A 57,671-nucleotide genomic window follows, 5' to 3' on the forward strand; every position below is an offset into this window, starting at 1 on the left:
CTGTCCCTGGCGAGCCATCGCCTCAAGGCCAGCCGGGAGGAGATTCTGGATGCGTTGCAGGGCGATTTGAGTGCCTGCCATCGTTTTGTTCTGGACGAAATGATGCACCATATCGAAGCCCTGGAAGCACAGATCGCGCGCTTCGGAGACTACTTGCTGGCTGGTTTGGCGCCGCAACAAAATGCTGCGCATCATCTACTTCATGCTCTCTCGCGGCACATATTACCGGGACGCCGCCACCGATTATGAAGCCTTGAGCGTACAACGTAATGCCGCACGCTGGATGAAAAAGCTGATCAAGTTCGGATTCCTGCCCGATCCGGCATAACCGCTTTAAGATCCCGTAAAATGGTCCTCACAGGCCAGGGGCTTCTGTGCCCGTAACCCCATCTCTTTCACATTAAAAACCATAGGAACAATATTCGATAGAGCATGCTTTTGAGAGGGGTGCTTGTCAGTCTAGTATGCCCCGCCTTTCGAAAGAACCACCTTGAAGGTGCGCAACAAAATGACAATGTCATACCAGAGTGACCAGTTCTTTACATACCATGCATCCAGATCTGCCCGGTCTGCAAAGGTGGTTTCCGAACGTCCACTCACTTGCCAAAGACCCGTTATACCTGGCTTTACCTGGGCGTAGAGATTGATACCGTCACCATATCGGTTGATTTCGCGTGCCAGCAGGGGGCGTGGTCCAACCAGACTCATCTGACCCAGTAACACATTGAACAACTGGGGTAATTCGTCCAGACTGGTGGCTCTTAGCAGACGCCCGGTTCGAGTCACTCTCGGGTCGTTCCTCAACTTGAAATTTCTGGAGTATTCAGCAGCTATCTCCGGGTTGGTTTCCAAATATTCACTTAATTTTGCTTCGGCATCATGAACCATGCTCCGGAACTTGAAACAACGAAAAGTTTTTCCATTATAGCCGACCCGTTCTTGTGCGAAAAATATTTTTCCACCATCTTCAGATTTTATTTTCCAGGATAAATAAGCAAGGACAGGGGAGACCGCAATGATGATCAAAGACGCAGCAAGCAGGTCAAATATACGTTTCAGAATACGTGGGCCGGGCCGAGCGAGGTTGTCGCGCACCCGAAGCATGAAAACTTCCTGACTGAAAAAGTGCATGACTTCCAGTCCGAAGAGCGGTAAACCCCGCAAGGGTGGTGCAATGGTCAAACGGGGATAACCAAAACCCAAGGTACGCACCAACTTTTCCTGTGCTTCCCATTGCTCCATGTCCAAAGCTAAAACAACATGCGGATTGCCTAAATCCGCTAATTGGCCGATCGGGTCATGACTCAGAGGCTCCATCCCAACAAGTGGGTAATCTTGCCTTTCAGCTGACAGGCAGGCGTTGTCCGGAATCAGGATTTTTTTGATGGAGTAGCCCAGCAAGGGCTCGTTGGTCAGGGCACGAATAGCTTCCAGCGCATTTTTTCCACAACCGATAATGACAACCGGCTTGGCCCAGGCCCCAAGACGAGTTAACATCCACCGCGTGGAATGCCGGGCAACGGGTAAAAACAAAAACACAAGACCCCATGTGGAAAATAACCAAAGCCTTGAGAGAGGCCATTTTCCAATGAATGCGACGGCTGAATTCAGAGCAATAAAAAGAATAAGAACGGCTAATACATCCCCTGCTTCATCCCAAAAAGATTTTCTTTGGCTATAATGTCCCTTGATGGCAAAGCTGATGATGACGGAGACAGTTAATATCAAAAAAAGCAATGAATTAATTTGAGCCAGGCTCCCCCACCAATGCTGAAGAACCCACAACGGATTAATATCATAATAGAATGCGTGAGAAAGCCGGGCGAAGTAAAAAGCGGCGAGAAAGGCCAATACATCTCCCAGCGCCATAATAAAAGGCGTCCAGCTAGACCATTGGAAGGTAGAGTGTGTGCGCATGCTAGTTCTTATCGTGGCCATTGTTCATTCTCCGAGCTTCGGCATGGACAATTCCCGATAGGCCAGCCGCAGAGAAAACCTAAGAACCAGCATATCCTGTGACGACTATCGAGAGCAATGATGATATCTTCTGCGGAAACTAGACAGATTCTCCACAAAGGGTTGTTTTTTGCTGGTTGAAATAAACGGTGATGATGTCATCCAGACGTTTGTGCATATTGTCAAGGGAAAACCGGTTGAGAGCTGTTTCCCTGCCACGTTGCGCCATTAGTAAAGCCTGTTCTGGTTCATTAATGATCTCAGAAAGAACAGATTGCAGAGCCTGAGCATCGCCCGGGGTATAGAGCATTCCCGTGACGCCATTTTCTATAATTTCGTTGGGCCCTCCGGATTTGCTGGCAACTACGGGCCTTCCGGAGAGCATACCTTCAACGATCACGCGACCAAAAGGCTCAGGTGCAATCGACGTGTGTGCGACAATATCGCAAGTCCTCATGAGTTCAGGGATGTCACTCCGAAAACCGAGCAGCTTTACTCTGTTTTCCAGACCAAGAGTTTTGATTTCCTGGTCCAGGTGTTGAGCGTAAGCATCCTCCCCGAACATGGGACTGCCAACAATTAAGCCTTGTACATTCGGCATCATAGCAAGTGTCCGTAAGAAGACATCCTGCCCTTTCCAGGGGGATAACCTACCAAAAACACCAACCAGTGGCCGGCTATCAAAGCCCAAGGATTCACGATGATTTTCCTGAGAATTGGTGGTTTGGAAAAATGGTTCCGTATTAAAGGCATTATAAACCAGATGAGTATTCTCGGTCCGACCAGTCAAAATCTGGAGCGCCTCTTTTGTTGACTTGGAGTTGACCAGAATTTGCGTAGCCTTGTTTGCAGTATATCGAGCGGCAAATAATTGAGCCTTGCCAAAGTGCTCGGAGCTCAAAATATCATGCAAGTACCAGACGACAGGTTTGCGCGCCAATTGACCAGCAAGAACAGAGATAAGTCCAGCCTTTTGTGAGTTTGCGAAGATAAAATCGAAATTTTTTGCTTCCTGAGCAACGCTTCTGGCTAAACGAACCAATGAAGAGAGGCTTGCCATGGGAATACGAGAACCCCTACGAACGTTATTAAGAGCATTATTTGGAATAATTGTTTTAACTTTAACCTGACGCTTTTCGAGTTCAACTCGGAGAGGACCATCTTCAAATAAAATAACTTTACTACCGCCTTTATATGGTGTAACAATATCCAAAAGAGCTAATTCACCACCGCTGAGCTTTGCAGTTTGATCAACGAATAAAATATTCATGATATTGCCTCTCGGTAAATGGCAGAAATCTTTGGAGTAACTACTTTCCAATCGTATCGATTTGCATAGTCCTGGCAAGATTCAGGCGAAGGGGTTTTGATTGTCCCGGATAAAATACTATTAATTGAATCAGCTATTGCCCCGCTCCCGGAATCTCTGGTTATCCATTCAGGATTGAAAGGGCTTATGATTTCTGGCAACCCCCCAACGGGGGTAACCAGCACAGGGGTTCCAGTTGCCATAGATTCTGCTGTTATGAGACCAAATCCCTCTAAAGATGTGCTGGGAACAACAGTGAAGTCTGCGGCACGATAAGCCAGTGAAAGATTATCGTCTGGTACGAAGCCGAGAAAGCGAATGTTGTTTTTCAAGCCCATCTCATCAGCATTTTTTGCAAGTTCATTAGCAATATTACCTTTGCCTGCAAGCATCAACAGTATATCAGGAAATTTCTTGCGCACCTCTTTTAATGCGGTTAAAAGGTTTTCTAGTCCCATCCGCCTGGAAAGACGACGGACAACGAAGAGAGTAGGTCTATCAGTGGGCCATCCCAGTTTTTCACGAGCTTCTAACTTACCAATGGTTATATTGAATTTTTCTGTATCAATAGCGCCAGATACGACAGAAATTCTATCCGCCGGGATTCGATAATCTTTTATCAAGATTTCTTTGAATGCTTCAGAAAGAACAATTAATTTGTTTGCTTTTTGGTAAACTGTTTTTTCAATATAATATTTTATGGCAGATCTGTTTTTTCCATTTTCCACTGCTGTTTCTTGAGCCCACGGACCATGGAAGTGGACCACTAGAGCCCGTCGTGAAAGTAAATCAGAGGCAGGAAAACCATATAAGGCAAAATGGACACAAACAAGATCTGGATTGAACTCATTGATTAGTTTATTGGTCGAGATGCGTGCATTGTACAATCGTTGCAAAAGGGGTAAATTTTTTTGTGAGAATGCTCTGACCTGATTGTTGGTGTTTTTTTCTACTGCGTTCGTCCCAATTACGAGACCACGACTTTGAATGTTTTGGGTTGGTAGATGCTGGATCAAATCAAAATAATATCTTTCGAGGCCCCCAGAATGTTCGGGAAACCATGATGAACCTAGTTGTAAGGTGCGTATATTGTATGTCATTGTTTTTTCCAGATTAAAAATTATCCCAGTGTTTCTGATACCAATGTATGGTTTTCTCCAGTCCCTCTGTAAGCGCTGTTTTTGGATACCAATCAAGTTTCTGTTGCGATTTGCTGATGTCGAGATACTTAATGGATGGAACAGACTTAATAGGACCGGAAAATTTAGGTATCCTTTGTTTCCCGTCGTATGCCTGAGAGGCCTTGTTGGTGAGTTCCTTCAGAGCAGTGGGTATACCTGTCCCGAAATTAAACGCCTCGCCAGCAATTGTTTCCAGATTTTCGGCAACACTAGTGTAGGCGTGCGCCATGTCACCGATGTATAGACAGTCAATTTGCGAACTACCATCATCGCGTGAACCAAAGTCATAGGGTGCATTAGTAATCATGTTTTTAATTGCGCGGGGGATGATTCGACTGAAATTACTATCTCCTGGGCCATATGTATTCATAAAACGGCACGCAGCAGTTTTCATACCATATACATGTGCGTATGTTCTCACCGCCACATCACCTGCTACTTTTGAAGGTGCATAAACGTTGGTAGCTGGTAGCGGTGGGTGAGTTTCCAGAATGGCATTATCGGTTGATGTGGCTCCGTAATAGGCCCCACTTGATGCAAAAACAAGTCGTTCAGTGCAGCTTACTGTTCTTACAGCTTCCAGGATTGTATATGTGCCTTGAGCGTTGATGCTGAATGTTTCCTGTGGAAGGATATTGCTGATGGGAACGATAGGCTGCGCTGCAAGATGGAAAACCGTGTTTATTTCAAAGCGTTCCAAGGTTAAGCGAAGCAGATCCATGTCTCTGATGTCGCCCTGAATATAATTGACTTTCGATATCATGCCGGTGAGGACAAGATATGAGTTGGTGGGTAACCAGCGATCAAGCACATACACTAGGGCTCCTAAATTCAGGAGATGCTCACAAAGATGAGAGCCGCCAAACCCGGCTCCCCCAGTGACGAGGCATGGGCGCCCACTCCAGAATGGATTCATGTCAGCAACCTTCATTCTTGGTTTTAAGATAATTACGGTAAAAGCGAATGGTCTCGCGCAATGAACTCAGAAAATCAGTTTGTGACCTGAAACCTGTAGCATCTTCAATTTTGCTTCCATTAAGATGTTGCTTGGTAATGGCATGTACCGTAGCGCCAGTGCTGCGTACGTGTATGGATATACCATTATTCAGGATGGTTTCAGCCCGGTCACTGTCAAATTCTTTTTCCACTTGCACGGCTTGCTCGACGATGGTTTTCAGCATTTGTGGGGTAGGCAGATAGGTTCCAGCAGAAAGATTGTAGACTTCGCCACGACATTTTTTACCATGAGCCAGTAACAAGATGGCTGTGACCAGATCGTCTACATACAAATAGTCGCGATGGTGTTCAATGGCATCAAAATAGAGCTCCGGAGCTGTCGGCTCGGGGTTTCCAAATATATTGGCCATGGCCTTAGGTAGAAGTCGGTAACCCATGTTGAAATCATAGGGGCCATATATATTACACATGCGCAGTGTGACTGTCGGCAAGCCGAAGGCTTCGTGATAAGTTCTCGAAAATACATCTGCGGCAAGTTTTGCTGAATCATACACGCCGATGCCACGGAGAGGGGTTAAATGTTCAGTGTAGGAATCGCCCTCCATCTCTCCATAAACCTTATCTGTGGAGGACAGGAAAATCATGTTTGGCTTATGATTTGCAGTCCGGCAGGCTTCAAGAACATTTACCCAGCCCATGGTATTAGCCATGATGGTGTCGTAAGGCGCACTTACTGCTTTTTCAATCACTGAAGCGTACGCGGCAAAATGAAAAATGAAGTGGAACCGGCCTTCATGAATGATTTCATTCATGGCGTTAGCATCAACCACATCTGCTTTCTGGACGAGTACCTTGGAGCGAAGATCCATGGACGCGCAGTTCATGATTGAATCTCGTTGGGGATCTGTATTGATATCGACCACTGTCACGTTGGCACCCAGATCAACGAGACGTTTTGTGACATGGCCACCAACGAAGCCGAAGCCACCAGTAACCAGAACATTCTTGGCATCAAAAAACTCATTAAGATGTTCATATTCAGCGGGTATGTGATCTGCAGTTGTCATTGCCATTCTCCAAATTGTTTTAAGGTTACTGAGCTTGCTATGAGTTAATAAGGTCAAGTGTGATGTATGAATGCCCACCTTGGCAGGTATATAAGCATTTAACGTGCCAAAAAATTAATTCAATAAAAATATAAAGTTAAAAAATATGATGCTTTAGAGGGCTGAATAGGGTTGTATTGTTTTTGTAACATCCAATAGTAAGTTTTGTCTTGAAATTGTTGCAACGTTATGTAAGTTGGGGATTTTTTTAGCGTACGTTCATTGTTATACTGGTAGCTAACGCCAGGATCACTGATCCATTCCCTTCTCTTGCTTGCTGATGACACTTACTTTGTTTGTTTTAAGTGATATCTTCTTGACTTTAAAAACCGATTTGTTCAGTTTGGCCGAAGGGAAGAGGAGAAGATTTATATTAAAAGAGGATCTGAGCAGAGAAGCTGCCGATTGTTTAGTTATTATTTTCGATTTGTAAGCTATGCGATACATAATTTTTATTTTGTTTGTTACAAGACCTTTTCTGCAGTCTTGAACATAGTGTGCGGTATTCAATTTTCCAGAACTGAAATTTACAACTTATTGTTTTTAAATATAGTATATCTTTTTTACGCTTCTTGATATGGCTTCTTGTATGTTGGTACGATTTTTGCTTTTAATGCGCTATGGTTGTTTGTGATCACGGTTTGTTTGCTATTGCTTTTGTATGTCTGGGTTGTAGGTCATAGCTGAGATGCAGGCAAGTTGATAACGTATTGTTAGTATTTAAGGATTATTCTATATGATCAACAGATTAAGGTTGTTGCTGGTGGTTGCTGGTGTGCCAATTTTACTGGCGGGTTGCGCTTCGACTTTTTCTGCGGACCATGTGGTCTCTATAAAGAGACTGCCAAGTCCTGTAATTGCTGTTAAACCCGAATCCTTACCTGCCAGTACGATAAAAAAAATGCTCCATCCAGACATAGCGTATCATTTGGGAGCCGGAGATGTGGTATCGGTCTCGGTTTATCTGCATCCAATGCTTTCCGCTGCAGGTGTGACAAATGGTACGGGCATCCCTGGTGCTTTGGTGACGAATCAGGGCAACATACAACTACCAGAACTCGGCCTGATTCACGTGGCTGGTATGACAACTGCCCAGCTGCAGAAAAAACTAACCAGAATGTATGCCAAATACATTATTAATCCAGATGTGACTGTTCAGCTTCAGGTCGCACATAGCATTCGCTATTATCTGCTCGGTGAATTTACTGCGCCTGGCCTGAAGTTTTCTGATAGAAATCTGAGCCTGCTGGATGCCATGGCCTTGGGTGGCACCGTGAATCTACCAGAGGCCGATTTGCGTGGAGCTTATATTGTGCAAAACGGCAAGAAGATGCCGGTCAACTTCCATCAGCTTCTCAGGGATGGCAATTTGAACCAGAATATACCCCTGGAAAGTGGCGACACGGTAGTGGTGCCCAGCGTTGCCACAATGAGGGCCTTTGTATTCGGGGCGGTAAACAAGCCCGGTCCTGTGGCTTTTGTAGATGGACGCTTGGGATTGTTGCAGGCACTGTCTTCAGCGGGCATGGACACCACTTCCCTTACCAATGCACAACTCAGTGATATCCGTATTATTCGTTCGGAAGGTGCCAGCGGAGAATTGATTACAGTCAATGCGCAGGCAATTCTCCAAGGGAAGGCAGCACCATTTTTTCTGAAATCAGGTGATGTGGTGTTTGTGCCGCAAACGATTGTCAGCAACTGGAATCAGGTAATACAGCAAATTTTACCATCATTGCAAGCCATATCAGGGATATTAAATCCTTTTGTATCCATTAAGTATTTGTCTCAATCTAATAATTAGGAATAGATACCGTGACTGATCACACTGAAAATATGCATCCGTCCGAGAACGTTGATCTGCAACGGCGGCCATCAATTGCCAACAACTCTGAACGTATTGGAGATGAGGGAGAAAAAATTGATCTTTCTGCACTACTTCGATCGTTGAAAAGACATTGGCGTTTACCCTTGGGACTTGCCGGTGTTGGTGCTGTTCTGGCCATTCTTATTACCCTATTTTCGGTGCCCGTATTCGAGTCTTCCGGTTCTGTCTATCTGGGTAATGCAGAAAAGGATCAAGCAGCCGTGTCTGCTGCCACGGAAGGCCTGTCACTGGTGCCTGGCTTGGTTCAAGCCCCCAACCTTGAGACTCAGGTCCAGATTATGCAAAGTCGCCAGGTGGTTGAGCGGGCCATCGTGCGTTCGGGAGTAAATGTTTCGATTTTAAATCCAGATCAGAGTCCTGTAGTCCATTTTTGGTATTGGCTGGTTAGCGGTCATTCCTTTAATATTTATGAACATCAGAAGACCGGTTTGCGTGCTACGCTTGCAGAAGCCGTAAATCCTGATATCTATGGAAAGTCATTGGATCTGAAGTTTACTAAAGATGGTCACTATCAAATATTCGATGGCAACAATTTGATATTGAATGGTGTTCTTGGCGAGCCTGCGGTAAGCCCCAACTTACGTATAATCATTAAGCCTGATGCTCAAGGGTTTATTCCGAGTAATAACAGTACATATCATTTAACCGTTAGTTCTCCATTAGCTGTTTACAAGGAATTTTCGGGCAATATTTCGATAAGCCAAGAGAGTAAGGATAGTGGTGGGGCACCTACGCTGAGTTATTTGATCTATTTGTCTTTCAAAAATCCCAATCCCTATGTATCCCAAAGATTTCTGAACAGTCTGATGTTGAGTTATCTGGAACAAACGCATGCATGGGCTACGGGTCAAGCGTCCTCCACCTATGATTATTTGAATGGGCAACTGGAAAAAGTGCGGACCGCTTTGGCAACAGCGGACAGTAATCTGGCCGGCTATCAGAGCCACAGTGGCTTGTTGTCGGTGACATCGAATGCTCAGGCGATGATCACCCAGATGACCAATTACGAAAGCCAACGCAATGCTCTTGATCTAAAGCTAAAAAATCTTCAACAAGTGTATTCCGAACTCAGTAGTAAAGATGGCAGTCATGTTGATACTTATTTGGTCACTTCGTTGAATGATAGTGTGCTCAATGGCCTTTCTGACAAGCTGGTAACTGCTCAAAACCGTAAGGCTTCATTAGCGACCATGTACACTGACCGCGCCCCTGAAATGCAGCAACTGGATAAGGAAATTGCTTCTATTAGATCTGCGATTAGCAGCGTGATTCATAATCAGGAAGTGCAAACCCAACAGCAACTCAAGTCGATGGATGGCGCGATTGAACAATACAAGAGCAAGATGGGGCAATATCCTAAAGAAGCCTTACAGGTTCTGTCTCTCACACGATCCACGGAAGTATTAGGTAAATTGTACATGTTCTTGCTGGAAAAACAGAAGGAAGCTGCCATCAGTAGGGCGAGCACAATTACCAAAAATCGCATATTGGATACGGCGTTGGTTCATAGTGTTCCGGTTTCACCAAAGGCTTCCAAGGCTGTTCTCATAGGCGCTTTTTTGGGTTTACTCCTTGGTCTCGCTGTCGTCTTTGCGAAGTTTCTCCTGCACAAAGGGTTTCATTCGGATGAAGGCATTCTGAGCAGATACTCTTCGATACCACTATTTGGAAAATTGCCAGAATCTGATGCTTTTCAGAGCGTAGGTGATTCGGCAAAAATCAAGCCAATATTTCCCTCTGATCCTCGTTCCGCATATGGAGAAGCGTTGCGTTTGCTGCGCGGGAAGCTTTATCTTGATTCCAGGGCGGGAAATGCAAGCAAGATATTAATGTTTTCATCAGCATTCCAGGGAGATGGAAAAACAACTGTGGTCAGTCAGTTGGCAGTGGCTTTGGCGAAAGACGGAAAACGAGTACTGTTGATTGATGCTGATCTCAGAAATCCACAGTTACATTCGGCATTTGATTGCAAACAAAGTCCGGGATTAGCGGAATATCTGGCGGGAAACGCAAAATTGGAGGACTGTACGCGCGTCATGACTAGATTTGATGTGCCGCTGACTTGCTTGCCCTCTGGTCAAACTCCCGATAGTCCAGTGGAGTTGATTGGCAAGGAGCGTTTTGCTGAACTAATTGATAAAGCTCGTTCCGATTATGATTATGTACTCATAGATACCCCACCGTTTCCAGTGCTGTCTGATGGGCTGATCATCGCTCGATTGGTCGACCGCTTGGTCTCTGTAATTCGCGTCGGTGAAACCCCTCGGTCGGCTTTTAAAGAGCATATGCAAGGGGTGGCGGAAATTGGTTGCCCACAGGCTTTGTTAATTAATGGGGCCCCAACCTCTCAGGGAGGAGTATACCACTACCACCCCAGACCTTCCGTGCGTTTGGATATGGAGCGACGAGTGCGCAGCTTCATTAGTCAGTTCCAGAGAAGGCGTTGAAATGACAATAACGCACGCAGTAAGCGCCAATCTGGTGATGAGGATACCGGGTCATGACCGCTAGCCTAAAGCGTAACTCATTGTATAACTTGATGGGTAGTTTATTGCCTGTTGTGGTTTCGCTGGTAACTGTTCCTTTGTATTTACATCTGATTGGTGTGGATGGATACGGAGTGCTGGCGATAGTCTGGCTGTTTCTGGGCTACTTTGGGGTTTTTGATCTTGGGTTGGGCATGGCATCAGCTAACCAGTTTGCAAAACTCTCTAATCACAAAGAGATGGCCAGCGTTTTCTGGACAGGGGTATGGACCAACCTGGTATTGGGGATAATAGGTGCGGGAGCCCTGTTTTTTCTGGGAGACTATTTATTCGAACATCTGTTCAAAATGTCCAACGAGATGCACGCATCGGTAGTGGGTGCTTTGCCTTGGTTGGCGCTGGCGGTTCCAGTAATAACAGTAAGCGGAATTTTTTCCGGAGTAATAGATGGCCGCCAAAAATTTTTGATGCTCAATGCACTGGGCGTAGCAGGTACTTTTTTTTTGCAAGTCCTGCCGTTATTGACAGCCTATCTCCACGGCCCCAATTTGACATGGATTATCGCTGTGACGGTACTATCCAGATTGTTGTTTGGAGCGTTGCCCATGGGCGTTGTAGCTATCCGGATTCTTGGGGCGGTCAAGCCTGAGTTACCTCAGTGGCACTGGGTAAAAAAGTTGTTGGGATATGGAGGTTGGACCACTATTTCAAGTATGGTGGTGCCGATAACTGGTGCCATGGACAAATTTATGCTTGGGAGTATGGTGGGTCCAGCTGCTGTTACTTTTTTTGCCATTCCAGAGCGTCTGGCGCGGCAAGGTGCCATAGTGCCTGGCGCAGTTACTCGCGCATTGTTCCCTAAATTGTCGGCTGGGAATGAATATGATGCACGAGATACGACCTTACGTTCCTTGGACCTGTTAATCCTTATTCAGACGCCTTTGATTTGTGCGCTCATTCTTATTTTGCAGCCTTTTCTCGGCATTTGGGTGGGCTGGTCGGTAGCAGAAAAATCCGGACCGGTTGGATTGATCATCGCTGCAACAATCTGGATAGTCGGCTTGAATTACTTCCCCTCAATGTTGTTGCAAGCACGTGGACGCCCGGATATAGCAGCAAAATTGCGTATTTTGGAGTTACTTCCATATTTTTTGGTGCTGTGGACAGCCATTCATTATTTAGGTTTGATTGGAGGAGGTATTGGGTTATTATTTGTATCTGTTCTGGATATGATTTTTTTGTTTTTTGGGGCGGGACTTCCCCTGTTCAGGAACAAAATATTTTGGCAATCAGTGGCATGGATTTTTATTGCTGAATTTTTGGCTTGGAGTTTTTCTAAAGCAGAATTGGCTTGGTATTTTTTCTCAATATTGCTGATTATTCTTTCCATAATTTGGGTAGGATATATTTCCCAGGTGCTGAGAGATACGATATTTACATGGCTTGGGAAAATTGCTGGAAATAAATTTAAAGAGGTACAAAAATGATAGTTGAAGATTTCTTTGCATGGTGGCGCGGTTGTTGTATAGAAGTAAAGAGATTTGTGAAATGTTAGAAATAAGTGAAAGAACAATTAACAAGCAGACTATTGCGGGTAATCTTGGTGTGTGCATATGCACCAGAAACAGGCCAGATGAGTTGGAGCGATGTCTGTTATCGGTCCTTGCTTGTGGGAAAGAAATCAATGAAATAATTGTTTCTGATGACAGCACAGACTCCAGGGCTGCGGAAATGATTCGGGTGAAGTTTCCCATTGCAAAATATGTCTCTGGTCCAAAAAAAGGGCTTGGCGCTAACCGCAATTGTGCCATTGATAGTGCTAGCAGTATGTACTTGATTTTTCTGGATGATGATTCTGAAATTGATCCTGGATTTGTTGCTGCTGTTGACGAATTGGTAGCCAAAGACAAATTAAATTTACAAAAAACAATGATCACTGGAAATCAGATAGAAGATGGGGTGATTATAAAACCGCATGATCAAAGTTTTTTGGGCTTTCAAAATGTATCTTATCAACCTGGTGAAGAGCTTAATACAGTAAATATAATGGCTACCGTTTTCCCCCGTTCCATGTTGAGTAAGGTCCGTTTTGATGACCTGTTGGTGTACGGTTATGATGAAGTGGATATTTGCGCCAGATGCCGCCATTACGGAGCTGTTGTCAAATATTGTGATAAAGCTAACGTGTACCATTATCCTTCTTTGGTAAATAGAGATTATTATAGTCCATATACAGAGTCATCAAGGATATATGTGACGTTTAAGCGCTACAATATGGTGGATCATAAGCGGTTGAAATCATTGATTTTTCTGGTGATTTCCATGGCGCATTTGTTGCTATCCAGAATAAAGCATGACGGGTTTGGTGGTATTAAAAAATCTTTTTTTATTAGCGTTAAAGCATTGGGCTATATCAGAGAGCATGCCAAATCATCCCAATGCTGCAGATAATATAAATCTTTATATTTCAAAAATTTTTAAGAAAGGCTAATATGAAAATCAATGTTTTAATAAATGGTGGAAACAGGCCCCGGGATATGGAAAGGCTGCTGAAGACGTTAATGGCGCAAAATCGCATGCTTGATGCGCTGTTCATCTTGATTCATCCCCGGGATACTGAGACTGCTGATTTACTGAAAAACATAGTGGGCATCGCTATCCCTTATACCCTGATCTGCAAAGATCAATCCGGCCCTATTGTGGCAATGTTGAAAGCTTTAGATTTAATGCCCTGTGATGTGGTTGCCTTTACGCACGATGATGCTGCGCCTCGCCCGGATTGGTTGGGGAGGATAGAGAAAGTTTTTGCTTGTATGCCCGAGATCGTGGGTGTGGGAGGACGAGATTTGCCGGCGTCATCTAAATTTGAAAATACGCCTTACTGCGATGTGGTGGGCAGGGTTACCTGGTATGGAAAAATTATCGCCAATCAGCATTTACCCTGTTCGGGTGCCCGAAAAGTTGACTTTCTTTCCGGGGTTAATGCGGCTTATCGTCATGATATTCTGATGGCTACAGGTCTCAATCAACGTTTGCAATGGCAACAGGATACGGTGTGGTATTGGGAGTTGGCGCTTGGCCTGGCACTCAAAAAACAAGGTTTGAAGCAGTGGTATGATCCCGACATGGTGGTGGAACATTTCCCCGGCAAACTATTTTCTGATCAAAAGGATGGTTACTGGTCTGCCGCGACTCGCAAACGGGCGCAAAACGAAACTTATCTTCTTCTGAAATACCTGAGTATGTTCGGACGCTTCGCTTGTATGATGTACGTTCTCATGGTTGGCAGCCGGGACAGCTACGGTTTGTTGCAATTAATGCGTTATTGGCCCAGAGAAGGGAGTTTGGCCTTCCGTAAATTTCTGGATGCATTGCGAGGACGCTATAAAGGTATGCAGATATGGAGGTTCCCTGACAACCTAATTCGCATCCAAAGGATAAAGGAATAATAATGCGCGTGTCTGTGATGATTCCCACCTATCGTCGCCCAAAGGATTTGGAGCGATGCCTGCGTGCCTTGGGTGATCAGTGTCGTGCCGCCGATGAAATCATCGTTGTGGCGCGACGTGATGACCTGGAAACCCATGATGTGCTGAATGGTGATGCAGCAACATCCCTGCCATTGCGTGTGGTCATCGTGGATCTTCCTGGACTTGTTACGGCGATGAACCTGGGTCTGGATGCAGCAGACGGAGATATACTGGCTATTACGGACGATGACTCGGCGCCATTCCCGGATTGGTTGCAGCGTATTGAAGAGGTCTTTCAAATGGACCAAACACTTGCTGGCGTCGGAGGACGAGATTTGATTCGTCAGAATGGTACGCTGCTAGATGACCCGGTTCGTAGGGTCGGACAAGTGCTATGGTATGGAAAAGTTATTGCCAATCATCACTTGCGAACGAATAAAGCACAATTTGTCGATTTGCTGAAAGGGGTCAATGGTGCTTATCGTTTGTCTGTATTGAAAGAGATTGGTTTTGACCGACGCTTGCGTGGAAGGGGTGCGCAATGGCACTGGGAACTTTCCCTGGGTCTGAGTTTGCACCAAAGAGGCTGGCGCCTGCTGTATGATCCGGAAATACGAGTAAACCACTATCCAGGAAAACTTTTTGGGGATCGTTCAAGAGATGTTTATAATCTCGAAGAAGTGCGTAATCGCTGTCATAATGAAACTCTGGTGTTGTTGGGTTATTTGCAGGGTATCAGCCGATTGATATTTCTGATCTGGGCCATTCTTATCGGAACCAGTGAATGTTATGGAGTGGTGCAAATGCTGCGTTATGCGCCGAAAGAAAAAAAACAGGCGCTGGCCAAGTTTCGGGATAATTTTTATGGTCGGTATATGGGGGTGCGCTCTTGGCTGCGACATTGAAAAGTCTCAGATCGAGCGTTCACTATCGTCGAGGTGTAAGTGGGATATGGCTTTATATTGTTCTTTATTGGACATTTCCATTTGCTTTTTATTTTGCCCACCTAAGCTCATTAACCAATTACTTGTTTCCGCTTTTTGGGTTTGTTTTAGGGGTAAAGCTGTACCGGGATTTTCCAACATTATATGTCAGTAATATGTGGTGGCTCTGGTTTGTTACGCCGGAAATAAGGCGCCTTGTGGATTATCAAATTGGATTTCAGCCCGTTGACCCAATTATGCTTACTCCTTATTTGGTGACGGGGCTTGCATTTTTTACTGTAATAAATTATCTCCCGGAATTGCGTCGAAAAACCCTGTTTCCCATGGCGCTGGTGGTTGTAGGCATTTTGTATGCCTATGTGGTCGGAATGTTGACTGCAGGCTTTATGCCTGCCACCTATGGTTTGCTGAACTGGCTGCTTCCGGTTTTATTTGGCTTGCACATGGCTATTCGCTGGCGGGATTATCCGCAAGTACGTCGCACCCTGTATCATACTTTCGTTTGGGGAACCCTGGTTATGGGGGGATATGGCCTGATTCAATATGCCCATCCTCTACCCTGGGATGCCTACTGGATGGCTGCCTCCAAATTGTTGAGTATCGGTCGTCCAGAACCCTTTCAGGTGCGTATTTTCAGCACAATGAACTCTCCAGGACCTTTCGCCTTTGAATTGATGGGAACCTTGCTGATGTTGTTTGCCGGAGGCGGTTTTTGGCGAATTCCTGCGGCGCTTTTTGGTTACCTAGCTTTTTTGTTATCTATTGTTCGGGCGGCTTGGGGTGGTTGGTTTATTGGCTTGGTTTATATTATGTCCCGGCTAAAACCAGAACAGATGCTACGTTATTTTATGGGGATTATTGTAATTGTTATTCTTGCAACACCTATGTTGCTTTACAAGCCGGTTTATGATCGATTGGAAGCGCGTTTTAGTTCCATTGAAAATGTAAAACAAAATGCCAGTTATCAAGCACGGACGAAGTTCTATGAAGAATTCTTTGTAGAGGCTTTTGAAACACCATTAGGAGCCGGCATTGGTAGTACCGGGACTGCAGCTAGACTCGGTCAAAAAGGGCATGTGGTCAATTTTGACAGTGGTATCATGGAAATTCCTTATGTCCTCGGATGGGCAGGCGGTACCCTGTTTTTTCTGGGAACTATTTGGACATTAATATCAATATTAAATAATAAGTGGTCAAAAAAAGATCCATTCATAGCCATTTCTTCCGGGATCAGCCTGGCGGTGTTTTCCACTTTAATATTTGTGGATACTTTAATTGGTAGTACCGGGATGCTGTTTTGGGCATTTGCAGGAACTGCTATTGCCGGCATTCACTATCGTCAGGTGGAAGGAATGAAAAATGACTGAGGATACACTCGGCAGCGATCTGCACGGGAGTGTAAAAAAAATGCGGATCTTGCATATCACTAATCACGTCCTCGAGGTCGGCAATGGTATCGTCAACGTTGCTGTTGACTTGGCCTGCTCACAACGTGCGCTTGGACATGAAGTTTTTTATGCTTCCGGCGGCGGAGAGTATGAAAGTCTTCTGGATCATCATGGGGTGAAACACTATTCGATGAATTTCAGCAAGTCTATGTTCAGTTTGCCTAAAATGATCGTCAATCTTGAACGGATTATACATCAAACCCGACCCGATATCGTCCATGCCCATATGATGACAGGAGCCCTGCTTGCAAAATTACTGCGATTACGTAGGCGCTACCGGTTGATTACCCATGTGCATAATGAATTTCAAAAAAGTGCTCGAATCATGTCTGTCGGTGACGCGGTAATTGTAGTCAGTGATGCCGTCTGTCGTTCCATGGCAGGGCGCGGAATACCAGCCAGAAAATTGCATGTGGTCCGTAATGGCACAATCAACAGCCCGCGTATGCAGAGAGTCGAAGCCAAGTCGTTGGTTCATCCGGCCATTGTTACGGTTGCTGGGATGTATGAAAGGAAAGGCATTCGCGATCTGATTGCCGCTTTTGCAAGCTTGCCTGAGGACCTCCCCGGCTATTTGTATATTGTTGGAGAGGGGCCGGACCGTGCGGTTTTTGAGGAGATGGCAAGGAACAGTTCACGTAGGGACCACATTTTTTTTGAAGGCTTCCAGTCTCAGCCGCAATCTTATTTGAAAAGTGCGGATATTTTTGTTCTCGCTTCTCGCAAAGATCCGTTTCCGTTGGTTGTTCTGGAGGCGAGAGAAAATGCTTGTGCCATTATTGCCAGTGATGTGGATGGAATTCCTGAAGCACTGGAAGGCGGGAAGGCGGGTCAATTGTTTACTGCTGGAGATGTCACTGCTTTGAGTCATCAATTGCATCGATTTTTATGCGATCCAGATTTGCGCGAACAATATGCACAACGGGCTTGCACTGGTATTGAATGGCTCACCGTGCAACGCATGACCCAAGAAACTCTGACCTTGTATCAACGAGTTCTGCAGTCATGAAAAATGTGTGCATCATTACCCATAAACTGAAAAAAGGGGACGGTCAGGGGCGCGTCAATTATGAAATCCTGATGGCGGCTCGGGCTGTAGGATATGTCATCACACTTCTGGCCAGTGAGTGTGCCCAAGAAGTGGCCAGCCTGGAGGGCGTGACATGGGTCTCTATCCCGGTCCAGGGCTGGCCTACCCAGTTGTTGCGAAACCAGGTCTTTGCTCTGCGCAGCTGGTGGTGGCTGAAGAGAACATCACAGGTTTTCGACTTGGTGCATGCAAATGGTTTTATCACCTGGTATCCGGCTGAAATCAATTCGGCGCACTTCGTCCATGGAGCATGGCAAGATTCTCCCTACAATGAAACCCGCACTGAAAAGGGGCTCAAGAAGGCATATCATCAGATATTTACCTGGATAAATGCAGTGCTGGAGCGCCGGTCTTATCAGCAGGCGCGTTGGGTGACTGCAGTTTCTCCGAAAATTGCCGAGGAGCTGATTGGTATTGGTGTTGACCCAGAAAAAATTATTATTATACCTAATGGAGTAGATGTTCAGGAGTATTGCCCAGGGACTGCTGTGCGAGAGTTGTCTGCATTTAGGAAAATGGATAATGTGGCCCTATTTGCAGGAGATTTGCGTTCCTCACGAAAAAATCTGGATACAGTGTTACGTGCTCTGAATATCGCCAGATCCTGGCACCTGATTGTTCTTGGGTATCTCGAACAAAGCCCCTATCCCGATATGGTTCGTGACATGGATCTTGCTGATCGCGTGCATTTTATGGGCTATCGCGAAGATGTGGCGGCTTTTTTGCATTCTGCCGATCTGCTGGTTTTCCCTTCGCGTTATGATCCTTGGGCCATGATCGTTTCTGAATCTCTGGCTTGTGCTGTGCCGGTGATTACCGCCAAGACAGTGGGGGCTTCCTTTCAGGTTCCTGCTAATGGTGGGTGGATTCTTGATGATCCTGACGACTACCAATCTATTGCAAATTTTATGCAGGATTTCTCTCAAATGAGTTTATCTAAACGCAAGGAAATGGCAACTGCTGCGCGTGATTCTGCCATAAATTTATCGTGGGATTTTATTTCCAAAAAATATGTTGATTTATATGATTGCATGTCTTCACATGCGTCCGAAGATTGCCGCAGTTTTTAAAAACTAATAATTTCGTGAGGTTTGTAAAGTGATAAACAATAGCGGTAATTTAATAAATAAAGAGATATTTGCAACCATAATTATTCCTGCTTTTAGGCGTACTAGTTATGTTGGATATGCTATCAAATCGGCTCTCGCGCAAACATTAAAAAACATTGAAATTATCGTTGTGGACGATTCTGATTCGGAAGAAATTAAAAAAATCTGTCATGAATTCGAAGACAAAAGGCTGACTTATCGATCGAACAAAGTCCGTCTTGGTGTTCTTGTAAGTTGCAATAATGCCATATCTGAATCTAATGGCCGGTATATAACGGTATTGAATGATGATGATTTGATCGCTCCTGAGTTTCTGGAGCGTTCTGTCAGGATTATGGAAAATCAATCCCATTTGTCATTGGTATTTTGTGATCATTGGATTATTGATGAGTTTGGAATTGTACAAAATAAAGTAAGTGATAGTAATACAGTATATTGGCATCGTGATTTTCTGGCTGAAGGAGAGTTGACTAACCCCGTTGATGCATTATTTAATGGGTCTATTTCTGTCGGTTCGACGAGCGTATTCAGAAAATCCCTTATTGATAGCTCAATGGCCTATAAAGATGTTGGCGTTTGTGCTGATTTGTGGATGGCATGCATATATGTACATTCTCGTCTACCCATTTACTATATACCTGAACGCTTAGCAAGTTACCGTGTTCATGGAGATTCGGAAACTAACGGTGGTACATCCAGACTTCCTGATTCAGAAAGATTTATTTATGGTTTTTTGCTTCAGGAGCTATGGTTTCCGGATAAGAATGAACTGATTAATAAAAGGATTACTGATGCTACATTCAGAAGTGCAAAAGCTCGTTTAATTTCTGGTAACAGGAAAGAAGCGCGTGAATTATTTGCGCTTTGTATCAAGAAATATAGATCACCTCGATGTGTTATAGGTTTTGTTTTGTGTATGTTTCCACATTCTTTTTCAATGCGCTTCCTTTCGCTTAAAAGAAAAAACTTTTATTCTAATGTTCGTTAATTCTTGAATTTTCTCTATGGTTTAATTTTTTTCATCAAATCTTATCCATCCTTTCTCGGTAACCTCTTTAAATTCTTCACAAAAGCGTTCAGAGCCGAAACGCAAAGCGTTTTCCCGGCAGTTGATGGGTTTGATCAGCGCAATGTTTTTTTCGAAGTGTTCTACGGCTGCCATGATAGCTGACTGGGTTTGTTCGTAAAAAAAGACGCCGGTAGCTTGCTGCCTTTCTGGTCCATTGTGCTGGGCATTTTCTTCAAGTAGCGGAACGATGGTTTCACGCGCCCCCCCCTTGCCAAAAGCTATCACCGGCGTGCCGCAAGCCTGTGCCTCCAAGGGTGCTATGCCAAAATCTTCTTCTGCCGCAAATACAAAGGCTTTCGCATTCTGCAAATGGTCCAGCAACACCTGGCTTTCGGCAAAGCCCAGTAACTGCACATTAGGACCTGCTGCTGCCCTGACTTTTTCATAGTCCGGTCCATCGCCAATGACGATCAGGTTTTTGTCGGGCATGGCCGTGAAGGCCGCAACAATCAGGTCTACTTTTTTGTAGGGGACCATCCGCGAGGCCGTCACATAATAGTTTTGTTTTTCTTCCTGCAGGGTAAAGCTGGAAATGTCTACCGGTGGCGCAATAATTTGTGCCTGGCGCCTATACACCTTGAAAATTCTTCGCGCAACAAAGGCAGAGTTGGCAATGAAACAGTCCACGCCATTGGCTGTGCGGGTATCCCAAAGACGTACATAGTGCAGGATAATGCGCGCTATCCAGCCCTTGATACCATGATCCAGTCGGGATTCCTTCAAGTATTGATGCTGGAGATCCCAGGCATAACGTATGGGTGAGTGTACATAACTGATATGCAACTGATCCGGCCCGGTGAGTACACCTTTGGCGACGGCATGACTACTACTGAGGATGAGGTCATAACTGGAGAGATCAAATTGTTCGATGGCTAGAGCCATGAGGGGTAAATAGCTGCGGTACCTGGTTTTGGCTTTGGGTAGTTTTTGAATAAACGAAGTGTGAACAGGCTTATTAGCGATGAAACCACGTTTGTTGTCGGGAAGAAAGTCGACCAGGCTGAATAAATCCGCCTGGGGGTAACACTGGATCATCTGTTCCAGTACGCGTTCGGCACCAGCATAAGTTACCAGCCAGTCATGAATGATGGCCACGCGTGGCTTTTGGAGCGTCATTGGGGGGGGCCGATGGTTTGCATGTAGGCTGATTATAAAGGGTTTGGATGGCAAGACAAACATCGCATTCTGATGTTGCAGTAGAATGCCTCTGCTTCCGGTAGAAAATTCTGCTAAAATCCTCCGGTCAAGGCTTTTCGGATAAATCCAATGGAAACCAGCACCCCCCCCAGGCGGCGGCTTGAGCCGCTCTGTGACAAAATATCCCTGCCGGTGATTCGCGCCGTGGTGGATGACTTTTACAATCGTATTCAGGTGCATCCGACTCTGGCCGAGCCCTTTTCCATTGTTCAGGACTGGGACTTGCACAAGGATCGTCTGGTGCATTACTGGTGGACGGTATCGGGTGGGCTGCCCTACAAGGACTACCGTTACGCGCTGGGGGACAAGCACGCCCCGGTAGGAGTCACCAACCCTTTAGTGGATGACTGGCTGGCTTTGTTTCACGAGACCATGCTGGACCACATGGACGCGGATGTGGCCAAACGCTGGCACGGGATGGCCGCTGGCATTGGCGAGTCCCTGCGTTTGATGTTCGCGCCTCGGGAGTCTTAGGCCGGGGCGTCACCTTGGTCCAGGAAAAAGCGATAGGCGGGATTGCTGCTTTCGGAAAAATGCGGATAGCCTACCTTGCTGAGCATGTCTTCAAAGCGCTGTAAATCCTTATCAGGGACTTCAAAACCGGCCAGGACGCGTCCCAGGTCCACCCCGTTATTCCGGTAATGAAACAGGCTGATGTTCCACTGGCCGCCCAGTTTTTCCAGAAACGCCATGAGGGCGCCCGGCCGTTCCGGGAACTCAAAACGGTAGACGCGTTCGCTTTGTGCTTCGCTGGCATGTCCGCCGACCATGTGGCGGATGTGCAGTTTGGCCATTTCGTCATCACTGAGGTCCAGCGCCTGGTGCCCGCTTTCCTGTAATTGCCGGAGGAGGGCGGCGGCGTCTTCCCGATTACGAATGGCGACGCCGACAAAAATATGGGCGCAATCCCGGCGGTGCAGCCGATAGTTGAATTCGGTGACGACGCGCTGGCCAATGGCCGTACAAAAGTCCCGGAAGGCACCGGGCGTTTCCGGAATGGTGACGGCAAACAGGGCTTCCCGGGCTTCGCCCAGTTCGGCGCGCTCGGCAATGAAGCCCAGACGGTCAAAATTCATGTTGGCGCCGGAGAGCAGGGCGACCCAGGCTCCACCCCGACCAGGGTCTTCAGCCGCCTTGCGCTTCAGTCCGGCGAGGGCAAGGGCGCCGGCGGGTTCCATGATGGAGCGGGTTTCATCAAACACATCCTTGATGGCGGCGCAGATTTCATCATTACTGACCCGGACGACCTCGTCCACGTATTGCTGGCAGAGGGCGAAGGTGTGTTCCCCGACCTGTTTGACGGCCACACCGTCGGCGAAAATGCCCACCTGGGGCAGGGTGATCCTTTTCCCGGCTAGGAGGGACTGATACATGGCATCGGCTTCAAAGGGTTCGACACCAATGATGCGGATTTCCGGGACAATGGATTTGAGGTAAGCGGCTACTCCGGCGATCAGCCCGCCACCACCGACGGGCACAAAAATCGCTTCCAGACCGGCGCCCCGCTGCCGCAATATTTCTGCCCCCACGGTTCCCTGCCCGGCGATGACCAGGGGGTCATCAAAGGGCGGGATAAATACCATGCCCGATTGCTGTACCAGTTGAAAACAGTGGGTCTGGGCGTCCGAAAAGTTGTCGCCGTGCAAAATCACTTCAGCGCCCCGCGCCCGTACCGCATTGACCTTGATTTCGGGGGTGGTGGCAGGCATGACGATGGTGGCGCGAATGCCCAGTTTCTGGGCGGAGTAGGCGACCCCTTGGGCATGGTTACCCGCGCTGGCGGTGATGACGCCTGCGGCTTTTTCGGCGTCGGAAAGTTGGGCGATTTTGTTGTAGGCACCACGTAGTTTGAAGCTGAATACCGGTTGCAGGTCTTCGCGCTTGAACAGAACCTCGCGCTGCAGGCGTGCACTCAGCTTGGGTGCGGCTTCCAGCGGGGTTTCCCGGGCGACATCATAAACCCGGCTGCAGAGTACTTCCCGAAGCAGGTTTTTCACGATTTTGGCTGCTCCCGAGGCTGGAGTTGCATGAGTTTGCGGAATTCGGCAATGTCGGGAGCCAGTGCGGCATTGGCTTTTCCTTCCATGGCTTCGTAGCGGCGCAGCACTTCTTCACCCATTTCCGTCAGATGCGCACCACCGCCGTGACTGCCGCCGGTAGCGGTGCTGACCACGGGCGTAAGAAAGCTGTGATTCATGGTGTCCACCAACAACCAGGCGCGTCGGTAGCTCATGTGCATACAGCGGGCCGCAGCGGAAATGGAACCGGTTTCGCGGATATGGCGCAGCAACTCGGCTTTGCCGGGGCCAATGGCGATGGCTTCTGCCAGTAAAACCCGCAGGCGTGGTTGCAGATGATCGCTCATGCGTTGTTCCTCCCGTCAAAATAATCCAGCAATGTGTGCGGTAACCAGTCCAGACGTCCGGGAAAAGGCCCGGACATGAAGCCTACATGCCCACCATGTGGGGTTTCGCAGGGCGTTATCGCCGGACTCAATAGAGCCGAACGAACGCTGGCTATGGGTACAATCGGGTCATCCGCGCTGTTTAGCAGCAGGGTAGGCACGGTAATATGACGAAGCAGGGGAGCAGATGATCCTTCTTCCCAAAAACTGTGTGCGCCTGCGAAACCGTGTACCGGGGCCGTAAAATGCTCGTCGAAATCATACAGGTTTTTGGCGGAAAAAACCTGTGACCAATCTGCCAGTTCCGGATAGCGTCGTTGCAAGCGGCGCACGCTTTGTTTCATGTTTTTCAGAAAGTAACGATTGTAAAAACGGATTTTACCTTTCTGCAAAAATTCAGCAGTAGCTACCAGATCAATAGGGGCACAGACGCCAGCGGCTTTGCTCAGGATCGGCTCGGCCTTGGCCCCTTGTTCACCGAGATATTTCAGAAGAGCATTGCCGCCCAGGGAAACACCCACTGCATAACGCTTTCTGTCGGGCAGGATCTCTGCAACCTTTTCCAGCATCCAGGCAATTTCGCTGCTGTCGCCTGCGTGATAACTGCGGGGCAGACGATTGTCGATGCCACCGCAGCCACGAAAATTGATGAAACAGCCGCCCCATCCCCTGTGGCGCAGGGCGCTTGCCAGTGCCAGTGCATAATGCCCCCGTGAGCTGCTACCCAGGCCATGAAACAGTATGACCACGGGCGCCTTGAGAGGAGCGTCTATCCAATCGACGGCTACTTGATCATGATCGGGTGTTGTCCAGATTTCACGACGCAAGGGAACCTTGCCGGAGCGGGCGAAAAAGGGAGCCCAGATAGTTTGCTGATGCCCACCCCAAGACCACCAGGGTGGTTGAAAGTCACAGGACAACTTCAATCTTCGATGTAAGCGTCGTGCTGACGGAGGTAAGCCTCAAGATCGTCAATACAGCTTCCGCAACCGCCGCCACAACCGGCGTGGACCATCAGCAGTTCCATAAAAGATAAAGGTTCAGCGCGTTGGCGCTCCAGAATTTCCATAAAAGTGGCGGCCGAACAACAGCAATATGGGCTGTCATCGGCTTCCTCGGGTGCGGCAGACATGATAAAAACTTCACCTCTTGGCAAGGTATGCTGAAACAATGTTATACAGTAGCCATTGCGGGCGCGGGGTGCAAGACTTCGGCGGCGGTTTTTTGCAGGAGACCGATTATTTTGCACTTGGGGCTGGTAATGTCTGAATCATGCTATAAAATGGCCCTATTGGGTGAACTGGATCTTGTTTGTCACAAAAAGTTCATAAAAGTGCCGCACTATTGTCATATTTGTGAGTCATAATAAGGAAGGTTTGCTATCGTTTTTGCACGGAGAGCTCTGCATGTTAAGCACTCAATCTCACGGCAGTACCGATCACGTGACTAAGAAAAAAGATCGTTCCTTGCGACTTTATCTGGCCCGTCATCAGGACGAAGTGGAGGCAGCGCAACGTTTACGTTATGAAGTGTTCAGTGCTGAATATGGTGCCCAACTCAGTGGTGGGCCGGGTCTGGATCAGGATGAATATGATCCTTTTTGTGAGCACCTGATTGTCGAAGATGAAAACCGTCAGGAAGTGGTGGGTACTTACCGCCTTTTCCTGCCCGAAAAAGTCCCTTCAGTGGGCCGCTATTATGCCGAGACCGAGTTTGATTTATCCCGTCTGCTCGCTCTGAACAGCCGGATTATGGAGCTGGGTCGTTCCTGCGTACATCCCGATTACCGTCAGGGAGGGGTGATTGCCCTGCTCTGGTCGGGGCTGGCCGAGGCCATGTCCATGTGGCAGATAGATTACCTGATGGGTTGCGCAAGTGTGCACAGTACGGATGGCCCGGCCCTTGGGGCCTTGTATCAGCAACTTCAGCAATATTTGACTCCGCAGGAACAACGGGTTTTCCCGCTGCGCGAGGTTCCGGGTTTTGACCGGCTGGCAGAGGTGGAAGCCGCTTCTCTACCTGCGCTGTTGAAGGGTTATTTGCGGGCCGGTGTTCGGGTGGGGGGAGAGCCTTTCTGGGATCCCCAGTTTCACTGTGCAGATTTTTTTGTGTGGTGTGAATCCAGCCTCATGACCCCCCGTTATCAGCAACGTTTTCTGGAACCGGTGGGCCGCAGAAAATGAGAAGGCGCAAACAAACGCCTGCTCCGGTTCTTATTCACTATCCGGGGCGGCGTTTGCGGCGTATGCGGCCCAATGCCATGCGTCGGTTTTGGCGGGTCCCTATGCTGTTGTTTTATCTCTTGTTGGCTTATCCGTTGGCGCTGTGGACTTGTGCCCGCAAAGCGCAACCTGATGCCTCCAGTTATCGGGCTTTTGCCTGGTGGAGTCGTCGCGCCTTGCGGGTTTTGGGGATTCGTTTGCGAGTGGATGGCAAAGTTCCCGATCGACCCGTGATGATTGCCGCGAACCATGTGTCTTATCTGGATATTCTGGCTCTGGCGACCTTGATTCCCGGCCGTTTTGTAGCGAAAAAGGAGATGCGGGACTGGCCTTTTTTCGGGATCATGGGAGTCTGGCTGGGGACCTTGTTTATTGATCGCAGCGATGCCCGGGCCAGTCAGCGCACCATGCGTCAGGCCAGCGACATTATTATGGCAGGAACCAGCGTTGTGCTGTTTCCGGAAGGAACCACCAGCGATGGTAAATTGGTGGGCGAATTTTATGCCGCTCCTTTTGAAACAGCCGCAGCAGCCCAAGCTGAAACGGTTCCGGTGGCCCTGCGTTATGAGGATGTGCTGCAACCGGGGCAACCCGATGCATTGTGCCCCTTTATTGGCGACGATAGTTTGTTCGGACATCTCTGGCGGCTGGCCGCCGCTGCACCTTTAACCCTGCGTGTGGAATTTCTCCCCGCCTTACCTTCTGAACTGGGGCGTCGGCAGCTCGCACAGCAAACCCGTATGGCAATCAGCGAGGCTTTGCAGCGCATGGAGCAGGGTGCTTCGGTGACTTATCTGCAGCCGCGTCGTGGGCGTCATCCGTTGCGCGATGCCTGGGCAGCCTGGCGACGGAGCCATGGTGGCTGAGATTATTTAAACCTCAAGCTGACTGCCTCAAACGGACTGCCTTGCAGGGTTCCAGCTATGCACCGTATTCACGAGGGTGGCAACATTCTCTATGGGTGTTTGGGGCGTGATTCCATGTCCCAGATTGAAAATATGACCTGCTCCACTACCGTGACTGTTCAGAACCCGCAAGGCTTCCTGCCTTACTCCTTCGCTGCTGCCATATAAAGCAACAGGATCCATGTTTCCTTGCAGGGCGACCTTTTGACCCAGTCGCTGCCGGGCGATATGCAGTTCTGTACTCCAGTCGAGTCCGATGACATCTGCACCACTGTCGGCCATGACTTCCAGCCAGTTGCCGCCGCCTTTGGTGAACAGGATAACCGGAACCCTCCGGTCGTCTGCTTCGCGGCGCAGGCCGGCAATAATCCGGGTCATATAGGCCAGAGAAAACTCTGCATAGGCGGGAGTGCTGAGGCTGCCGCCCCAGGTATCAAAAAGCATGACGGCCTGGGCACCAGCCGCAATCTGGGCATTCAAATAGGCGGTCACTGAATCGGCAAGGTGCGCCAGCAACTGGTGTAAGGTAGCGGGGTCACTGTAAAGCAGGCTTTTGATATGGATGAAATCACGGCTGCCGCGACCTTCGATCATGTAGCAGGCGAGGGTCCAGGGGCTGCCGGCAAAACCGATGAGGGGTACGCGCCCATCCAGCTCGCGACGAATCAGGCGTACGGCATCCATGACAAAACGCAGTTCATTTTCAGGATCAGGTTGACTGAGACGGGCAATGTCTGCCGCAGAGCGCAGGGGCTTTTCGAAAACCGGGCCCTCTCCTTCCTGAAAACTCAACCCCAGACCCATCACGTAGGGGATGGTGAGAATATCTGAAAAAAGGATGGCGGCGTCTAGGGGAAAGCGGTCGATGGGTTGTAAGGTGACTTCGCAGGCCAGTTCTGGCGTGGTGCAGAGGGTCAGGAAGTCACCCGCCCGGGCACGGGTGGCACGGTATTCCGGGAGGTAACGTCCCGCCTGACGCATCAGCCAGACCGGGACCTGATCTACGTTCTGCTGCAGGCAGGCGCGCAGAAAACGATCATTCTGCAAGACACTGGCCATAATCCCTAAACTCCCAACTGATCGAGAATACCTTCGGCGGCTTTGCGGCCTTCATCCACCGCAGTGACCACGAGATCCGAACCTCGCCGCATGTCGCCGCCCGCAAAAATGCGGGTATTATTGGTCTGGAATTGGGCATTGGTGCGAATCCGGCCGCGCTCGTCGATTTCAATGCCGTGTTCTCCAAACCAGGAGGCGGGGGAGGGATCAAAGCCAAAGGCAATGATGACCACGTCCGCATCCAGAATTTGTTCGGAACCGGGGATGAGTTCGGGGTGGCGGCGACCTTTGACGTCGGGTTCGCCCAGCCGTGTTTCCACCATACGGACAGCCTTGGTACCTTCTTGTTCCGTGCCGATAATTTCTACAGGCTGGCGATTGAAGAGGAATTTCACGCCTTCTTCGCGGGCATTGGCGACTTCCCGTCGGGAGCCGGGCATGTTTTCTTCATCGCGACGATAAGCACAAATGACGCTGCTGGCGCCCTGACGCACGGCCGTCCGCACACAGTCCATGGCCGTATCGCCACCACCCAGTACGACGACTTTTTTCCCGGAAAGGTTGATGTAGGGCAGAGTCGGGTCCGGAAGCTGCATCAGATGACGGGTGTTGGCAATCAGATAAGACAATGCCTTGATGACGCCGGGGAGATGTTCTCCGGGAAAATTGCCGGTCTTGGCGGTATAGGTGCCCATGCCGAGGAAGACGGCATCAAAGTCTTTCAGCAACTGTGCCAGGGGAATGTCTTTGCCTATTTCTGTTCCCAGTTGAAACTCAATGCCCATTTCCTGCAGCAGATCAGCGCGGCGGGCAATGACTTCCTTTTCCAGCTTGAAGGGTGGAATACCAAAAGTCAGCAGCCCCCCCACGGCGGGATAACGATCAAAAACGGTGACTTTGGTGCCGGCACGATTGAGAACATCCGCACACCCCAGTCCTGCGGGCCCGGCTCCGACGACGGCCACCTTTTTACCGTTGGGACTGACGGTACCGATGTTGGGACGCCAGCCGCGTGCCAGGGCTTCCTCGCTGATGAATCTTTCGAGATTGCCGATGGTGACGGCTCCGTAGCCGTCATTGAGGGTGCAGGCCCCTTCGCAAAGCCGGTCTTGCGGGCAAATGCGCCCGCAGATTTCCGGAAGGGTATTGGTTTGATGGGAAAGTTCTGCCGCTTCTTCAATGCGGTTTTCAACAATCAGCTGCAGCCAGTTGGGAATGTAATTGTGCACCGGGCACTTCCATTCACAATAGGGGTTGCCGCAATGCAGGCAGCGATCGGCCTGGAGCTTGGCACTGTCCAGATCAAAACTTTTGTAGATTTCCTTGAACACTTCGCGGCGTTCTTCTACGTCCAGTTTTTTCGGGTCCTGCCGTGGGTCTTCGATGAAGGCAAAATGGCTCATAATTTTTCCTCGGGATAGCGCTGAGAATCAGCTGGCTTCTTCCAGCAAAACATCCAGCTTCGCTGCCTTGGGCACCACGAGCCAGACATCACGAATGAAATGGGACCAGTCTTTCAGCAGGCTGGCGGCGTAGCTGCTGCCGGTTTGGGCAACGTGGGTTTCGACATGACGCCGGAGCAGGGCTGCATAGCCGCGCATGGATTCGGTCTCGATACGGTGACAGTTGACCAGTTCGCCATTAACCTGATCGGCAAACTGCCGGGCCTGATCGCGGACAAAAGCCAGACCACCCGTCATGCCCGCACCAAAATTGACACCCACGGAGCCGAGAATGATGACCTGGCCTCCGGTCATGTATTCACAGGCATGATCCCCTGCGCCTTCAATAACAGTAACGGCACCGGAGTTGCGCACTGCAAAGCGTTCTCCGGCGCGCCCTGCGGCAAACAAGCGCCCACCCGTGGCTCCATACAGGCAGGTATTGCCGACAATGGCCGAGTCCTGGCTGGCATAACTGGTTCCTGCCGGGGGGGCAATGACAATGGTGCCACCGTTCATGGCTTTGCCCACATAATCATTGGCATCCCCATGTAGTTGCAGGGTTACACCCTGCACGCAGAAGGCACCAAAAGACTGCCCCGCCGTGCCTGTCAGTTCCACATGAATGCTGTCATCAGGCAGGCCGCTATTGCCGTAACGGCGCGCAATTTCTCCGGACAGGCGGGCACCAATGGAGCGATTGACGTTGCGGATCGGATAGTGCAAACGGGTAGGTATTTTTTCTTCCAGTGCCGGACGGGCATCCTTGACCATCTGTTCGGCGAGTTCGCCCTGATCAAAGGGCGGATTGCGGTCCTGGGTGTGGAAGTTGACATCGGCATTGCGCAGCTCGGCATTGGCGAGCAGTGGCAACAAATTCAGGCGCTCCTGCTTTTCAGTCTGGGCGCCACCGATTTCCAGCAACTGGCTGGCACCAATCAGTTCATCAAAGTGGCGAATGCCCAGCTGCGCCATGATCTGACGGGCTTCTTCGGCCACAAAGCGGAAGTAATTGATGGCCATTTCCGGTAGGCCAGTGAAATGCTTGCGCAGAGTTTCATCCTGGGTGGCAATGCCGGTAGCGCAGTTGTTGAGATGGCAAATACGCAGATATTTGCAGCCCAGGGCAATCATCGGCGCAGTGCCGAAACCAAAACTTTCTGCACCCAGTAAGGCCCCCTTGATGACATCCAGACCGGTTTTGAAGCCACCATCAGCCTGCAGACGGACCCGATGCCGCAGCTGGTTGCGACGCAGGGTGACCTGGGTTTCGGCGAGCCCCAGCTCCCAGGGAGATCCGGCATATTTGACCGAGGTCAGCGGGCTGGCGCCGGTGCCGCCATCATAACCGGCAATGGTGATGCGATCGGCATAGGCCTTGGCCACGCCCGCAGCAATGGTACCGACGCCCGCTTCGGAAACCAGTTTGACGGACACATAAGCCTGGGGATTGATCTGCTTCAGATCAAAAATGAGCTGGGCCAGATCTTCAATGGAGTAAATGTCGTGGTGGGGCGGAGGGCTGATCAGCGCCACGCCTTCCTTGGCATAACGCAAACGGGCAATGATGCCACTGACTTTGTGACCGGGCAGTTGACCCCCTTCACCGGGTTTGGCCCCCTGGGCAACCTTGATCTGCAACTCTTCGGCATTGACCGCATACTCTGGCGTCACACCAAAGCGTCCGGAAGCAATCTGCTTGATCTTGCTGACCTTGTTATTGTGATATCGGGCAGGATCTTCGCCGCCTTCACCCGAGTTGGAGCGCCCACCAATGCTGTTCATGGCAATCGCCAGGGCTTCGTGGGCTTCCGGCGACAGTGCCCCCAGGGACATGGCTGCCGTATCAAAACGCGGAGTAATGGATTCAATGGGTTCCACTTCGCTGAGGGGGATGGGTTGCGCAGTGGTTTTCAGTTGCAGCAAATCCCGCAAGTTGGTGACCGGACGTTCGTTGACCAGCCCTGCAAAAACCTGGTAATCCTCGTAACATCCTGATTTTACGGCTGTTTGCAGGCTCTGGACGACATCGGGATGGTAGGCATGATACTCACCCCCATTCACATATTTCAGTAGTCCACCCACGGGCAGGGTTTTTCTGGGAATGTAGGCATCGCGCACCTGCTGGCGGATATCGGCTTCGAGCAGTTCAAAGCTGGCCCCGGCAATCCGGCTGACGGTACCCTTGAAGCAACGCTCCACGACCAGTTCATCCAGCCCCAGTGCTTCAAAAAGCTGGGTACTGCGATAGGAGGCGAGGGTGGATATGCCCATTTTCGAGAGGATTTTGTAGAGCCCCTTGTCGATGCCCTTGCGATAATTTTCCAGGGCCTTGACCAGGGTCAGGGGCTGACTGAAGGCGTGCCGTTCGCTGAGGCTGCGGACAATGGCATAGCTGAGGTAAGGATAGACGGCCGTCGCACCATAGCCAATCAGGGTGGCAAACTGATGGGGATCGCGGGCATGCGCCGTGGCGACGACAATGTTGGCCCGGGTCCGTAAGCCCGCATCAATGAGTGCATGATGAACAGCACCTACGGCCATGAGCGCCGGAATGTAAAGACGATCCCGCTCCAGGGCATGATCGGACAGCACCAGAATGACGGCACCATGGCGGACGGCGGTAATCACTTCTTCACAGAGCGCTTCAATAGCCCCACCCAGGTTACTGTCTGCGGCGGAATAGCAGAGGCTGAAAGTCTGACTGCGAAAGGCCGGCTCTTCACGACTGGTTAAAGCGACAAAAGTACTGTCGGAAAGAATCGGCGAATGAATTTCGATGCGGCGGGCATATTCGGGACGCTCTGCGAACAGATTGCTCTCGCTGCCGATCACCGTATTCAGGGACATTACCAGGGCTTCACGCAGGGGATCAATGGGGGGATTGGTGACCTGCGCAAACTGCTGCCGGAAATAATCGGCAATGTGGCGTTTTTGCCCGGAAAGTACGGCCATCGGGGTGTCGTCACCCATGGAGCCCACCGCTTCCTGAGCGCCTTCGGCGAGAATGCGGATGACCTGATCTTCTTCCTCAAAGCTGACACCAAAGGCCTTTTCGCTGAGCAGCAGGTCGGTAACGGGCAGGGCCGGGGTCAGATCATGGTCATCGCGATGCAGATGCTCCGCATATTCATCCAGCCATTCCCGATAAGGATGACTGTTCATGATTTCGGTATCAATGCTTTCCGAGTCGAGGAAGCGTCCGCTCGCCATATCCACCGCGACCAGCTGGCCGGGTCCGACCCGCCCCTGCACGGCAATATCCTGATGTTGGTAGTCGAAAACGCCTACTTCCGAAGCAATATTGATGATGCGGTTTTTGGTGATGACATAACGCGCGGGCCGCAAACCATTGCGATCCAGGGCGCAGGCGGCGATGCGGCCGGTGTTCAGAACCAGGCCGGCGGGGCCATCCCAGGCTTCCATGCGCATGGAGTGATATTCATAAAAAGCCCGCAGAGCCGGTTCCATATGCGGAACATTGTGCCAGGCCGGAGGCACCAGCAGACGGATGGCCTTGAAAAAATCCATGCCACCCTGCACCAGTAGCTCCAGCATATTGTCGAGACTGTAGGAATCGCTGCCACCGCCTACGGCGGGAAGTACTTCAGCCATGGGTAACAGGTCACTTTGCAATTGCGCTTCCCGGGCCTTGGCCCAGAGGCGATTACCTTGCACCGTATTCAGTTCACCATTATGGGCGAGAATCCGGAAAGGCTGGCAGAGACGCCACTCCGGCCAGGTATTGGTGGAAAAGCGCTGATGATAGGTGACCAGTGCCGAGCTAAAGCGCGAGTCGCGCAGATCGGGATAAAATACCGGGAGATTTTCCGGAAGGACCAGACCCTTATAGCCAATTACCTGAGAAGAACAGGTGACAGCAAAAAATTCTGAATTTGCGACGAAACGCTTTTCTACCCGGCGACGCAGGCGATACAAAAGCCGCTCATGCGTATCCACGTCCTGATCTTCGGGCAGGCCGACAAATACCTGCCAGACGGTGGGCAAGCTGCTCAGGGCTTCTTCTCCGCAAGCTGAGTTGTCGGTGGGGACCTGCCGCCAGGCAACACTGCTCAGGCCGAGATCTTGGGCTTCTGCATCTAATGCATCACGAATGGTCTGGGCAAGGGCGGCGTCCTGGGGTAGGAAAAACTGACCCACACCAAAATGTTCAGGGAGCTTAATCCCCATTTCTGCAGCAATGCTGTGGAAGAACACGCGCGGCATCTGGACCAGCAGGCCGCAGCCGTCGCCACTTTTGCCATCAGCGGCCACTGCACCGCGATGGGTCAGGCGGGCCAGTGAGGCAATGGCCGTAGCGACAATAGCATGGCTGGCCTGATTATCCATCTGGGCAATCAGCCCGAAGCCGCAGGAATCTCTTTCAAAATCGGAGGAGTATAAGCTTTGCGTCATTAGGTCACCTGGTCCGTTCCGTCACCCTGTCGCTGAACTGCAAAGCAGGGCTAGACATTATAGCGGGCTTATGGACGAGGTCCAAGAGGCGCGAGAGATCCGCTTGTCAGGCCTCACCATGAGGATCAAAAAGGCGGTCATATTCAGCAATGGCAAAGCGGTCGGTCATGCCGGCAATGTAATCGGCGACTATGCGGGCCTTGCTTTTTTCCTGCTGATCCGTGGCCTGGATACGGGCCTGATATTTCAGGGGAAGCAGGCGGGGATCTTCGCGCAGGGTGTGAAAAAGACGGCGCACCAGGCGTTTGGCTTTTTCCGCCTGCCGATGGACCCGGGGGTGCCGATACATACGATGAAACAGAAAGCTTTTCAGCGATTTGATCTGGCCAGCGATTTCCGGACTGTGAGCCGCCAGTGGCCGGATACTGGCCCGGACCTCGACAATACTGGTGATATGACCGCTCTGGATACGCCGTCGCGTTTCCGCGACCAGATCATTAATCAGCAGATTGATCAGGCGCCTTCCGGTTTCGTGACGGAGAATGGTCACGGAAGCATCCGGGTAATGGGTTTGGACTTCGGTATATATGGAGCCGTACAAACTGTTACTGCACAGTTCCGGGAGATCCAGCAGACCCGCGCGCAGGCCATCGTCAATATCGTGATTGTTGTAGGCGATTTCATCGGCCAGATTGGTAATTTGCGCTTCCAGGGAAGGTTGGGTACCGCGCACAAAACGCTCGCCCACATCGCCCAGATCGGCGGCTTTGCTTTTGGCGCAATGTTTGAGAATGCCTTCCCGGGTCTCAAAACTCAGGTTCAGACCAGGGAAATCTCCATAACGGACTTCGAGACGGTCCACAATTCGCAGGGACTGAATATTATGCTCGAAGCCGCCGAGATCGCTCATGCATTCCTGCAGGGCATCCTGTCCCGCATGACCAAAGGGGGTATGTCCGAGATCATGGGCCAGGGCGATGGCTTCTACCAGATCTTCATCCAGTCCCAGTTGCCGGGCAATGGCACGCCCAACCTGCGCGACTTCGAGCGTGTGGGTGAGGCGAGTACGATACAAATCACCCTCATGATTGACGAACACCTGGGTTTTATACTCCAGACGGCGAAAAGCACTGGAATGAATCACCCGGTCGCGGTCGCGCTGAAAGGGACTACGGCTTTCCGGAGGGATTTCTGCATGTTTGCGGCCCAGGCTGCTTTCGGCACGGGCGGCGTAGGGGGCCAGCATCCCCTGAAAAGCGCTGCCTTGATTATCCTGCACGACCAGCATGCTCCTCGGTGGATGGGGTTTGTTCCGACTCGTCGATGACCCGCTGCATGGTTTCGGCCAGCAATGGCAGGCGGGCGGCAAAAAGCGCATAGGCCGCATCTGCATATTCGCGGATTTCATATTGAGCATCTTTTTTACGCCGCAATTTGAAAAAATTCATGAGGCTGCGAAAGTTGATGGTCCAATACACATCCGAGTAGGCAGCAACCGGCATAACGTTACGGAGAAGCTCCCGGGCACGGCCCCGATAAGGGTCACGCCCCCCTTCCTTGGGTGCCAGTTCGCCGGATTCGCGAGCCCCATCAATGCGTGTGCAGGCAGCGCTGTACTGGGTTTCGTACCACTGGAAAAGTTGACCCATCAGGGCTTCGTATTCGGCCATCACCGTATCGTCCAAAACGGCGTAACCATCTACCGTGCGTGCTGCCTCATCGGGGATATAGGCCACAGAGATGGGTTTGCGGTAACGCATGGAAAATTCATTCCAGCTGGAAACCCGGTGTTTGACCCATTGGCGAAGCACAAAAATGGGCGCGATAAAGCGAAAACGGAAGTAGATGGTTTCAAAGGGGGTGCCATGCTGATCGCGGAGCAACTGGTAGAGCAAATTACGATCGCGCTCGTTAAAGTCATGACCACTTTTCAGGCGTTGATTGGTGGTGCTGATACGGGCGGTATTGATGATGGTGGCTTCATCTCCCCAGCTTTCTTCCAGTTCGATGAAGCCAAAATTACCAATACGCCGGGTTCCCTCGGGGTTGAGGACCATGCGCTGTTCCATTTCTGCCTGCAATTCTGCAGTGGCCTTGTTGATGTCGTTCATGCACTAAGCTCCATAAAAGCCTGTAGGGTCTGGATAATGGCCGCAGGAGGCACATCGCCGGTAATCAGGGCGCTGCCAATGCTGTTGAGAAGAATGAAGCGGATTTGGCCGCCTTCCGCTTTTTTATCGACCTTCATGAAATCCAGATAGACGGAAGTTTCCAGACGGGGGGCCAGAGTAGGGAGTCCCGCTGCCTTGAGCAATTTGAAAATGCGATTTTGTTCGCTTTCCCGAAGCAGATCCAGGCGACGGGACAGATCAGCGGCCATGACCATCCCGATAGCTACTGCTTCGCCATGCAGATAATGTCCATAACCACTGGCTGCTTCAATGGCATGACCAAAAGTGTGGCCAAAATTCAGGATGGCGCGCAGCCCCCCTTCCAGTTCGTCCCTGGCGACCACATCCGCCTTGTCCCGGCAAGAAGTTTTGATGATTTTTGCCAGGGCCTCGGTGTCGCGGGCGAGCACGGCATCCAGGTTATCTTCCAGCCAGGAAAAAAAGCTGAGATCGTTAATCAGCCCATATTTGATCACTTCGGCAAGACCGGAACGAAACTCCCGTTCTGGCAGGCTGTCGAGGGTATCTGTATCGACGATGACCGTACGGGGCTGATAAAACGCACCGATCATATTTTTACCCAAGGGGTGATTAACACCCGTTTTCCCACCCACGGAAGAATCCACCATGGCCAGCAGGGTGGTGGGAATTTGCACACAGGCAACGCCGCGTTGATAAACGGCAGCAGCAAAGCCGGTGATATCACCAACCACCCCACCGCCCAGCGCACAGAGTGTGCAATCGCGGCCATAACCGGCGCTGAGTAGATGCCCGGTAATGATCTGGATATTGTCGAGAGATTTGCTTTCTTCGCCCGCTGGCAGGGTGATCACCAGTGAATCCTTGTTCAGGGCATTCAGGGTGTTTTGCAGGGTCTTCAGATAAAGTGGGGCGACATTCGTGTCGGTAATGATGGCGATCGGACCCTTGCCCAAAACCGGAGCGAAGAGGGTTGAGTCGCTGATAATGCCGCTGCCAATATGGATGGAGTAGCTGCGCTGACCAAGTTCTACACGAAGACTTTGCATATAATCTGAGCTCTTGTGGGCGGGTTTACTCTTCCATTGTTGAGTTTCTTGGGCCTGCAGGCAAGAGGGGTGCCCTCATTTAACCTGTTTGTGACTGTAAATACCTTAAAATTCGCCGTAGTACCTGATCTGAGCGGAGGCCATCACCACTCACCCGCCAATGAGCTGTCTGCTGATAAAGACTGCTTCTTTGCTGAGCGAGGCTGCGCAGGCGGCTTTCCAGGTCTGTGGTTTGCAGCAAAGGGCGGTTACGGTCGTGGCGTACTCTTTTTAATTGTTCTTCTATGCTGACATCCAGATAAATCACCTGACCCATCTGGCGAAGATGGGCGCGGTTGTGGGCGTCGAGAATGGCGCCACCGCCAGTGGCAAGGACCATATCCTGATTGTGTCCGGCCAGATCGGCAATGACTTTTGCTTCGCGCTCGCGAAAACCGGCTTCTCCCTCAATTTCAAAAATAGTGGGTATGTCCACACCCGTTTGGGTGACAATCAGTTGGTCACTGTCGACGTAGGGAATACGTAAACGGGCGGCCAGAAGCCGCCCGATGGTCGATTTGCCCGAGCCCATCGGCCCGATCAGAATGACCGTTCCGGTCATTGCCCGAGATTGCTATCGCCGCTGGCACCTGCGAGGCCGTCCTGGGCGTCACCACCAATGACCTTGGGGGTGATGAATACCAGTAATTCGGTTTTGGCGACACTGTCAACGTTACTTTTGAAGAGCCAGCCCAGCAGCGGAATGTCTTTCAATAGAGGAATGCCTGTCTGGTTGTGGTTGGTGGTGTCCGTATAAATACCGCCAATAACGATGGTCTGTCCATTGTTGACCAGCAATTTGGTTTTGACTTCCTGGGTGGTGATAGGAATACCGGAAGGCAAGGCATCGGCGTAATTGGGCTGATTGTTTTTGGCGTCCACATCCAGGGTGATTTTGCCGTTGGGTGAAATGTGCGGCGTCACATCCAGACTCAACTCGGCTTTTTTGAAGGATACCGAAGTGGCACCACTGCTGGTGGATTGCTGATAGGGAATTTCCTGACCCTGAGAAATGACTGCCTTTTCATTATCCTCAGTCATGACTTTCGGACTGGAGATGATTTTAGCGCGATTATTCACCTGTAGAGCCTGCAACTGCAGGTTCAGAATACGATTACCCGCAGCCGTTCCCAGGGCAAAGCCCAGAGAAGCCGGGCTAGCACTGGCCAAAGCCGTACCCGCATTGGAAGCAGCGAGATTGGCCAGGGCGGGTACGGTGAAGCCCGTGCCGGTCGTGGAACTGGAACTGCTGCCCTGGATGGGATATGCACCGCCCTGGGTTGCTGTTGTGCCAGTGGCTCCGGTTCCGGAAAGATTGACGACGCCACCTGCACCGTTAGAGGTGTAGGTGCCACCCCAGTTGACGCCCAAAGAATGCGCCGCACTGGTGGTTATCTGAACAATGCGCGCCTCAATCAGGACCTGTGGTACGGGCTTGTCGATTTTGGCAATCAGCTTTTTGATGTTTTCAATGTCTCGCGGGGTATCCCGAACCAGCAGGCTATTGGTACGGGTTACTACGGCCACGGACCCGCGTGGGCCAAGCAGGGAGTTGCCAATAATGCTGGATTTTGGCAGTCCAAGGGCGTTGGCAAGAGATTGTTGCTGATAGCTGCTCATCTGGCTGTCAGGAGCACCAGGTTGCTTGTTCTGATCAAACCCTTCCAGCAGTGAAGCAATACTCGAGGCTTTGGCGTACTTGATCTGAATGAGTTGGGTTTCCAAAGGTTCCAGTTTGCGCTTGCTGGCATCGGCTTTAAGTTCCGCCTCTTCCTGGCTGGTAATCTGATTGGCGGGGGCCACCCAGAGAATATTGCCAATGTGTTTGACCGCCAATCCTTGAGATTCGAGAATGACCTGGAGAGCCTGTTCCCAGGGTTCATTTTTCAAGCGAATGGAAAGGCTGCCCGTCACATTATTGGAAACCACAATATTCTGGTGGGTGAAGTCGGCAATAACCTGCAAGGCATCCCGTACGCTGATGTTCTGGAAATCCATACTCAGACGGGCGCTGTCTTTGGGATTCTGAACGGCACTTTCGGTCTTGGGATGCACATCAATCATGGTCTGCTGACCCAGTTGATAAGCCGAGTATTCATAGGGGCCATTAATGGCAAATACCAGGCGGGTATTCTGGCCAATAGGATAACTATCCACAAACTGTACCGGGGTGCCAAACTGGGTCACCCCAAAGCGATGGGTGTAGCTGGCGGGCAGTGTGGTATTTTTGAGTTCAACTACCAGCTTGCCATCTTCCCGGGTAACATTCATTTCCGGTTGTGGTCCGGTGATGGACAAATCCAGAATGCCGCCACCCTGCTTGCCTCGCTTGAAATTCAGGCCGTTGACTTGAGTGCCGTAGGTCATGGCCGGAGCAGGGGCCGCTGCGGGGCTTGCCATCACTGCTGCAGGGCTGGAGACTGCTGTTGCGCTTGAAGTTGCCGCCGGGGCAGGGGCTGCTGCCGGTGCGGTGCTGTCGACAAACGCCAGGCGATAACCGCCAACCGTCGGTTCTATCATGACTGCCTGGGGAGATTTCAGCAGCAGGTCCAGCCTGGCATTATGTCCCTCATTTTCGGTCAGGACATTTTGTACCGCCCCACTACCCATGACGGTGCCCACGGAGGGCAGAAAGTGTGCATTGGTGAAATCGATTTGAACCCGATACCCGCCGTTAAGAGTGTTGACGTCGTAGGCAGGTCGCGAATCACTATGAATGATGAAAGCGGTGCCATGCTGATCCGAGCTGGGCGTGATGCTGCTGATGAGACTCTCCGCCCAGGCTGCCCCTGAGCTCAGGCCGAGTGCCGCCGCTAAAATGGCACTGGTTAATGGGCGCAGGCGCGGATAACGGCTACTGAGTGGAAGGTGGGCATTGTTGGCTGTGCGCATCTTTTTGTATTCCTCTGTATTCTTCGGGGTCAGGCTCGTCATGTTCAGTTACCACTCTGCATGTGTAAAACGGTCTGTTGTTTTTTGTAACCACCAAAAGCATTGGGTAAATATTGCTCAACGGTAACAGATTGTTTGCCCATGCTGTCGTCAATGCCCGTTATGCGTCCGTTATGCGTCCCAATGTAGCTACCTAATGTAGCGCGATACACTTTTGAGTCTGGTGCCTCAATGACGGCCCAGAGCTGTCCGTCAGCGGTACGCATGATGCCGCTGACGCTCAGGCTGGAAAGTGCATATTTCTCCAGGGGTTGAACAGGGCCATGAGAGGCCGGACGAGGACCGGTATCTTCACTGGCGGCTTCCTTGCGCAGCAGGATTTCGGAAAAACTGGTAAACGGATCACGATTGGCCGGGTTATTATAGGCGCTAGGCTGATAAGCCGGGGTTTTGGGCAACGGCGTAATATGATTGTTGGTTTTTGGCCCGTTGGCCACAAACTCACGTAAATGACTTAAATTATCGCTGTCCGAGCAGCCAGCCAGCGAAGCGAGGGCGACGCTGATAGCCAGAATGTGACGTGTTTTTTTATAGAAACTCGCTCCGCGCGTTTTCATGGCTTGCTCCCGGCCTGAGTGTTACTGGTTTTGTCTCCATTATCCAGATATCGATAGGTAGTTGCCGTACACTGCATGGCTAATTGCTGGGCAGCAAGGGCTTTGGCGGCAGGTGTGCTACCGGCATCGGGAACCCGGGTAATATCGATACCGCTGATAGTGACGATGCGGGGCATGGCGGCTACTGCTGCAGCAAATCGTCCAATATCGTTATAGGTACCAACCACTTTCAGCTTCACTGGGATTTCAGCGTAAAAATTCTTGTTGATTTCGCCAGTAGGTTGAAATAATTCAAAATCAAGTCCACGACTGCGTCCTGCCAAAGTCACATCATCCAGGAGTGATGGAATTTGTGTCCGGTTCGGAAGCTGTTCCAGAAATTTCTGAAAACGTACATTCATTTCCTTGATTTGCGCTTGATAGGCCGGTAACGATGCAGCCAGTAACTGCTTTTGCCTGATCTGGATTTTCAGGCTCTGTTCCTGAGTATGCAGTGCATCGTATTTGTCGTTTTCCGGGGAGATGAATTCAAACCAGACGACAATGCCCAAAATCACGATAATGATGGCAATGGCAATCAATTTGGTTTTTAACGGCCAGCGGATGATGTCATCCACCTGCAAATTGCGAATTTCGTCGAAAGTCACGGCTGGACCTCCTGTGTGCCCGCTGTCTGAGCGCTTTTATCGGCTGCGGTGGGTTTGCGGATGTTCATTTGTAAGGTGAACTGTCCAACCTCCTCGGAACCCAGTTTGGATTTGCTGATAATGTTCAACTGCGGCTCGGTAAATATTTTGGATGCATCAATATTACGCATGAAAGCGGCTACCTGATCGTTATCTTCCGCATAACCATTCACGGTCATGGAATTTCCGGATTGCTGTAAATGGGTCAGAAAAACACCATCGGGCGTTTCTGCGGCCAGGGTATTGAAAACCTGAACCACCATATCCCGTTTATCCTGAAGATCGGTGATGATGCCTTCTCGGGCGAGTAATTCATCCCGCTTTTTGCGGAGGTCGGCAATGGACGCGATTTTGGTGTCCAGTTGCGTGGTTACTCCCTGCAGGTAATTGACCTTGGTCTGTTCACTGGCGACGCGGGCACTGAAAATACTGTAAATTCCATAATAAAAAAGTGCTGCCAGCAAAAGAATGCCGAGGAGAGCGGCGGCCAGGAGCTGGCTGCGTTTGGCGCGGCGCGCCTCGCGATAGGGAAGCAGGTTGATGCGAATCATGCCGAAATCCTCCGCAAAGCCAGGCCACAGGCAACCGCCAGGGATGAACGATCGGAATCCATGAAGCGCCTGCTGATTTGGGGTGAAATTTCCATACCAGCAAAGGGATCTGGGACCAAAACCGGAAAACTGACCATTTGCCGCAACTGGTCGGCCAGTTGTGGGATTTTTGCACCTACTCCAAAAAGGTGGACGGCTGCCGTGGGTACGTCGGGCATGCTGGCCTGGAAGAAATCCAGAGAACGGAAAAGTTCCTGAGCCATATTGCGGGCAAAAGGCTGAAGCACCTCTTTGTCATATTCTGGTGGGAGGCCGCCAAAACGCTCCATGCGCTGAGCATCGTTACTATCCAGATTGTAGCGACGCTGAATTTCTTCCAAAAGTCGGCTCAGGCCAAAATTATGTTCTCGGGAATATACGGGATGTCCATCCTGAAAAACGTAAATATTGGTGGTGATGCTACCGATTTCTACCAGAGCAATGCCTTTGCCAGCTTGGTTACCGTTTTTGGTATTTGCTCCATTGAGATGCTCATGGAGTAACCACAGTGCAAACGGTTTGACATCGACAATCTGCGGCTTCAAGCCCGCCTCTTCGAGAACTGCTGCGCGATCTTCAATAGCTTCTTTTTTACTGGCAACCAGCAAAACATGGTTGAAGCCTTTGCGCGTCTCATCTGGACCAAGAACAGAAAAATCAAAATTCACGGCATCAATGCTGTAGGGGATGTATTGACTGCCTTCGTAGCGGATCTGGTCTTCAATACCCACTTCGTCCAGATCAGCCGGCAGAGAAATGACTTTGACAATGGCCGTATTGGCGGGAAGGGCTGTAGCAACAGCCTTGGTGCGAATGCGTGAACGTTCCAGAATAGTGCGCAGGGCGCGGGAAACGGCTTCACTATCCAGAATATCCCGATCACTGACAGCCCCTGGCGGTAATGTCTCGGAATCAGCGTGCTCCACCCGGATTTTTCCACGGCTTTGGGCCAGAGAAACGAGCTTTACGGCATCAGAGCTGATATCCAGGCCCAGCAAAGGAGAACTTGGTATGCTTAGCACGTCTATTCCTTTTTTATGGTCTGACAAATGTTACAATCGTTGCCTTGCAAATTTAAGTTGATGAAACGTATGCATGGCCAGTATCTTTTTCGCAACTTGCGGTGGAAATTAGCAGCATTCCGGATTCTGTCAAGGCGCGAGACTACAAATGATTGATCTTGTAGTGTCCGGTACTGCGATAAATCCGGCAAATAGCAGGAACCTTGATGACGGCAGAGCAGCAAATATCTGATATACACTGGATGAGTATGGCTCTGGATCTGGCGGCGCAGTCGGCTGCTGTCGGAGAAGTGCCGGTCGGTGCAGTGTTGGTGAATCATGACGGAGCATTCATGGCTGGAGCCCACAACGCACCCATTGCCGAACACGATCCCAGCGCGCATGCAGAAATACGGGTATTGCGTGCAGCAGCACGTTTGGCTGAAAATTATCGACTGACTGGATCCACGCTCTATGTCACTTTGGAGCCCTGTGTCATGTGTGTAGGAGCCATGCTCCATGCCCGGGTAAGCCGGGTAGTTTACGGAGCAGCTGATCCCAAGGCGGGGGCTGTGGAAAGTCTTTATCGTTTACTGGACGACTCGCGTTTTAATCATCGTATTCAGGCGGAAGGTGGTTTGTTGGCAGAACAGTCAGCAATCCTATTGAGGGCTTTTTTTCGGGTGCGGCGCGCCCAGCAAAGAGGTAAAGCATGAAGCATCTCAGTGCGGAGTGGAAAATTCAACAGGGTGGCCGGGGGCTGCATGAGCTGACGGAAAAGCTCCAGGATTGGTTGCAGACCATAGGTGCCCGGGAGGGGCTGGTGAATGTGTTTGTTCCCCATACTTCGGCCAGTCTGATTATTCAGGAGAATGCCGATCCAGACGTGCTGCGGGATATTCTCGGGTATTTTGCCCGTCTGGTGCCCGATGATGATCCCCATTTTTATCATCGCAATGAAGGACCGGATGATATGTCCGCGCATTTGCGTTGTGTATTGACCCAAAATAGTCTGGTCATACCGGTCAGGGAAGGCCGCGCAGCCTTGGGGATCTGGCAGGGTGTTTTTTTATTTGAACATCGCACCCGCCCCTTGACCCGGCAGGTATTGCTCAGTTTTCAGGGCGCAGCAGGAGAATTGTAAATGTCTGAATTTACAGCGATTTATCAGGGAATGTTGTGGGGTATCAAAGACTGGTCACGATGGGATACTTTTGTGGAAACCCTGGATGCCCACGCCGATGATGGTTGGTATGTATATTTTGTCGGGGTGGATTATCCTGAGCAGCCGGTGAAAGCTGAAGTTTTTCGGCAGCGGCTGACGGCCATCAGTGCCTTGTTGCATCAGGATCATCGCGAAAAATATCTGGGTATTGTGTATGTGGATGATTTCGACCATCCACAACTCATTAAAATATATGATCCCAACAACCTCGGATCATCTTGTGGCAGCAGTGGCAAGCTGGTTCCTCCCGGCTGGATTTTGTCGCGCATGGCACCCGATGATCTGGGATCTTTTATCGTCCCGGAGGGCCGCAAACGCTGGTGGCGAGAACTGACTCAAGCTTAAGCGGATTGGCATTAGACGGTAGCTTTTGTACTCTTGATAAAATTCCAAACTGAGGAGAACCCATGGAAGCCGACCTGAAACCCCTGGAATTCGAGGGTATTCGCCGATTACTGGAAAAATTGTGTGCGACACCTTTTGGCGCCGATGCGGCCCGTAATTTGGGGCCTGCCCCCAGTGTCGGTGTCGCCCGGCAGTTGCAGGATGCCATTACGGCGGCGCGCTTTGGTCTGGAGTCCGGGGAAGGGCCGGTGGTTCCGGAATTGCCTGATATTCGGGCTGCTATCCGCCAGGTTGCCAGTCCTGGCGCGGCACTGGCAGGAACCGCTTTCCGCAACCTGGCGCTGGTGTTGCGCGTGGGCAAGGAATTACGCCCTTTTGCTGAAAAACGGCCTGCCTTGTTGCCGACCGGGCCGGAACGTCTGGATGCAGCCGCCGATCTCCTTCCTAAAATTGACGCCGTGTTAATGCCCAACGGTAGCGTTCGCGAAGACGGTAACGCCGCGCTGCGCCAATTACATGCCGAACTCAAGAGCGAACGCGATCAGATTCAGAAGTCCATGCAGTCACACCTGGGCGCTCCGGGTGCCAAATTGCACTGGTCCGGGCAACGTGCCTGCGTACATTTGCCCGATGGTGCTACGGATCAGATTCGCGGCGTGCGGCGGGGTACTGGTCCGGGTGGTCATGGTTATCTGGTAGAGCCTATGGAACTGGTGGCCAGCAATAATCGGCTGGAAAAAATCGCCGGGAGTATTGAGCAGGAAAATCAGGCCATTCTGCGTGCGCTCAGTGATGCAGGCAGGGAACGGCTCAGTGCCCTGCAGCACTTGGTGGAATCTCTGACCTGGCTGGATTTGGCCATTGCGGGTGCGCAATTATCCATTCATTTGCATGCCAAGGCGGCAGAAATGGTAGATGAGCCGGTATTGATTCTGGAGGAGGCCTATCACCCGCAACTGATCCTGGCCTACGCTGAAAAACGCGGCCCGCAACCCAAGCCGCTGACGGTACATATTAATGCCGATTGCCCGATTCTGGTGGTGACAGGACCCAATACGGGCGGGAAAAGTGTTTCGTTGAAAACCGTGGGACTACTGACAGTAATGGCCCATTGTGGTCTGCATGTTCCGGTGGCGGGGCGGGCGGTGGTCGGTAATTTCACCCGGATTTTTGTGGATATGGGAGATCCGCAAAGTGTGGCTTTTCAGCTTTCTACCTATTCCGGGCATGTGGAGGTGCTCAAACGTCTTCTTGCCGATGCCGATGATCATACTCTGATTTTACTGGATGAATTGGGTACCGGTACCGACCCTGAAGAGGGCGCCGCGCTGGCCATGGCGGTACTGGACCATCTGGCCGAACGGGGGGTGCGCGGCATGGTGACTACTCATCTGACCCCACTCAAATCCTTTGCTGAAAGCCATGCCTGCCTGCGTAATGCTTCCATGCGTTTTGATCATGAGCGGCTGGAGCCTACCTATGAGCTGGAAATTGGTGTGCCCGGACGCTCGCTGGGACTGGTGATTGCCGCCAAGCACGGCCTGCCGGAAAACCTGATCGCCAAGGCCCGCGATTACATGGAAAATTTACATAAACATTACTGATGGCGGGCTATAGATGGCGGGCAAACTACGCCAAGGCATTTTTATTTGACCTGCACGGGAAAACTGTCTAGTTTTTTGCGCTGATACTTTATTCCCTGAGGAGTACGACGATGACGTCCCCGACCACCACCCATGAGCGCCTGAGCCCAAAAACTGAATCCGAAACCTTGACCGGTGCCGAGATTGTGGTGCGCGCCCTGCGTGATGAAGGTGTGGAATTCGTTTTTGGTTATCCCGGCGGTGCCGTTCTCTACATTTACGATGCCCTGGATAAGCAGGAAGCCGTGCAGCATGTACTGGTACGCCATGAGCAGGCGGCTGTGCACGCTGCGGATGCCTATTCCCGGGTGACCGGCAAGGTGGGTGTGGCGCTGGTGACCAGTGGTCCGGGTGCCACCAACGCCGTTACCGGCATCGCCACAGCCTATATGGACTCCGTCCCTCTGGTGGTGATCAGTGGACAGGTTCCCGTTGCGCTGATTGGTAATGATGCCTTTCAGGAAGTGGATACGGTGGGTATTACCCGGCCTTGCACCAAGCACAATTTCCTCGTCAAGGACGTCAAGGATCTGGCCAGCACCTTAAAGGCTGCTTTTTATCTGGCGGCAACCGGCAGACCCGGCCCGGTGCTGGTGGACATTCCCAAGGATGTGACCGCCCATCAGTGTGTCTACCACTACCCCGACAAGATTTCCTTGCGTTCCTACAAGCCGACGGTCAAGGGACATCCGGGGCAGGTGCGCAAGGCCATGCAGATGATTGCCAGTGCCCAGCGTCCGATGTTTTATACCGGTGGTGGCGTGGTGTTGGGTAATGCTTCTGAAGAGCTCCGCAAGCTGGTCCGGAGCCTGAATGTGCCCATTACTCATACCCTGATGGGCCTGGGCGCGTATCCCGCCTCTGACCCTCAGTTTGTGGGTATGCTGGGCATGCATGGTACTTATGAAGCCAACATGGCGGTGCAGCATTGTGATGTGCTGGTGGCGCTGGGAGCACGCTTTGATGACCGGGTTACCGGTAATCTCGCCAAGTTCGCGCCGCATGCCAAAATTGTTCATGTGGATGTGGATCCTTCCTCCATTTCCAAAAATGTCCGGGTGGATGTGCCAATTGTTGGCGATCTCCAGCAGGTCCTGACAGAAATGAATCAGGTGCTCGGTGAGTTGGATGCGCTGAACGACCCCCATGCCATGCAGGCCTGGTGGGCGCAGATTGCAGAATGGCGCAAGCGCGATTGTCTCCATTACCAGCAGGATGATCAGATCATCAAGCCGCAGTTTGTGGTACAAAAACTGTTTGAACTGACTGCCGGAGATGCCATTGTTACTTCTGATGTGGGACAACATCAGATGTGGGCTGCCCAGTTTTATGGTTTTGATAAACCCCGTCGCTGGGTGAATAGTGGTGGTTTGGGGACGATGGGTTTTGGCTTGCCTGCAGCCATGGGCGCGCAGGTGGCTGAACCGGATGCTACGGTGGTCTGCATTACGGGTGATGGCAGTATCCAGATGAATATTCAGGAATTATCCACCTGTCAGCAATACAAGTTGCCCCTCAAGGTGGCCTGCCTGAATAATCATTACCTCGGAATGGTCCGTCAGTGGCAGGAGTTCTTTTATGAAGATCGTTATGCCATGAGCTATGTGGATGCCTTGCCGGATTTCGTGAAACTGGCTGAAGCCTATGGGCATATTGGTTTGCGTGCGGATACTCCCGCTGACGTCGAGCCAGTCATCCGCGAAGCCTTACGCCTCAAGGATCGTATGGTATTCATGGATTTCCGCGTGGATGCCAAGGAGAATGTTTATCCCATGGTGCCTGTCGGTTCAGGACTGTCTGAAATGATCCTGGTGTAAGCATGCGCCATATCATTTCTATTTTATTGGAAAACGAAGCGGGTGCCTTGTCGCGGGTGGCGGGTTTATTTTCGGCGCGGGGTTATAACATTGAAGCCATGACGGTAGCACCAACCCATGATGCCAGCATCTCGCGCATGACTGTAGCCACCAGTGGTTCCGAAGAAATCATGGAGCAGGTACTCAAACAGTTGAACAAGCTGATTGAAGTGATTCGTGTGCATGACCTCAGCGAGGGACCGCACATTGAGCGTGAGCTGATGCTGATCAAGGTTCACGCGGTCGGCCCTGATCGCGAAGAGGTGAAGCGGCTTTCGGATATTTTCCGGGGGCGGATCATTGACGTCACTGATCGCTCTTACACCATTGAGCTCACGGGTCCGGGTGACAAGCTGGATGCCTTTATTCACGCTCTGGACCCGGGTATGGTCATTGAGGTGGTGCGCAGCGGCGCCAGCGCCATCAGCCGTGGGGCCAAGGCCATCTGATTTTCCTGATTATTATTCATTTTTTGTACATACGCAGAGGTTTACATGAAAGTTTATTACGATAACGATGCTGATTTGGCCCTTATCCAGAAAAAGAAAGTAGCCATCATTGGTTACGGCTCACAGGGACATGCCCATGCGCTGAATCTCAAGGATTCCGGAGTCTCCGTAGTGGTGGGTCTGCGCAAGGACTCCACTTCCTGGGACAAGGCCGTCAAGGCCGGACTGGACGTGAAAGAAGTGGGGGATGCGGTCGCCAGTGCCGATGTGGTCATGATTCTGACCCCGGATGAAGGTCAGGCCGCTTTGTATCGTGATGAAATTGCCCCCAAAATCAAACAGGGTGCGGCACTGGTATTTGCTCACGGCTTTAACGTGCATTTCGGTCAGATTCATCCCCGCGCTGATCTGGACTGCTTTCTGGTGGCGCCCAAGGGTCCCGGCCATCTGGTCCGTTCCACTTACACCCAGGGGGGTGGGGTGCCCAGTCTGATTGCGGTGCATCAGGATGCCAGTGGCAACGCCACCAACATTGCTCTGGCTTATGCCAAGGCCAATGGCGGTACCCGTGCTGGTGTCATTGAAACGTCCTTCCGTGAAGAAACCGAAACTGATTTGTTCGGCGAGCAGGCGGTACTCTGCGGTGGTGCTACGGCTTTGGTGCAGGCGGGTTTTGAAACGCTGGTCGAAGCAGGATATGCGCCGGAAATGGCCTATTTTGAGTGTATGCACGAGCTGAAGCTGATTGTGGACCTGATGTACGAGGGGGGTATTGCCAACATGCGTTACTCCATCTCCAACACGGCCGAATATGGGGATCTCACCCGTGGCCCGCGTGTGGTGAATGCCGATACCAAGGCCGAGATGAAGAAAATTCTCACCGAAATCCAGACGGGTCAGTTCGCCAAGGAATTCATTCTGGAGAATCAGGCTGGCAAGGCGACCATGCAGGCCATGCGCCGGATAGGTGCCGAGCATCCTATTGAAGTGGTGGGCAACAAACTGCGTTCCATGATGACCTGGATTGGTCAGAACCGGATTGTGGACCGTTCACGCAACTAAATTTGTTTGCGTTTTTGAAAAAGGGTGAATTCCTCTTGGGCAAGTCCTTTGCCTTGGGTGTTCGCCCTTTTCTCATGGCTCCGGTCCTGATACGCTCCGCCCATGAAAACTGACTATCCATATCCTGTTCTGGCGCGTGAAGGCTGGCCTTTTCTGCTCGCCTTTCTGATCATCGCCGTTGTCTTGCAAATTTTTTTGACGGGTTGGTGGTTGCTCCTCTCGGCGATTTTTTATCTGTTGTTTTTGTTCAGTCTGCAGTTTTTTCGGGATCCCCGTCGGCCATTACCGGATTTGTCCCCCCGGTCTGTCCTTTGTCCAGCGGATGGTCGGGTGATTGCCATTGAGCAGGTCGATGATCCTTATCTTTCGCGGCCAGCGCTCAAAATCAGTATTTTTATGAATGTGTTTGATGTGCACGTCAATCGCATGCCGGTCACTGGACACATACAAAATATCTGGTATTTCCCGGGCAGGTTTTTTAATGCCGCCCTGGACAAGGCCTCACTGGAAAATGAACGCAATGCAATTTGGGTGAAAACTCCCGGGGGGCATGATGTCACCGTGGTGCAGGTGGCGGGCCTGGTGGCTCGACGCATTGTCTGTTATGTCCGTAACGATAATGACGTGGCCACCGGTCAGCGTTTCGGTTTTATTCGTTTTGGATCGCGGGTAGATACCTATTTACCACTGGATACGGAAGTTCAGGTGCGGATTGGTGAAAGGGTGCGTTCCGGCGCGCAGTGCCTCGCTACTTTACCTGGATCCATATCATGAATCCCCGGTATCCCCGGCGGGGCGTTTATGTACTCCCCAATTTGTTTACGACAGCCAGTCTTTTTGCCGGTTTTTATTCCATTGTTGCGTCTATTCATGGTCATTATCGTACAGCCGCAATAGTCATATTCATTGCCATGATTCTTGACGGTCTTGACGGCAGGGTTGCCCGAATGACGCATACGGAAAGTGCTTTTGGTGCAGAATATGATTCACTGGCCGATGTCATCGCCTTTGGATTGGCTCCAGCCATTCTGGTGCTGCTTTGGGGGCTTCAGGATTTCGGCAAGTTCGGCTGGTTGGGTGCTTTTGTTTACACGGCTTGTGGTGCCTTGCGTCTGGCGCGTTTCAATACCCAGGTACACAGTGCTTCAAAACGCTACTTTCAGGGCTTGCCAATCCCCACTGCTGCAGCCGTTCTGGCCAGTCTGGTCTGGGTGGCTGTTGGCGAGGGGTATCCCTGGCTGACCCAAATCAGTGAATATGTCGCCTTGGGATTGGTCTATGTTCTGGGGCTGCTGATGGTCAGTAATGTCCGTTTTCGCAGTTTCAAGGACTTTGATCTGCACGGGCGGGTTCCTTTTGCTTTGGCTATTATTGTCGTTTTGGTGGTCGCCCTGATCGCCGTGCATCCTCCTTTGGTGCTCTTCTTTGCCGGGATTATATACGTGGCAGTGGGTTTGGTGCTGACCCTTTGGCAAATCCGCAGCCGCCGCATGAAAAGACGCAGTGGAAGTCATTCGTCTTGAGTTGATTTTTTAATCGCCACAGGGAAGTGTTTAGATGGGAGCGAAAACAGTTCTTTGGTGTCGGGAAAAATTCCCTTTCATGGCATTATGGTTGGTATTTCTAACCATTCCTTTGGCTATTTCTCTCACAAAATATGCGGCCATAATTTTTTTTATTACGTTTTTATGGTCTGGATATTGGCGAAAACTACGGCCAAATATTTTTGTTTTGACGATTTCTATTATTTCCATTATCAATATATATGATTTATTTCATTATCATTTGGCTGTAAATGATTACGAGCCAGTAAGACATATTTGGTATTTATGGTTTTTGCCCCTGGTGGCGGTAATGCCCTGGCAAAAAAAAGACTATGTTTACCTGTTGCGATCTTTTATTGTGGCGCTGACCGTCAATGGATTGATAGGTATATTGCAAGTACTGGGTTGGCACTTCCGGGATCTTCTTGGGCAGGGGCCAATTGGTCTGGCGCAGACCCATATCACTTTCAGCATGATGCTGGCCTCAGGGTTGTTGCTATTGATGTTTGTCATCAGGGAAAAAACTTTGTTCTGGAGCCCGCGTATTGCTCTTGGCATATTTATATTATTGCTCTGGCAGTTGATGTTTACGATTGGCAGAACGGGGCAGGCGGTATATTTTATATTGGCTTTGCTGGTGTTATTGTGGATGTTTCCGCGCTATCGGGTTGCCGGAACAATAGCCGGTTTTGTGCTGGCGGGCATTGCCTTGCTTTCGCCGGTTTTGCGTAGCCGCTGGATTCAGGCGGTGTACGATGTTTATCTGTTTTTTAATGGCTGGGTGATTACCAGTGTAGGTTTACGTCTGGTCTATGCGCACTCAGCTTTACAAATGTTTGCTGAACATCCTTTTTTGGGAGTGGGGGCAGGGCAGTTCAGAACGTCCTATTATGATTTGGCAAGAAGAGGTCTGGAGCCTAAATTGCCGCCTGTTGTGGATAGCATGATCGGACCCAATAATTCATTTTTGGCTTATTTGTCAGAGTTGGGCTTGTTTGGATTTATTCCGCTGGTTATTTTGATAGGCTATTTGGGAGTCCGGGCATGGCGTCATAGTGATCCACTGCTGCGCTATGTGCAGGTAGTTACCTGGTTATGGTTTGTGCTGGGTAGCTTTGCGGATACATTTATCTGGCTGGAGGGTCAGGCAATTCCTTTTGCCATTTTAATGGCTGTGCAATATGGGCAAGAAATGTCAAACAGCGCCTGAGATTTATCAGTTTTTAGCAGAAAACCGCATCAATATGGTTTACCCATGGCCCCCGCCACGTGGACGACTCCCGCTATGCGCTCATTCTTAGTGCTTCGTGCAGCCGGTGCTCAGCCTTTCAAACGGCCAAGCGGTGAACGGCAACAGCGACATCATGAGGAAGCGCTATGGGGTGAAAGAGAGACACAGGGAACAGATAATCTTCGCCCGATTCATCAATGACACGAATCATGCCCAACTTTTGCGCGTCCGAGTCAGGTAATCCCTCATAAACCTTGCGAGGTTCGAGGGAAGCCTCATAGTCGGCATTGGACACGCAGAGCCAGAATGCCGGATCATTCGTCATGGTGAGTACGGTCAGAGACATTGATCGTTCAAAGATAGCCCCGCGAGGGCTTGTCTGTCAAAAACCGGGAGTGCGGGTAGCGCGCCGCAGGTTCCCAGGCAAAAACTGAGTGTGTTGAGCGAATGAGTAAAGACGTGTCAGCTGTTGCTGTTCTGAAAAGTCACACTGGAACTGAAAATCGTAACGGGTGAAAAGCTGGTTATCTCCGTGCTTAATGGTGGTATCGCCTATGTTGTGTATTATTGCGCAAATAGTATAATCCACCGATGAAAAGCGCAGAGATCATCAAGCGGTTAAAGGCCGAAGGCTGGCAAGAGGTGCATGTGGTGGGTTCGCATCATCAGTTTCGCCACCCGTCCAAGCCGGGCAAGGTAACGGTTCCGCATCCGCGCAAGGATGTTCCCTTGCCTACGCTGCGCAGTATCTTCAAACAGGCCGCTTGGCCGTGGAGGGATTAAAATGCTTTATCCAGTGTACATTCACCCCGGCGACGACACACACGCGCATGGGGTCATTATTCCAGACTTCCCCGGTTGCTTTTCAGCGGCGGATACATGGGAGGAATTGCCTGCCAACATTCAGGAGGCGGCAGAGTGCCACTACGGCTTGGGTGATGAGGAGGTGCCGCTGCCGTCGCTCTTGCAGGAGGTGATGCTGCACCCGGACTATCAGGACGGCGGGGTGTGGATGTTGGCGGACATTGATTTGTCGCGCATCAGTACCCGCGCGGTGCGCGTGAATATCAGCCTGCCTGAAGCGCTGGTGAAAACCATCGATGATGAGGCGCGGGCGCGCAGCATGAGCCGCTCTGGGTTTTTGGCCTACGCCGCGCGCAAGGCCATGCAGGTTGGGCATGGGGTTTAGCGTTAGTAACGGAACATCACAAGGGGGTTGACATGGACTCAGTGGCAACAATTGTGGCTGCGGTTCGCGCCGAAAAAGCCCGGCAAGGTGCGGGAGCAGACGAAAGCGCGAGTTGCGGCGCATCGCGCGCGTGATCCGGAGCAGTACAGGGCATACATGCGGGAGTACATGAAACAGCGGAGGGCAACGCCATGAAAACGCTCATCGTTGCAACGATTCGGCTGTCATGGCTGACATTCAAGACCGGCTGGTGGATTCCGCTGGCCGCCCTATATGCAGCTCAGTATGCCCATGCTGATACGGTCTACCTTACCCGCCTGCGCCGTTTCGCCATCCTCAAATCCTTCCAGAAACCCCAGCAGTCTATCGCCGAAATGATGCGCAACCTCTGCTTCCGGACGCGTCTCGTCTTCGATTATCTGCGCATGACGAAAAACTCAGCACCCTCAGCACATGGGAGTGGCTGAGAACAAATTTACCGTGCCTCAGTGTCTACCATTCCGCAAAAGGGGACCACAGGGGGACCAACCCACGGGATCCTGGAATAATAATAGGGAATAAATATATTTCTAACTTAATGATTTATATGGTGCGCCTGAAGGGACTCGAACCCCTGACCTACGGCTTAGAAGGCCAAATATAGCCATTTTTTAGCCTTTCCGAATCAATGCCTTAAAGATAATAATTTATAATATACAATGGGTTGTGAAATCATATGAGCATCACCAATCCCTAATATTCCCTATCATTCCCGTTTCAAGTATGGCGTCAGGGTGGCGCGGGAATCAATAACTTACAAGTGCCAAAAATCAGTGTGTCCGCCCACCATTCATTAGATCAGCAAGCATATCGAAAACCTCGATTGCATGTTGCACCGACACCGCGAAAAATTTCCGCCTATCGTTCATACATATCAAACACCGTGTCAACATTGGCACAGTGTTTCCCATATTATAACCGTTATACTGTAACTATTCAGTCGAGCAGTTGAGTTCTTCTGCCAACCGATTTATGGCTTGTTCGATACATTGGCGTTGGGTCAATCCGGTGGTCTTTTGTAGCCGCTTGAGATTGGCGTGTGCCTGAGGCGGAAGCATCGTCTGCACCCTGACCAACAAATGCCCGTCGGGGTCCTTCAGGGCCTTTTCTCGATACTTTGCTTGCCGTTCTGCTGCTGTCATTGCCATGGTTAATCCTCTTCGGCAGTTACAGTGTAACGATATATTGCAACGTTATCCTGTAATGGTCAAATTCCACAGCGTCGCCAAGAGAACTGGGTGTACAAGGCGGGGCAGACCTGCAAAATGTATCCTGAAAAACGGGGCTGGATGGCAGAAAAAGCTACATCTTTTGAACCTACCCTTTATCTGGCGTTCCCTTTAATAACAATATAAAAAATAAAATTAAAACGTATACATAAAACGGCAGGGTAATACCCCCGCACTTTAATGGGTGCCTCTTTGGTTTCGGTGCCCAATGTTTAAGCGGGTTCCAGACCGTTCGAGGGATCGCTTCTTGAGGATGCACCCCCCGCACTTTTGGGGGGTGGCTTTGATACGGGATAACTGGCAGGTGTGGGATTAACCCAACTGTGGGGGGCATCTATTTATAAGCGCCCCGCAATTTCTCAGGCTTTTTCCAAGAGCGGATCATCAGTCCGTTAAAAGCCGGCCAAGCCTTATTCAGAAGATGACAAGGTAGTGTGCCATCGCCCTTTTGGGGTGACGATGGTGGCTAACGGGCCTTTCAAAGCCATGTTGCGCAGCAATGATCTCGCGTGGTGGATGAACCGACATAAATACACAAGGCCCCGCCCGCCTAAATTCAGCCAGCATTGTCCTATTTGTGGACTCACATAGGACTTATCCGTTAGGGCCAGCGTGGCGGCGTCCATGGCTTGTTACCCGCTGTTACCAGTTGGTAGTGGGCAGGTAACAGACAGGTAACAAGAAAAACCCAATAAATCAATGTTGTTACCACTGTTACCTCTGTTACCACCTATTTGATACGTTCACGGGACTTTCCCCGCTATAAATAGAGGGCACTCTTATAATAGAGAAATTGTCCGTATAGGGGTGTCGTTTTTGCGGGTAACAGAGGTAACAAGGTAACAGCTTTGATTTTATTATGTATTTATGTTACCAGCTTGTTACCTGTCGGCCTCTGTTACCGGTAACACGGGACTTTCATTGCGCATCTCTGTCCCCTGAAACCATACGAAGTAAAAATCTACACCGGTTGGTTATGCGGTAGAAGCGTTAATCACGCTGATGTTTAATGGCCCTTTTGTGGTGATCTCAACCATGCAAGGCGAGAACGGGTGAGGGCCTAGTGTACCCAACAGTCGCCCATAGATGTTTCCACTTCGGTCGGGATGCCATATCTGAGCAACAATGAATCCGCTGCCGTAATCATGGTTTTTTCGACGAGGGCCTGCACCTCGGCAACACGAGCCTCAGGCACTTCCAGCAACAGCTCATCGTGGACAAAATTAATAAGATAACTCTGTATATCTTCCGGTAACGCTCGCAGTGCCCGGAAAGCAATTTCAGCCCCCGTTCCCTGATCCTGATAGTTGGCCCCGCTCGTCATTTTAGAAGATATGGTCAAACGGCCAGACAGGGTACTTCCGAGATATAATTTCCCCCCTGCTGTTGCTGGCTGCACTTCATAAGCCTTGTAGGGATTCAAAATATCCGCTTTTTGGCTGAAAGCATTTTTCAGTAGCCAGTGCCAAAGACCCATTTCCGGGAACAATTCAAAATAAGCGTTTTTAGCGGCTTCTGCCTCTGCCTCGGTCCATTTCAGGCCGTAAGACTGCCTGCCATACTTCCAGAGGGATTCCGCAGACATGCCGTATATGAGACCAAAGTTCACCGCCTTTGCCGCCTGTCTTGGGCCTTTCAGCGTCTTTTTCAGCGCATCCTGCGCATCCCGCGTCAGAGACTCTAAGTATGCGATAGGGGTCAAACCACCCAACTCAAACCGTCCACTCATGGATTCCATAGCAAGGGCGGTAATCATATGCGGGTCCAGTCCTTTGATGTACGCCAAGCGGAAAGGCAATTTGGCCTCATCCCCTTCCGTGGCCGTGTGAATCTTCTTCACGATGACGCAAAGCTGGCAGGCTATCGCCAGTGCCCAGGTATCCATGTCCGGTTGGCTTTTGCTGTCCGGAAACGGGTTCGCTTCGGCGATCCTTGCCGGAACAGGCTCAGAGGGGTCACTGAGCCATGGTAAAAGTTCGGGGACTTTTTGGACTATCCAAGCTATCCGTTGCCGTTGTGGTGACTGGCATTGGTTATCTTCCCGCAGAAAACGCAGCATGCGCCAAGACCTGACCCCTAAGGCCGCGCCAATACGCAATTCAATACTCGAAAAGTCCGTGGCAATGATTTTATGCCCCTCTGGTGCCGCAAAGATGGCCCGGAAACGTGGATCACGCGGGATATTCTGCAAATTGGGTTCCTGTGATGAAGTCCGGCCTGTCACCGTATTGATACCCGTCATCGGATGAATACGCCCATCCTCAGCCACCAGCGCTGCATATTGGGGGATTTTCCCACGCTCTGAAACAGGTTTGAGAACACCCTGCAAGGCCGTTACTACCTGGCTATCCGGGAAAACTTCTTCTAGGTCTTTGGCCGAAAGAGAAGGGTTCCCCTTGTCTGTTGTAGGTAATCCCTGCCCTGTTTCTGCACGAATGGCCTGATCTATGGATGTTTTGAGCGCATCGTTCATACCTTGCTTGGGATTCAACAACCGTTCGCGAAACGCCCCCAAAGCGGGAACAATCTGTTCCAGTGCATCCATGGCCGTTATTGCTGCCATATTTAAAGCCGCATCCAGTTCTGCCGCCGCTGAATGAGACCAGTACAAACCCTTTCGCTGCATCCGCACCAGCACATGCAAGGCTTCTTCCATGTCTCGATATGCCTTGCCGCCATTGTGGTTATCCAAGGCGTCCAGCACCCCATGAATGTCTGTATCCGAGTCTATCTTGAGTAATGCCCGTGCGGCTTTTGGGGGAATATCCACATCTCCCATGCAGTAATCGTAATGGGCCGGTGAGAGATAATCCGGCATCCAGTTTTGCGGTTTCTGGAAAGTCTTGTCGAGTTTCTGGTCGAACAACCAGAGCGCCAGATCATCCAGACTCAATGCCCCACCTTCTTTGTCACCAGACCTTGTCTTGTGTGCCATTTTGTCTTTCACATGCCGGGCAAATTCCGCATAGTTTTTTCGGGGGGATGGCTGCCGGGTTTCAGCCTGAACAATAACCGACTGCATATAATAAACCGCTTCTGGTCGTATGGCCGTTGCCATGAGCATCGTATCCACAATCCGTGCAGGCCGTATATCCGCATGCAGGTTCAGCAACCATTGATAATCAAACAGCAGGTTGTGACCAACCCAAACATGCCCATGCAGCATCCCTACCAAAG

Annotated in this window: 51 protein-coding genes and 1 pseudogene (1 of these 52 running past the window's edge); 27 read left to right on the forward strand and 25 right to left on the reverse strand. The window is 50.6% G+C overall.

All coding sequences use genetic code 11. From position 1 onward, the window contains the following. A pseudogene (locus HAP95_RS11535) lies at positions 1–328 on the forward strand (hypothetical protein); the annotation flags it as partial. Between the two features lie 131 nt (positions 329–459). On the opposite strand, the gene wbaP reads toward HAP95_RS11535, so the two are convergent. The 5 genes from wbaP to HAP95_RS11560 form a co-directional block, all read right to left on the reverse strand. Next, entirely contained in the window at positions 460–1,938 is a 1,479-nt protein-coding gene (gene wbaP, locus HAP95_RS11540) for an undecaprenyl-phosphate galactose phosphotransferase WbaP (protein ID WP_368356582.1), read from the reverse strand. A 118-nt stretch (positions 1,939–2,056) separates the two neighbouring features. Then, positions 2,057–3,226 carry a glycosyltransferase family 4 protein gene (locus HAP95_RS11545; protein ID WP_215884355.1) on the reverse strand — a complete coding sequence of 390 codons (1,170 nt, stop codon included), beginning with the start codon at positions 3,224–3,226 and terminating at the stop codon, positions 2,057–2,059. Beyond that, positions 3,223–4,365, reverse strand: coding sequence for a glycosyltransferase family 4 protein (locus HAP95_RS11550; RefSeq protein WP_215884356.1), 1,143 nt, complete (start codon positions 4,363–4,365; stop codon positions 3,223–3,225). Before HAP95_RS11550 ends, HAP95_RS11545 begins: the two co-directional genes overlap by 4 nt. A gap of 13 nt (positions 4,366–4,378) precedes the next feature. Then, a complete protein-coding gene (locus HAP95_RS11555) occupies positions 4,379–5,377 on the reverse strand; it encodes an NAD-dependent epimerase/dehydratase family protein (RefSeq protein ID WP_368356583.1) in 999 nt (332 codons plus the stop codon). After that, complete coding sequence (locus HAP95_RS11560; protein WP_215884358.1) at positions 5,364–6,470, reverse strand: NAD-dependent epimerase/dehydratase family protein; 1,107 nt, start codon at positions 6,468–6,470, stop codon at positions 5,364–5,366. The genes HAP95_RS11555 and HAP95_RS11560 overlap by 14 nt, the downstream gene beginning before the upstream one ends. Before the next feature lie 775 nt (positions 6,471–7,245). On the opposite strand from HAP95_RS11560, the gene HAP95_RS11565 reads away from it, so the two are divergent. The 10 genes from HAP95_RS11565 (at position 7,246) to HAP95_RS11610 (ending at position 19,932) form a co-directional block, all read left to right on the forward strand. Further along, positions 7,246–8,313 (forward strand): polysaccharide biosynthesis/export family protein, encoded by a 1,068-nt coding sequence (locus HAP95_RS11565; RefSeq protein WP_226832742.1) that lies wholly within the window; start codon positions 7,246–7,248, stop codon positions 8,311–8,313. Positions 8,314–8,324: 11 nt separating this feature from the next. Then, entirely contained in the window at positions 8,325–10,844 is a 2,520-nt protein-coding gene (locus HAP95_RS11570; RefSeq protein ID WP_215884359.1) for a GumC family protein, read from the forward strand. A gap of 53 nt (positions 10,845–10,897) precedes the next feature. Next, the gene (locus tag HAP95_RS11575; protein ID WP_215884360.1) at positions 10,898–12,370 is read left to right on the forward strand and encodes an oligosaccharide flippase family protein; all 1,473 of its coding nucleotides are present in this window, start codon (positions 10,898–10,900) and stop codon (positions 12,368–12,370) included. Positions 12,371–12,431: 61 nt separating this feature from the next. Continuing rightward, the gene (locus tag HAP95_RS11580) at positions 12,432–13,334 is read left to right on the forward strand and encodes a glycosyltransferase family 2 protein (RefSeq protein WP_215884361.1); all 903 of its coding nucleotides are present in this window, start codon (positions 12,432–12,434) and stop codon (positions 13,332–13,334) included. A gap of 41 nt (positions 13,335–13,375) precedes the next feature. Then, positions 13,376–14,332: a glycosyltransferase gene (locus HAP95_RS11585; RefSeq protein ID WP_215884362.1), complete on the forward strand. Its 957-nt coding sequence runs from the start codon at positions 13,376–13,378 to the stop codon at positions 14,330–14,332. A 2-nt stretch (positions 14,333–14,334) separates the two neighbouring features. Then, a complete protein-coding gene (locus HAP95_RS11590; RefSeq protein WP_215884363.1) occupies positions 14,335–15,258 on the forward strand; it encodes a glycosyltransferase family 2 protein in 924 nt (307 codons plus the stop codon). Beyond that, the gene (locus tag HAP95_RS11595; RefSeq protein WP_215884364.1) at positions 15,243–16,664 is read left to right on the forward strand and encodes a hypothetical protein; all 1,422 of its coding nucleotides are present in this window, start codon (positions 15,243–15,245) and stop codon (positions 16,662–16,664) included. The genes HAP95_RS11590 and HAP95_RS11595 overlap by 16 nt, the downstream gene beginning before the upstream one ends. Continuing rightward, positions 16,657–17,754: a glycosyltransferase family 4 protein gene (locus HAP95_RS11600; protein WP_226832743.1), complete on the forward strand. Its 1,098-nt coding sequence runs from the start codon at positions 16,657–16,659 to the stop codon at positions 17,752–17,754. The genes HAP95_RS11595 and HAP95_RS11600 overlap by 8 nt, the downstream gene beginning before the upstream one ends. Further along, on the forward strand, positions 17,751–18,905 hold the full coding sequence (locus HAP95_RS11605) for a glycosyltransferase family 4 protein (RefSeq protein WP_215884365.1): 1,155 nt from the start codon (positions 17,751–17,753) through the stop codon (positions 18,903–18,905). Before HAP95_RS11600 ends, HAP95_RS11605 begins: the two co-directional genes overlap by 4 nt. A gap of 28 nt (positions 18,906–18,933) precedes the next feature. After that, the gene (locus HAP95_RS11610) at positions 18,934–19,932 is read left to right on the forward strand and encodes a glycosyltransferase family 2 protein (RefSeq protein WP_215884366.1); all 999 of its coding nucleotides are present in this window, start codon (positions 18,934–18,936) and stop codon (positions 19,930–19,932) included. Positions 19,933–19,953: 21 nt separating this feature from the next. Here HAP95_RS11610 and HAP95_RS11615 read toward each other — a convergent pair whose 3' ends face one another. Then, complete coding sequence (locus tag HAP95_RS11615; protein WP_215884367.1) at positions 19,954–21,129, reverse strand: glycosyltransferase family 4 protein; 1,176 nt, start codon at positions 21,127–21,129, stop codon at positions 19,954–19,956. A 150-nt stretch (positions 21,130–21,279) separates the two neighbouring features. Between HAP95_RS11615 and HAP95_RS11620 the strand changes: the two genes are divergently transcribed. Then, entirely contained in the window at positions 21,280–21,684 is a 405-nt protein-coding gene (locus HAP95_RS11620) for a group III truncated hemoglobin (protein WP_215884368.1), read from the forward strand. On the opposite strand, the gene ilvA is transcribed toward HAP95_RS11620, so the two are convergent. The 4 genes from ilvA to HAP95_RS11640 are packed head-to-tail and all read right to left on the reverse strand — an operon-like array spanning position 21,681 to position 24,746. Then, positions 21,681–23,207, reverse strand: coding sequence for a threonine ammonia-lyase, biosynthetic (gene ilvA / locus HAP95_RS11625; RefSeq protein ID WP_438263665.1), 1,527 nt, complete (start codon positions 23,205–23,207; stop codon positions 21,681–21,683). The genes HAP95_RS11620 and ilvA overlap by 4 nt on opposite strands. Beyond that, positions 23,204–23,575, reverse strand: a complete 372-nt coding sequence (locus HAP95_RS11630) for a winged helix-turn-helix domain-containing protein (protein WP_215884369.1) — start codon at positions 23,573–23,575, stop codon at positions 23,204–23,206. The genes ilvA and HAP95_RS11630 overlap by 4 nt, the downstream gene beginning before the upstream one ends. After that, a complete protein-coding gene (locus HAP95_RS11635) occupies positions 23,572–24,534 on the reverse strand; it encodes a YheT family hydrolase (RefSeq protein WP_226832744.1) in 963 nt (320 codons plus the stop codon). Before HAP95_RS11635 ends, HAP95_RS11630 begins: the two co-directional genes overlap by 4 nt. 2 nt (positions 24,535–24,536) lie before the next feature. Next, positions 24,537–24,746 (reverse strand): (2Fe-2S)-binding protein, encoded by a 210-nt coding sequence (locus HAP95_RS11640; RefSeq protein WP_215884371.1) that lies wholly within the window; start codon positions 24,744–24,746, stop codon positions 24,537–24,539. 274 nt (positions 24,747–25,020) lie between these two features. On the opposite strand from HAP95_RS11640, the gene HAP95_RS11645 reads away from it, so the two are divergent. Further along, a complete protein-coding gene (locus tag HAP95_RS11645; protein ID WP_215884372.1) occupies positions 25,021–25,797 on the forward strand; it encodes a GNAT family N-acetyltransferase in 777 nt (258 codons plus the stop codon). Further along, entirely contained in the window at positions 25,794–26,702 is a 909-nt protein-coding gene (locus HAP95_RS11650) for a lysophospholipid acyltransferase family protein (protein ID WP_215884373.1), read from the forward strand. The genes HAP95_RS11645 and HAP95_RS11650 overlap by 4 nt, the downstream gene beginning before the upstream one ends. Positions 26,703–26,729: 27 nt before the next feature. On the opposite strand, the gene hemE is transcribed toward HAP95_RS11650, so the two are convergent. The 12 genes from hemE to pilM form a co-directional block, all read right to left on the reverse strand. After that, positions 26,730–27,800: a uroporphyrinogen decarboxylase gene (gene hemE, locus HAP95_RS11655; RefSeq protein ID WP_215884374.1), complete on the reverse strand. Its 1,071-nt coding sequence runs from the start codon at positions 27,798–27,800 to the stop codon at positions 26,730–26,732. Between the two features lie 5 nt (positions 27,801–27,805). Beyond that, the gene (locus HAP95_RS11660; protein WP_215884375.1) at positions 27,806–29,203 is read right to left on the reverse strand and encodes an FAD-dependent oxidoreductase; all 1,398 of its coding nucleotides are present in this window, start codon (positions 29,201–29,203) and stop codon (positions 27,806–27,808) included. Positions 29,204–29,230: 27 nt separating this feature from the next. After that, positions 29,231–33,658, reverse strand: coding sequence for a glutamate synthase large subunit (gltB, locus tag HAP95_RS11665; protein ID WP_215884376.1), 4,428 nt, complete (start codon positions 33,656–33,658; stop codon positions 29,231–29,233). A gap of 106 nt (positions 33,659–33,764) precedes the next feature. Beyond that, a complete protein-coding gene (locus HAP95_RS11670; protein ID WP_215884377.1) occupies positions 33,765–34,946 on the reverse strand; it encodes a deoxyguanosinetriphosphate triphosphohydrolase in 1,182 nt (393 codons plus the stop codon). Then, entirely contained in the window at positions 34,927–35,769 is an 843-nt protein-coding gene (gene thyX, locus HAP95_RS11675; RefSeq protein ID WP_215884378.1) for an FAD-dependent thymidylate synthase, read from the reverse strand. Before thyX ends, HAP95_RS11670 begins: the two co-directional genes overlap by 20 nt. Continuing rightward, positions 35,766–36,857, reverse strand: coding sequence for a 3-dehydroquinate synthase (gene aroB / locus HAP95_RS11680; RefSeq protein WP_215884379.1), 1,092 nt, complete (start codon positions 36,855–36,857; stop codon positions 35,766–35,768). The genes thyX and aroB overlap by 4 nt, the downstream gene beginning before the upstream one ends. 79 nt (positions 36,858–36,936) lie before the next feature. Next, positions 36,937–37,458 (reverse strand): shikimate kinase, encoded by a 522-nt coding sequence (locus tag HAP95_RS11685; RefSeq protein WP_215884380.1) that lies wholly within the window; start codon positions 37,456–37,458, stop codon positions 36,937–36,939. After that, positions 37,455–39,788 carry a type IV pilus secretin PilQ gene (locus HAP95_RS11690; RefSeq protein WP_215884381.1) on the reverse strand — a complete coding sequence of 778 codons (2,334 nt, stop codon included), beginning with the start codon at positions 39,786–39,788 and terminating at the stop codon, positions 37,455–37,457. Before HAP95_RS11690 ends, HAP95_RS11685 begins: the two co-directional genes overlap by 4 nt. 44 nt (positions 39,789–39,832) lie before the next feature. Continuing rightward, entirely contained in the window at positions 39,833–40,405 is a 573-nt protein-coding gene (locus HAP95_RS11695) for a pilus assembly protein PilP (protein ID WP_215884382.1), read from the reverse strand. Beyond that, entirely contained in the window at positions 40,402–41,052 is a 651-nt protein-coding gene (locus tag HAP95_RS11700) for a type IV pilus inner membrane component PilO (protein WP_215884383.1), read from the reverse strand. Before HAP95_RS11700 ends, HAP95_RS11695 begins: the two co-directional genes overlap by 4 nt. Next, the gene (locus tag HAP95_RS11705; RefSeq protein ID WP_215884384.1) at positions 41,049–41,642 is read right to left on the reverse strand and encodes a PilN domain-containing protein; all 594 of its coding nucleotides are present in this window, start codon (positions 41,640–41,642) and stop codon (positions 41,049–41,051) included. Before HAP95_RS11705 ends, HAP95_RS11700 begins: the two co-directional genes overlap by 4 nt. Then, positions 41,639–42,703, reverse strand: coding sequence for a type IV pilus assembly protein PilM (pilM, locus tag HAP95_RS11710; RefSeq protein WP_215884385.1), 1,065 nt, complete (start codon positions 42,701–42,703; stop codon positions 41,639–41,641). Before pilM ends, HAP95_RS11705 begins: the two co-directional genes overlap by 4 nt. A gap of 206 nt (positions 42,704–42,909) precedes the next feature. Between pilM and tadA the strand changes: the two genes are divergently transcribed. The 10 genes from tadA (at position 42,910) to HAP95_RS11760 (ending at position 52,016) form a co-directional block, all read left to right on the forward strand. Next, positions 42,910–43,398 (forward strand): tRNA adenosine(34) deaminase TadA, encoded by a 489-nt coding sequence (gene tadA / locus HAP95_RS11715; RefSeq protein ID WP_215884386.1) that lies wholly within the window; start codon positions 42,910–42,912, stop codon positions 43,396–43,398. Beyond that, positions 43,395–43,826: a secondary thiamine-phosphate synthase enzyme YjbQ gene (locus HAP95_RS11720; RefSeq protein WP_215884387.1), complete on the forward strand. Its 432-nt coding sequence runs from the start codon at positions 43,395–43,397 to the stop codon at positions 43,824–43,826. The genes tadA and HAP95_RS11720 overlap by 4 nt, the downstream gene beginning before the upstream one ends. Further along, complete coding sequence (locus HAP95_RS11725) at positions 43,827–44,252, forward strand: hypothetical protein (protein WP_215884388.1); 426 nt, start codon at positions 43,827–43,829, stop codon at positions 44,250–44,252. 62 nt (positions 44,253–44,314) lie between these two features. Continuing rightward, complete coding sequence (locus tag HAP95_RS11730; protein WP_215884389.1) at positions 44,315–45,856, forward strand: endonuclease MutS2; 1,542 nt, start codon at positions 44,315–44,317, stop codon at positions 45,854–45,856. Between the two features lie 110 nt (positions 45,857–45,966). Then, positions 45,967–47,712, forward strand: a complete 1,746-nt coding sequence (ilvB, locus tag HAP95_RS11735) for a biosynthetic-type acetolactate synthase large subunit (protein WP_215884390.1) — start codon at positions 45,967–45,969, stop codon at positions 47,710–47,712. A 2-nt stretch (positions 47,713–47,714) separates the two neighbouring features. Further along, positions 47,715–48,200 (forward strand): acetolactate synthase small subunit, encoded by a 486-nt coding sequence (gene ilvN, locus HAP95_RS11740; protein ID WP_010642225.1) that lies wholly within the window; start codon positions 47,715–47,717, stop codon positions 48,198–48,200. Between the two features lie 45 nt (positions 48,201–48,245). Next, positions 48,246–49,262, forward strand: a complete 1,017-nt coding sequence (gene ilvC / locus HAP95_RS11745; RefSeq protein WP_215884391.1) for a ketol-acid reductoisomerase — start codon at positions 48,246–48,248, stop codon at positions 49,260–49,262. 102 nt (positions 49,263–49,364) lie between these two features. Beyond that, positions 49,365–50,036 (forward strand): phosphatidylserine decarboxylase, encoded by a 672-nt coding sequence (locus HAP95_RS11750; protein ID WP_215884392.1) that lies wholly within the window; start codon positions 49,365–49,367, stop codon positions 50,034–50,036. After that, positions 50,033–50,785 (forward strand): CDP-diacylglycerol--serine O-phosphatidyltransferase, encoded by a 753-nt coding sequence (gene pssA, locus HAP95_RS11755; RefSeq protein WP_215884393.1) that lies wholly within the window; start codon positions 50,033–50,035, stop codon positions 50,783–50,785. Before HAP95_RS11750 ends, pssA begins: the two co-directional genes overlap by 4 nt. Before the next feature lie 331 nt (positions 50,786–51,116). Continuing rightward, a complete protein-coding gene (locus HAP95_RS11760; protein WP_215884394.1) occupies positions 51,117–52,016 on the forward strand; it encodes an O-antigen ligase family protein in 900 nt (299 codons plus the stop codon). Between the two features lie 118 nt (positions 52,017–52,134). On the opposite strand, the gene HAP95_RS11765 is transcribed toward HAP95_RS11760, so the two are convergent. Further along, positions 52,135–52,383 carry a hypothetical protein gene (locus HAP95_RS11765; protein WP_226832745.1) on the reverse strand — a complete coding sequence of 83 codons (249 nt, stop codon included), beginning with the start codon at positions 52,381–52,383 and terminating at the stop codon, positions 52,135–52,137. Between the two features lie 245 nt (positions 52,384–52,628). On the opposite strand from HAP95_RS11765, the gene HAP95_RS11770 reads away from it, so the two are divergent. The 3 genes from HAP95_RS11770 (at position 52,629) to HAP95_RS11780 (ending at position 53,693) form a co-directional block, all read left to right on the forward strand. Continuing rightward, positions 52,629–52,820 carry a type II toxin-antitoxin system HicA family toxin gene (locus HAP95_RS11770; RefSeq protein WP_215884395.1) on the forward strand — a complete coding sequence of 64 codons (192 nt, stop codon included), beginning with the start codon at positions 52,629–52,631 and terminating at the stop codon, positions 52,818–52,820. 1 nt (position 52,821) lies between these two features. After that, positions 52,822–53,226 carry a type II toxin-antitoxin system HicB family antitoxin gene (locus HAP95_RS11775; RefSeq protein ID WP_215884396.1) on the forward strand — a complete coding sequence of 135 codons (405 nt, stop codon included), beginning with the start codon at positions 52,822–52,824 and terminating at the stop codon, positions 53,224–53,226. A gap of 191 nt (positions 53,227–53,417) precedes the next feature. Next, the gene (locus tag HAP95_RS11780; RefSeq protein ID WP_215884397.1) at positions 53,418–53,693 is read left to right on the forward strand and encodes a hypothetical protein; all 276 of its coding nucleotides are present in this window, start codon (positions 53,418–53,420) and stop codon (positions 53,691–53,693) included. 504 nt (positions 53,694–54,197) lie between these two features. On the opposite strand, the gene HAP95_RS11785 is transcribed toward HAP95_RS11780, so the two are convergent. Continuing rightward, positions 54,198–54,413, reverse strand: coding sequence for a hypothetical protein (locus tag HAP95_RS11785; protein WP_215884398.1), 216 nt, complete (start codon positions 54,411–54,413; stop codon positions 54,198–54,200). A 1,141-nt stretch (positions 54,414–55,554) separates the two neighbouring features. Further along, on the reverse strand, positions 55,555–57,671 hold the 3' portion of the coding sequence (locus tag HAP95_RS11790; protein WP_215884399.1) for a DNA polymerase. 286 nt of this gene lie beyond the right edge of the window; the window shows 2,117 of its 2,403 coding nt (coding positions 287–2,403); its start codon lies off the right edge, out of view; the stop codon is at positions 55,555–55,557.

Origin of the sequence: Acidithiobacillus sulfurivorans, from assembly GCF_018853815.1 — a bacterium.
Lineage (GTDB): Bacteria > Pseudomonadota > Gammaproteobacteria > Acidithiobacillales > Acidithiobacillaceae > Acidithiobacillus > Acidithiobacillus sulfurivorans.

What these genes read in the sequence shown, in the direction of transcription:
- wbaP (WP_368356582.1), bottom strand. Translation starts at nt 1,938, where the DNA reads ATGGCCACGATAAGAACTAGCATGCGCACACACTCTACCTTCCAATGG.
- HAP95_RS11545 (WP_215884355.1), bottom strand. Translation starts at nt 3,226, where the DNA reads ATGAATATTTTATTCGTTGATCAAACTGCAAAGCTCAGCGGTGGTGAA.
- HAP95_RS11550 (WP_215884356.1), bottom strand. Translation starts at nt 4,365, where the DNA reads ATGACATACAATATACGCACCTTACAACTAGGTTCATCATGGTTTCCC.
- HAP95_RS11555 (WP_368356583.1), bottom strand. Translation starts at nt 5,377, where the DNA reads ATGAAGGTTGCTGACATGAATCCATTCTGGAGTGGGCGCCCATGCCTC.
- HAP95_RS11560 (WP_215884358.1), bottom strand. Translation starts at nt 6,470, where the DNA reads ATGACAACTGCAGATCACATACCCGCTGAATATGAACATCTTAATGAG.
- HAP95_RS11565 (WP_226832742.1), top strand. Translation starts at nt 7,246, where the DNA reads ATGATCAACAGATTAAGGTTGTTGCTGGTGGTTGCTGGTGTGCCAATT.
- HAP95_RS11575 (WP_215884360.1), top strand. Translation starts at nt 10,898, where the DNA reads ATGACCGCTAGCCTAAAGCGTAACTCATTGTATAACTTGATGGGTAGT.
- HAP95_RS11580 (WP_215884361.1), top strand. Translation starts at nt 12,432, where the DNA reads ATGTTAGAAATAAGTGAAAGAACAATTAACAAGCAGACTATTGCGGGT.
- HAP95_RS11585 (WP_215884362.1), top strand. Translation starts at nt 13,376, where the DNA reads ATGAAAATCAATGTTTTAATAAATGGTGGAAACAGGCCCCGGGATATG.
- HAP95_RS11590 (WP_215884363.1), top strand. Translation starts at nt 14,335, where the DNA reads ATGCGCGTGTCTGTGATGATTCCCACCTATCGTCGCCCAAAGGATTTG.
- HAP95_RS11600 (WP_226832743.1), top strand. Translation starts at nt 16,657, where the DNA reads ATGACTGAGGATACACTCGGCAGCGATCTGCACGGGAGTGTAAAAAAA.
- HAP95_RS11605 (WP_215884365.1), top strand. Translation starts at nt 17,751, where the DNA reads ATGAAAAATGTGTGCATCATTACCCATAAACTGAAAAAAGGGGACGGT.
- HAP95_RS11615 (WP_215884367.1), bottom strand. Translation starts at nt 21,129, where the DNA reads ATGACGCTCCAAAAGCCACGCGTGGCCATCATTCATGACTGGCTGGTA.
- HAP95_RS11620 (WP_215884368.1), top strand. Translation starts at nt 21,280, where the DNA reads ATGGAAACCAGCACCCCCCCCAGGCGGCGGCTTGAGCCGCTCTGTGAC.
- HAP95_RS11630 (WP_215884369.1), bottom strand. Translation starts at nt 23,575, where the DNA reads ATGAGCGATCATCTGCAACCACGCCTGCGGGTTTTACTGGCAGAAGCC.
- HAP95_RS11640 (WP_215884371.1), bottom strand. Translation starts at nt 24,746, where the DNA reads ATGTCTGCCGCACCCGAGGAAGCCGATGACAGCCCATATTGCTGTTGT.
- HAP95_RS11645 (WP_215884372.1), top strand. Translation starts at nt 25,021, where the DNA reads ATGTTAAGCACTCAATCTCACGGCAGTACCGATCACGTGACTAAGAAA.
- HAP95_RS11650 (WP_215884373.1), top strand. Translation starts at nt 25,794, where the DNA reads ATGAGAAGGCGCAAACAAACGCCTGCTCCGGTTCTTATTCACTATCCG.
- hemE (WP_215884374.1), bottom strand. Translation starts at nt 27,800, where the DNA reads ATGGCCAGTGTCTTGCAGAATGATCGTTTTCTGCGCGCCTGCCTGCAG.
- HAP95_RS11660 (WP_215884375.1), bottom strand. Translation starts at nt 29,203, where the DNA reads ATGAGCCATTTTGCCTTCATCGAAGACCCACGGCAGGACCCGAAAAAA.
- gltB (WP_215884376.1), bottom strand. Translation starts at nt 33,658, where the DNA reads ATGACGCAAAGCTTATACTCCTCCGATTTTGAAAGAGATTCCTGCGGC.
- HAP95_RS11670 (WP_215884377.1), bottom strand. Translation starts at nt 34,946, where the DNA reads ATGCTGGTCGTGCAGGATAATCAAGGCAGCGCTTTTCAGGGGATGCTG.
- thyX (WP_215884378.1), bottom strand. Translation starts at nt 35,769, where the DNA reads ATGAACGACATCAACAAGGCCACTGCAGAATTGCAGGCAGAAATGGAA.
- aroB (WP_215884379.1), bottom strand. Translation starts at nt 36,857, where the DNA reads ATGCAAAGTCTTCGTGTAGAACTTGGTCAGCGCAGCTACTCCATCCAT.
- HAP95_RS11685 (WP_215884380.1), bottom strand. Translation starts at nt 37,458, where the DNA reads ATGACCGGAACGGTCATTCTGATCGGGCCGATGGGCTCGGGCAAATCG.
- HAP95_RS11690 (WP_215884381.1), bottom strand. Translation starts at nt 39,788, where the DNA reads ATGCGCACAGCCAACAATGCCCACCTTCCACTCAGTAGCCGTTATCCG.
- HAP95_RS11695 (WP_215884382.1), bottom strand. Translation starts at nt 40,405, where the DNA reads ATGAAAACGCGCGGAGCGAGTTTCTATAAAAAAACACGTCACATTCTG.
- HAP95_RS11705 (WP_215884384.1), bottom strand. Translation starts at nt 41,642, where the DNA reads ATGATTCGCATCAACCTGCTTCCCTATCGCGAGGCGCGCCGCGCCAAA.
- tadA (WP_215884386.1), top strand. Translation starts at nt 42,910, where the DNA reads ATGACGGCAGAGCAGCAAATATCTGATATACACTGGATGAGTATGGCT.
- HAP95_RS11720 (WP_215884387.1), top strand. Translation starts at nt 43,395, where the DNA reads ATGAAGCATCTCAGTGCGGAGTGGAAAATTCAACAGGGTGGCCGGGGG.
- HAP95_RS11725 (WP_215884388.1), top strand. Translation starts at nt 43,827, where the DNA reads ATGTCTGAATTTACAGCGATTTATCAGGGAATGTTGTGGGGTATCAAA.
- HAP95_RS11730 (WP_215884389.1), top strand. Translation starts at nt 44,315, where the DNA reads ATGGAAGCCGACCTGAAACCCCTGGAATTCGAGGGTATTCGCCGATTA.
- ilvB (WP_215884390.1), top strand. Translation starts at nt 45,967, where the DNA reads ATGACGTCCCCGACCACCACCCATGAGCGCCTGAGCCCAAAAACTGAA.
- ilvN (WP_010642225.1), top strand. Translation starts at nt 47,715, where the DNA reads ATGCGCCATATCATTTCTATTTTATTGGAAAACGAAGCGGGTGCCTTG.
- ilvC (WP_215884391.1), top strand. Translation starts at nt 48,246, where the DNA reads ATGAAAGTTTATTACGATAACGATGCTGATTTGGCCCTTATCCAGAAA.
- HAP95_RS11750 (WP_215884392.1), top strand. Translation starts at nt 49,365, where the DNA reads ATGAAAACTGACTATCCATATCCTGTTCTGGCGCGTGAAGGCTGGCCT.
- pssA (WP_215884393.1), top strand. Translation starts at nt 50,033, where the DNA reads ATGAATCCCCGGTATCCCCGGCGGGGCGTTTATGTACTCCCCAATTTG.
- HAP95_RS11760 (WP_215884394.1), top strand. Translation starts at nt 51,117, where the DNA reads ATGCCCTGGCAAAAAAAAGACTATGTTTACCTGTTGCGATCTTTTATT.
- HAP95_RS11765 (WP_226832745.1), bottom strand. Translation starts at nt 52,383, where the DNA reads ATGTCTCTGACCGTACTCACCATGACGAATGATCCGGCATTCTGGCTC.
- HAP95_RS11770 (WP_215884395.1), top strand. Translation starts at nt 52,629, where the DNA reads ATGAAAAGCGCAGAGATCATCAAGCGGTTAAAGGCCGAAGGCTGGCAA.
- HAP95_RS11775 (WP_215884396.1), top strand. Translation starts at nt 52,822, where the DNA reads ATGCTTTATCCAGTGTACATTCACCCCGGCGACGACACACACGCGCAT.
- HAP95_RS11780 (WP_215884397.1), top strand. Translation starts at nt 53,418, where the DNA reads ATGAAAACGCTCATCGTTGCAACGATTCGGCTGTCATGGCTGACATTC.
- HAP95_RS11785 (WP_215884398.1), bottom strand. Translation starts at nt 54,413, where the DNA reads ATGGCAATGACAGCAGCAGAACGGCAAGCAAAGTATCGAGAAAAGGCC.